The sequence below is a fragment of the Paenarthrobacter sp. PPS72 genome (genome assembly GCF_048537125.1).
Lineage (GTDB): Bacteria > Actinomycetota > Actinomycetes > Actinomycetales > Micrococcaceae > Arthrobacter > Arthrobacter nitroguajacolicus_E.
In genome coordinates this window covers 41637-97397 of sequence record NZ_JBLYIE010000007.1, presented here as the reverse complement: position 1 = coordinate 97397, position 55761 = coordinate 41637, and the positions used below count along the sequence as shown (strand labels likewise).

Genomic DNA, 55761 nt, shown 5'->3' with positions numbered 1-55761 from the left:
TTCAAGATCGCCGGACGTATGGCTTTCAAGGAAGCTGCACGCAAGGCGAACCCTGTTCTGCTTGAACCGCTGATGGATGTTGAGGTCCGCACACCTGAGGAATACATGGGTGATGTTATTGGTGACCTGAACGCCCGTCGTGGCCAGATGCAGTCCATGGAAGACGCAGCAGGTGTGAAGGTTATCCGTGCACACGTTCCGCTGTCCGGCATGTTCGGTTACATCGGTGACCTGCGGTCCAAGACCCAGGGTCGCGCTGTTTACTCCATGACGTTCAACAGCTACGCGGAGGTCCCCAAGGCAGTAGCCGACGAGATCATCCAGAAAACCCGCGGCGAGTAATCTCCCGGTAACGGATGCAATTCCGGTATCGGGAAGGCATCTGAGCGCTTGAGGCGGGGCTGCGGCGACAGCCGCGGCCCGGCCCCTGCGCAAACAGGCTCGAGGAACTACCATTGGTTCCTGAATCTGCAATTTCACCAAAACCAAGCCCCCAAGTAGACTTGCTAAAGTTTCTGCCGCGAAAAGCGCGGCCGAGGAGCACTTCACTTGAAATCGTTCTAGGAGGAACCTGTGGCAAAGGCAAAGTTCGAGCGGACTAAGCCGCACGTCAACATCGGCACCATTGGTCACGTTGACCACGGTAAGACGACGCTGACTGCCGCCATTTCCAAGGTGCTGTACGACCAGTACCCGGATCTCAACGAGCAGCGCGACTTCGCGTCGATCGACTCTGCTCCGGAAGAGCGCCAGCGCGGTATTACCATCAACATCTCCCACGTGGAGTACCAGACCGAGAAGCGCCACTACGCACACGTAGACGCCCCGGGTCACGCTGACTACATCAAGAACATGATCACCGGTGCTGCCCAGATGGACGGCGCAATCCTCGTGGTTGCCGCAACCGATGGTCCGATGGCTCAGACCCGTGAGCACGTTCTGCTCGCCCGCCAGGTTGGTGTTCCCTACCTGCTGGTCGCACTGAACAAGTCCGACATGGTTGATGACGAAGAACTCCTCGACCTCGTCGAAATGGAAGTTCGTGAGCTCCTGAGCTCGCAGGGCTTCGATGGCGATGAGGCTCCGGTTGTTCGCGTTTCCGGCCTCAAGGCTCTGGAAGGCGACCCGGTTTGGGTCAAGTCCGTCCAGGACCTGATGGCAGCTGTCGACGAGTCCGTTCCGGACCCCGTACGTGACCGCGACAAGCCGTTCCTGATGCCGATCGAAGACGTCTTCACGATCACCGGTCGTGGCACCGTTGTTACGGGCCGCGCCGAGCGTGGAACCCTCGCCATCAACTCCGAGGTTGAGATCGTCGGCATCCGCCCGATCCAGAAGACCACGGTTACCGGTATCGAGATGTTCCACAAGCAGCTCGACGAAGCATGGGCCGGCGAGAACTGTGGCCTCCTGCTCCGCGGTCTGAAGCGCGACGATGTCGAGCGTGGCCAGGTTGTCGTCAAGCCGGGTTCCATCACCCCGCACACCGACTTCGAGGCTAACGTCTACATCCTTTCCAAGGACGAAGGCGGACGTCACAACCCGTTCTACTCCAACTACCGCCCGCAGTTCTACTTCCGTACCACGGACGTAACCGGCGTTATCACCCTGCCGGAAGGCACGGAAATGGTTATGCCTGGCGACAACACTGAGATGACCGTTGCGCTCATCCAGCCGATCGCTATGGAAGAGGGCCTCGGCTTCGCTATCCGCGAAGGCGGCCGCACCGTTGGTTCGGGACGTGTCACCAGCATCATCAAGTAGTCTCTACTTGTAGATCGGTGATACTCCGGCCCAGCCGGTAGTTAGCTAAAGAGAACCCCACCGCTACGGCGGTGGGGTTCTTTTTGCTATAGTTACTCTATCGAATGGATAAAGGCTGGACGTTAGCTGCGTCCGGCGCAACCAAGGAGCTCCCATGACTGCATTCCTCGTACTGCTGCTCCTCGTCATCGTTGGCGGGAGTGGCTTTGCAGTCGGCTTGGCCAAGGGACGGCGCAGCAACGCTCATGGCGCTTCTACAACGCCTGACCAGGCCAACTCCTACCAAGCGGGCTTTCTCGCAGGCCACCTGGCTGGATGGCGGGATGCTGAGACGAAGGGGCAGGTCAAGGATGGCTCTCCGGCCCCTACGTTCACTCCTGCCCCCGTGAGCGTACCGACACCGTCCTATATCCAGTCGCCAGTGCGACTTCCGGCGCCCCCCGCGACTCTTCCTCCGGCTGCCCGCAACCCGGTGCCGTCCCAACCTCCGGTCTTCCACCCGCCGTCCCAGCAGCAAGCTGCGTTCGGCATTCCTCAGCCGCCGGTTGTGCGGGAAACTCCAGAAGCCGCTGCTGCGCGCAAAGAGAAGCGTGACCAGCAAAATATCAACGTCACGCTCTACGTAGCCAGCCTCCTGCTCGTAGCTGCAGGGGCGCTGTTTGTGGGAACGAGCCTTCCGGCGCTCTTCCGCTTCGTGGGGATCTGGTTCATTACTGCTTTGTTTTATGTCTCGGGCATGATCATCCACTCGCGCGTGCCCCGCCTTAGACCCGCCGCCGTTGCCTTCGTCGGCACAGGCCTTGCCCTCATTCCCGTCACCGGGCTGGCCATGTACAACTTTGTTCTGCACAACGGTCCTGCCGCGTGGCTGGTCACATCATTGCTGGGGACAGCCGTTTACGCTTACACAGCAGTGAGGTTGGATAACAAAGTCCTGGCCTTCCTGTCTCTGAGCTTCGTCGTCTCAACGGCGTGGTCAGGTGTCTCCGTCCTCGGGGGCGCCTTGGTTTGGTATTTCACGGCGCTCATTGGAGTGGCAGTTCTGCTGACTGTCGTTGCCTCGCTGCGTCCTAACTGGCTTCCGCCGTTGTACGTCCGGCCCTTGATGCTGCTGCATCCCGCGTTGGTTCCGCTCGTTGCCGTCGCCGTCACTTTCACGCCGCACCTCTTGTCCAAGGGGGAGTACGCCTGGGTGATGTTGATGTGCGGCATCTACTTTGCTGTGATGTTTTTCGTGCCGCAGGCCCAGTTCAGGACACAGCATCTTTATGCAGCACGGGCTGCCCTGACATTGGCACTCCTCGGTGTGGTGTGGGATGTCACTGCCGATGTCAGCTCGGTGATGCTGGCTTCGGTAATCTGCCTTGCCGTCCAGGCTCTGGGAGTGGCCTATGGTGGTAGGAAGCTGCTGCCTCGCTCCTGGTGGGCTGATGCCGTTTCCTGCGTGGCATTGCAGCTGCTCATCTCAGCGATGCTCACGGTGGTTCTGGAATTCGGGGACTTCAACCTTCCCAACTACATTCCTCTTGCGTTGACGATGCTGACAGCCATGGTGGTTGGCTGGAGACTCGGCAGTGGCATGGAGTTTGCCCCCGCGGCTGTCCTCGGCATGGGTGGTGCGCTCGGCGGCCTGTTGGGAGCCTGGGCGGTCTCGGCACTCCTGGCTTCAGCCGCGCTCTATTGGTTCTTGAGGGCGTTGGCCAGGCCAGCTGTTTTCCGCCAGTACTTGATTGTTGCCGGCCGGATAGCGCTCACCTTGGCTGTTCCCACGGCGGTGGCCGGTGTGCTGACCGGGAGTCCGGACAGGACTTCGTACTCCTTGCTGGCGCTCGTGGCGGCGGCAGCTGTGCAGCAGGTGGTGAGCGCCGGGCTCGAACGCGGGGGAGTCCAGCTGCTGGCCCCGCAAGCTTCGGTGGCTGGTTTCGGCGCCGCTGCCGTGGCAGGTCTTCTTGCCCTGCCGGCCTTCGATGACGTTGCCGGCCGTCCGGCTGTGTCTGCAGCTGTCCTCCTGGTCTTGTTGGCAGGTCTGACTTCGGGCCTCTTAATGTTCCCGCGCACTCATCGTGAGTCCGGTGCGCCGGCTACCTGGCGTCCCACTGCGGGCGAAGTAATAGCCCCGGCAACTGCGGTTGTTGCCGGCAGCCTGGCAGCAGCATGGGTGTCCTGGACCCTCGGAAATGTTGTCCTCCTGGCCTTGCTTGCCTACCTGGTGGTCACGGCCTTGCGTCTCTCCGCATCGTTCCACAGGCAGTGCTACTGGTGGCTGGCCCGGGCAGTCGGCACGGTGCTGGCCGCATCCGCCTACGGAGATGCGACGCGCGATGGCTGGAACCTTCGCCTCGCCGGCGAGATTCCCTCTGTGGGACTAGTGGTTCTAGTAGCAACGGTGCTCCAGCTGTTCCTACCCCTCCATCCAGGCAGCCGGAGGCGTTACCCGGGTGGCTCCCTGATTGATGCCGGTGCTCTGGTTTCCGTCATGGCCGGGGCCGCCACCTTCCTTACTCTCACCACGGTGCTGGGAGGACGGAACGCCGGAGACAGCTGGCAGCCGGGATTTGCTGCCATAACCACTGCAGTTGCTGCCGTGCTGGTCAGCGCTATTCTCCGGGTTCGTTCCGCAGCCTGGATCTTCGCTCCCGCCGCATTTGTGCTCCTCCTTACCCTTCGGCTGGGAAATATAAGGGACGTCGAAATCCTGCTCGGCATCTTCGCGGCCTACAGCGGCTTCATGACGGGAGTGGTTCGCCATCGATTGGTCCGGGGCTGCTACTTGCTGGCGGTCCGTGTTCTAGCAGGCGCCTTCATCGCGGTGATAGTGGCCGATGTGACTGACTCGCCGGCGCCGGTGTCCGTCAGCCTGGCCCTGGTGCTCGCGCTGCAGCATGGGCTGACCTTGGTACTGCTCCGGCGTGGCGTTGATGTTGCCTTCCAACGGGCAACAGTTCAGGCCACCTTGGCTGCCCAACTCCTGCTGCCCTTTGCCTACTTGCTCGCAGGGGATTACGACGGCGGAGGCCGCTGGGTTGTGTTGTTTCAGTTGGCCCTGGTCCCGGCTTCCGCAGCAATCGCCTGGCGTGTCCTTGGAGCACGGGGATCCCAATACTTCGGTGTCGCGGCGATAGGGGCCGGCGTCATCGCCCTTGGGCCGGCTATCACCTTCCCCGTATCCACTTGGCTGCACCAGCCGGTGCTGGACAGGTTCCAAGTCCCCGTTGTGCTGCTCGCACTGGCTGTCACCATGGTGGCGGCCAAGGCGGTATTCCGTCCGGGAAGGACGCCTGCGGGTTCAGTTGAACATGTCATGGAGCGGTGGCTCTGGTTCATCTCCGCGATGGCGTTGACCATAGCGGGCGGCCTATTGACCGTGGGTGTTTCCAACTCTTTGACCGGGCTGTCCGTCTTGGTCCTGGCCTGCGTTCTCTTCGCGGCCTCGCACTTTGAAAGAATGCCGGCTCTTTATGCAGCGGCAGCTCCGGCAGTGCTGGTAGGGGCGATTCCCGCCGTCGACGGTTTGCTGCAAGGGCTGCCGGGTGGCATCTGGAGCGACTACGCGGCTTGGCTCATCGGCGGAGTGGGGACCGCGGTACTCCTTTATTCACTGAAGATGTTCGGTGGGCCGGCCATCAGTGGGGAAGACTGGCGGCGGAACTCGCTTGCTGCCTCCGCGGCCTTGGCCGTTGCTTCCTCAGCGGCGGTGGGGCTGGGGCATGACGAGACATCCATGGTCGGCTTCATCCTGGTGGTCATAACCGGGGTCCTGGTGGTAGTTGAGGTACCGCGCGGCAAATGGGTGGCAGCTGAGCTTGCCGGGATTGTTTCTGTTGCAGCTCTTCAACGGGCGGTGCTGTTTGTGGACGTGTCCAGCCCTGATGTCTTCTGGATGGTGCAGTGGTACGTGGTGGCCGGAGCCGTTATAGCAGGACTGCGCTATGTTAACGGGCAGCGTGCGGAAGGCTTCCTTCGGCTTTGCATTGCGGCCGGCGCGCTGTCTCTTATGTCTCTGGGAACCATTTTCGGCGGTACTTCGTCACAGCAACTCTATGTACTCGTGGCGCATGTCCTGCTTCTGGCCGTGGGCCTGCTCTTGGCCGAGCGGCCATTGGTGTGGTGGGGTGCCATCGCCGTAGCGTTGAGCGTTATGTGGGCGCTGCGTTCCTATGCCTTTGCAATGCTTGCCCTGGTTGCCTTGGCGCTGATTGTCCTGGCGGTGTGGCGCTTGAACCGGAAGCCGCCAAGCAATACAGGCGGGTCCGGTCATGGTGGAACTCCGAGCGATGTGCCGCCGGCGCGGTCCCATGACGGAATCCGATAATGTTGCAGTCTACGGAAAGGAACGCATCATGGAATTCCTGATTTTCCTGGCAGTCATTGCTGCTATCGGCGGCGGCGTGCTGTGGGGTCGAAAGAACTTTAAGAACGAGATCGAACGCGCCAAGCGCATTCGGCGCGCCAACAAAAACAAGTAGACGCTTTTCCACCCGTTATGAGTTAACCCATGCGGGCTACAAGTGACGGTGGCGTGCCCGGCCCAGCGCCCGGTACCAGTAGAAGGAGTCCTTGGGAGTCCTTTCCAAGGTCTCGAAGTCCACATGGATCAGGCCGAATCGCTGCGAGTAGCCTGCCGCCCACTCAAAATTGTCCAGCAAGGTCCAGACGTAGTACCCGCGAAGATCCACGTCTTCTGCTATGCCGCCAGGACCGGTTGCTGTCAGCGAGTGGCCCAGATGTTCAGCGAGGTAGCTGATGCGATTGGTGTCCTGGACAGGACCGTCAACGTGGGCAGGCTCGGGGAAGCTGGCTCCGCCTTCGGTGATGTAGATAGGGGGGAGCGCCTCCCCATAGCGGTCCTTCATTTCGCGTAGGAGCAATGCCAGGTACTCCGGTGCAACAGGCCAACCGAACCCGGTGGTCTCGTACTCCTGGTAGGCCGCCAGATGGAACGGCACCTTGGTCATCTCGGGGGATCTTCCTGTGGGGATCTCCGCCGGCCCAGGGCCTGCCGCCACTTTCACCGGGTAATAGTAGTTGAGCCCGTAGAAGTCCAAGGGTTGGCTGATCAGTTCGAGGTCGCCGTCGTGAACTGTACCCAGCGAGCGGAACCACGGTTTCATGGGCAGGGGTGGCTTGGGATATTGGCCAAGCAGAATCGCATCGGCATAGATGCGGTTGAGGATCAGGTCCAGCGCCTGCGCCATCAAGCGGTCGCCGAGACTATTGCTGGCCGGTTCGACGGGGCAGTGCATGTTGGACACTCCGATCTGTCCCTTAACGCCGGCGCCTCGGAGGGCCTGGACGGCCAGCCCGTGTCCCAACAACTGGTGATGTGCAGCAGGCAGCGAGTCGAACAGCAGTTGCAGGCCAGGGGCATGAACTCCTAACGAGTATCCCTGCACGGTGACTGACACGGGCTCGTTCATGGTGACCCAGTGCTCAACGCGGTCACCGAACTGCTCGGCCGCGGCTTGGCAGTAGACTGCGAAGCGTTCGGCAGTATCCCTGTTCATCCACCCCCCGGCATGCTCCAATTCCAGCGGGGTGTCCCAGTGATACAACGTGGCCATGGGCGAGATGCCTGCCGCCAGGAGTTTGTCGATCAGGCGATCATAGAAGTCCAGCCCGCGCTGGTTGACTGAGCCCTTGCCTCCAGGCTGGATGCGCGGCCAGGAGAGCGAGAAGCGGTAGGAATCCACTCCCAGTTCCTGCATCAAGGCAATGTCTTCATCCGAACGGTTATAGTGGTCGCACGCCACCGCGGGGGAGCCGCCGTCGACTATTGCTCCAGGCTTCTCAGAGAAAGCATCCCAACCGGAGGGGCCTCGCCCATCAGCGGTCAGCGAACCCTCTATCTGGAAGGCGGCGGTGGCGACGCCCAGCGTGAACCCCGGGCGGAGGCGGGCGGCGAGATCTTCCACGGAGCCTGAATCCTGGGCGTTCATGACCCCATCATCCTCACCGGATGGGGGCCGGGCAATGGCTCCGCAGGGCCGATTGGCCTTTACACCATATTTCCGCCATACTGGATGAGTTGTTCAAGCGCTTCTTCGTGTCCCGATCCGGATAATGCCGGGTGTCAGGGTCCAGGCTGAAGCCCAAACATAACCCTGAACCCCATGATTGCGGTCGAGTTTGCGTGGAAATCGCGACACGCCCGACCGCGGGGGTCGGTGCGCCGACAAGGTGAGGAACCCGGATCACTCCGGATTCAGCTTGTGCGGCGTGTGGTGGTAAATCCTCAAACGCTTCGGCGGCCACATCAACAGGTAAGTAAACAGAGCAGCCCTAACTAGAGCAGCACTAGCTGAAAGAGAGTCAGGCGACATGGCGGGACAAAAAATCCGCATCCGGCTGAAGTCATATGACCACGAGGTCATTGATGTTTCAGCGCGGAAGATCGTTGAGACGGTCACGCGCGCAGGCGCAACGGTAGTCGGCCCGGTGCCGCTGCCGACGGAGAAGAACGTTTACTGCGTTATTCGCTCTCCTCACAAGTACAAGGACAGCCGTGAGCACTTCGAAATGCGTACTCACAAGCGTCTGATCGACATCATCGACCCCACGCCCAAGGCTGTTGACTCGCTTATGCGTCTCGACCTGCCCGCCGACGTGAACATCGAAATCAAGCTCTAGGGAGGTGCTGAGAGACTATGACCGCAACCCGTAACGTAAAGGGCCTGCTGGGCACGAAGCTCGGCATGACCCAGGTCTGGGACGAGAACAACAAGCTCATCCCGGTAACTGTTGTCCAGGCTGACTCCAACGTCATCACCCAGCTGCGCAACGCAGAGGTAGATGGCTACGTCGCCGTACAGATCGGCTACGGCCAGATCGACCCCCGCAAGGTCACCAAGCCGCTGGCTGGTCACTTTGAAAAGGCTGGCGTAACTCCTCGCCGCCACGTCGTCGAACTGCGTACCGCAGACGCCGCATCCTACGAGCTGGGCCAGGAGCTCTCTGTTGAGATCTTCGAAGCCGGCCAGAAGATCGACGTCGTCGGCACCTCCAAGGGTAAGGGCTTTGCCGGTGTTATGAAGCGTCACGGCTTCCACGGCGTTGGCGCTTCCCACGGTGCCCACAAGAACCACCGTAAGCCTGGCTCCATCGGTGGCGCATCCACCCCGAGCCGCGTCTTCAAGGGCCTGAAAATGGCCGGCCGCATGGGCGCCGAGCGTCACACCACGCTGAACCTCACGGTTCACGCCATTGACGCTGAGAAGTCGCTGCTCCTTATCAAGGGTGCCGTCCCCGGTGCCCGCGGCCAGGTCGTACTCGTACGCACCGCCGTGAAGGGAGCCTAGTTAAATGACTAGCACTGTCAAGGTAGACCTGCCTGCAGAGATCTTCGACGTCCAGACCAACGTGCCGTTGCTGCACCAGGTCGTCGTCGCACAGCTCGCTGCTGCACGCCAGGGTACCCACAAGACGAAGACCCGCGCCGAGGTTTCCGGTGCAGGTCGCAAGCCGTTCAAGCAGAAGGGTACCGGCCGCGCCCGTCAGGGTTCCATCCGTGCTCCTCACATGACCGGCGGTGGCGTTGTCCACGGTCCGACCCCTCGTGACTACAGCCAGCGCACCCCCAAGAAGATGAAGGCTGCTGCACTCCGTGGCGCCCTGTCTGACCGCGCCCGCAACGGCCGCATCCACGTCATCGCTGAACTGGTAGCCGGCACCAAGCCGTCCGCCAAGGAAGCACTGGCTTCGCTGCGTGCAGTCTCCGAGCGCAAGAACCTGCTCGTCGTAATCGAGCGCGCCAACGATGTTGCTGCACTCTCCGTGCGCAACCTCGCAGGTATTCACGTTCTGTACGCAGATCAGCTGAACACCTACGACGTACTCATCTCCGACGACGTGGTCTTCACCAAGGCTGCTTTCGAGGCGTTCGTCGCTGACAAGGCCAAGAACGAGGAGGCCTCCAAGTGAGCGTAACCACCATCAAGGACCCGCGCGACGTCGTGCTTGCACCCGTCGTTTCGGAAAAGAGCTACGGTCTGATCGACGAAGGCAAGTACACCTTCCTGGTGGACCCTCGCTCGAACAAGACCGAAATCAAATTGGCCGTTGAGAAGATCTTCTCGGTCAAGGTTGACTCGATCAACACCATCAACCGTGCCGGTAAGCGCAAGCGCACCAAATTCGGCTGGGGACAGCGCAAGAGCACCAAGCGTGCGATTGTCACCCTCAAAGAAGGCACAATCGACATCTTCGGCGGTCCGCTCGCGTAGCGGAGACCACTTTAACGAGGAAATAAATTATGGGAATCCGTAAATACAAGCCGACTACCCCGGGCCGTCGTGGCTCGAGCGTAGCCGACTTTGCTGAAATCACGCGATCGACTCCGGAAAAGTCGTTGCTGCGTCCGCTGCACAAGACTGGCGGCCGTAACAACTCCGGTAAGATCACCACCCGTCACAAGGGTGGTGGGCATAAGCGCCAGTACCGTCTGATCGACTTCCGTCGTCACGACAAGGACGGCATCAACGCCCGCGTTGCCGAAATCGAGTACGACCCGAACCGTACGGCTCGCATCGCACTCCTGCACTACGTTGATGGCACCAAGCGTTACATCATCGCTCCTAACAAGCTGTCCCAGGGTGACTTCGTCGAGGCTGGTCCTGACGCTGACATCAAGCCGGGCAACAACCTGCCGCTGCGCAACATCCCGGTTGGTACCGTAATCCACGCAGTTGAACTGCGTCCGGGTGGCGGCGCCAAGATGGCACGTTCCGCAGGTGCTTCGGTACAGCTCGTTGCCAAGGAAGGCCGCTTCGCCCAGCTGCGTCTGCCCTCCGGTGAAATCCGCAACGTTGACGTGCGCTGCCGCGCAACCGTCGGCGAGGTAGGCAACGCCGAGCAGTCGAACATCAACTGGGGCAAGGCCGGCCGCATGCGCTGGAAGGGCGTTCGCCCGACCGTCCGTGGTGTAGCCATGAACCCGGTTGACCACCCGCACGGTGGTGGTGAAGGTAAGACTTCCGGTGGACGTCACCCGGTTAACCCGAACGGCAAGCCCGAGGGCCGTACCCGCCGTCCGAACAAAGAGAGCGACAAGCTTATTGTTCGTCGCCGCCGTACTGGCAAGAACAAGCGATAGGAGCCTGGACACATGCCACGCAGCCTGAAAAAAGGTCCTTTCGTTGACCAGCACCTCTTTGTGAAGGTCGCACGGGAAAACGATAAGGGCACCAAGAACGTCATCAAGACCTGGTCCCGCCGTTCGATGATCATCCCCGACATGCTCGGGCACACGATCGCCGTACACGACGGACGCAAGCACATCCCGGTGTTTGTCACTGAGTCGATGGTCGGGCACAAGCTCGGCGAATTCGCTCCCACGCGGACATTCCGCGGCCATGTTAAGGACGACCGTAAGGGCAAGCGCCGCTAGGCGCCTGACTTTACGTCTTAGACGAGAGAAGGAAAGCAATGGAAGCCAAGGCTATTGCGCGTCACATCCGCGTAACGCCTATGAAGGCCCGGCGCGTCGTCAACCTTGTTCGTGGTAAGCAAGCGAATGAGGCTCTGGCAATTCTGAAGTTTGCCCCCCAGGCAGCTTCGGAGCCGGTATTCAAGGTACTTCAGTCGGCAATGGCCAACGCACGCGTCCTCGCGGACCGTGACGGCGTTGCATTCGACGACAGCGACCTCTTCATCACCGAAGCATTTGTTGATGAAGGCCCGACCATGAAGCGGTTCCAGCCGCGTGCCCAGGGCCGCGCCTACCGCATTAGGAAGCGGACCAGCCACATCACGCTGGTTGTCGCAACCCCGGAGAAAGAGGAGGCTCGCTAAGTGGGACAGAAAGTAAACCCGCACGGGTTCCGACTCGGCATCACCACCGACCACGTTTCGCACTGGTTCGCTGACAGCACCAAGCCCGGACAGCGCTACAAGGACTTCGTCCGCGAGGACATCAAGATCCGTCAGCTCATGTCCACCGGCATGGAGCGCGCCGGCATCGCCAAGGTCGAGATCGAGCGCACCCGTGACCGTGTCCGCGTGGATATCCACACGGCACGCCCGGGTATCGTTATCGGCCGCCGCGGCGCCGAAGCAGACCGCATCCGCGGCGAGCTCGAAAAGCTCACCGGCAAGCAGGTTCAGCTGAACATCCTCGAGGTCAAGAACCCCGAGATGGAAGCACAGCTTGTTGCCCAGGGCATCGCTGAGCAGCTGACTTCCCGCGTGGCTTTCCGCCGTGCGATGAAGAAGGCCATGCAGTCCGCACAGCGTGCGGGTGCCAAGGGTATCCGTGTTGCTTGCTCGGGTCGTCTGGGTGGCGCAGAAATGTCCCGCTCGGAGTTCTACCGCGAAGGCCGTGTGCCCCTGCACACCCTCCGCGCGAACATCGACTACGGCTTCTACGAAGCCAAGACCACCTTCGGCCGTATCGGTGTGAAGGTTTGGATCTACAAGGGTGACGTAACTGCCAAGGAACTGGCTCAGCAGGCAGCTGCTGCTCCGTCCCGTGGCCGTGCAGGAGACCGTCCGGGCCGCCCGGGTGGCGACCGCCGTCGTCGTAACGACCGTCCGGCAGCTGAGGCAGCACCCGCTGCCGTTGAAGCACCGGCCGCTGAAGCCGCTACCGCAGGTTCGGCACAGGCAGCAGAAGGAGGACAGGCTTAAATGCTTATCCCACGTCGAGTCAAGCACCGTAAGCAGCACCACCCGGGTCGTTCCGGCGCTGCAACGGGCGGCACCAAGGTCAGCTTCGGTGAGTACGGTATCCAGGCTCTCAGCCCGGCATACGTAACCAACCGTCAGATCGAGTCCGCTCGTATCGCGATGACCCGCCACATCAAGCGTGGCGGTAAGGTCTGGATCAACATCTACCCGGACCGTCCGCTGACGAAGAAGCCTGCTGAAACCCGCATGGGTTCCGGTAAGGGTTCTCCGGAATGGTGGGTCGCAAACGTCAAGCCGGGCCGGGTTCTCTTCGAACTCTCCGGTGTCAATGAAGAGGTAGCTCGCGAGGCCCTGCGCCTGGCAATCCACAAGCTCCCGTTGAAGGCACGCATTGTGCGTCGCGAAGGTGGTGAATAGAAATGGCAGTAGGGTCGAAGGATCTCGCACCCGCACAGCTGGACGGTTTCGACAACGAGCGTCTCGTTGAAGAACTCCGCAAGTCCAAGGAAGAGCTGTTCAACCTGCGTTTCCAGTCCGCCACCGGACAGCTGGAGAACCACGGTCGCCTGCGCGCGGTAAAGAAGGACATCGCACGCATCTACACCGTTCTCCGTGAGCGCGAGCTGGGCATTCGTGCCGAGGTTGCCGCACCGGTTGTGGAAGCCAAGGAAGAAAAGAAGTCCAAGAAGGCTGCCAAGGCTGAAAAGGCCGAGGTTGAAGCTGGAGAGGACGCCAAGTGAGCGAGAAGGAAACTGTGACGGAAGCAGCAGCCAGCGCTGAACAGCGCGGTTACCGTAAGACGCGTCGCGGCTACGTTGTCTCTGACAAGATGGAAAAGACCATCGTTGTTCAGGTTGAAGACCGCGTGAAGCACGCTCTGTACGGCAAGGTTATTCGCCGCACCTCGAAGATCAAGGCTCACGACGAAGAGAACACCGCCGGCATCGGCGACCTCGTTCTCATCTCTGAGACCCGCCCGCTCTCCGCTACCAAGCGGTGGCGCCTGGTGGAGATCCTCGAAAAGGCCAAGTAAATCCGACGCCGGGCACGCCCGGCAGTGATTCACTGGAAAGGCCCGTATTCCCTTGGGAATGCGGGCCTTTCCGCTTCTCCTCCCGTTTCGGTTTCAGGCTAAAAACGTGCTAGGATATTGAGTTTGTATGGCGCCACTTGTGCGTCGTCCACTACCTCGTAAACAATCGTGCCGCTGCATACTGCCCCGCGCAGAGTTTTCTGCTAGGGAAGCTGATGCTTGTGGCACGGGCGTTTAGGCCTGTACTGGCAAAATCCAGGCAGGTCAAGAGACACCCCGATCAACCGTTCCGCAAGGCTCATTCCGTATGCATTATCTCGGTCTGAGAACCGGCGCGACGCAAGGAGTAAAAATTGATTCAGCAGGAGTCGCGACTCAAGGTCGCCGACAACACGGGTGCTAAGGAAATCCTTACCATTCGCGTTCTCGGTGGATCCGGTCGTCGCTACGCAGGCATCGGCGACGTCATCGTCGCCACCGTCAAGGACGCTATCCCTGGCGGCAACGTAAAGAAGGGTGACGTCGTCAAGGCTGTCATCGTTCGTACCAAGAAGGAACGCCGCCGTGCGGATGGTTCCTACATCAAGTTTGACGAAAACGCAGCTGTGATCCTGAAGAACGACGGTGACCCCCGCGGTACCCGTATCTTCGGCCCGGTTGGTCGTGAACTTCGCGACAAGAAGTTCATGAAGATCGTTTCGCTGGCCCCGGAGGTGCTTTAGTCCATGGCTAAGATCAAGAAGGGTGACCTCGTTCAGGTCATCACCGGCGCCAAGCAGGAACGTGGCGGCGACCGCGGCAAGCAGGGCAAGGTCCTGCGCGTATTCCCGGACACCAACCGCGTGCTGGTAGAGGGAATCAACCGCGTCACCAAGCACTCCAAGGTCGGTCAGTCGCAGCGCGGCACCAAGACCGGTGGCATCGAGGTTGTTGAAGCCCCGATCCACGTTTCCAACGTTGCTTTGGTTGACCCGTCGACCAAGAAGCCGACCCGTGTTGGTTTCCGTCTCGACACCGTTGAGAAGGATGGCGCTACCAAGACCGTCCGTATCCGCGTGTCCAAGGCCACCGGGAAGGACATCTGATGAGTGAAACACTGTCTGAGACTACCGTCGCAAACAAGATCGTTCCGCGTCTGAAGACGAAGTACGCAGAGACCATCAAGAAGTCACTGCAGGACGAATTCAGCTACGCGAACGTCAACCAGGTTCCCCGCCTGGTGAAGGTTGTAGTGAACATGGGTGTTGGAGATGCCGCCAAGGACTCCAAGCTGATCGACGGCGCTGTCCGCGACCTCACCCTGATCACCGGCCAGAAGCCGCAGGTAACCAAGGCCCGCAAGTCGATCGCACAGTTCAAGCTGCGCGAAGGCATGCCCATCGGTGCACACGCAACTCTGCGTGGAGACCGCATGTGGGAATTCGTGGACCGTCTGGTTTCGCTGGCACTGCCGCGTATCCGCGACTTCCGCGGCCTCAACGGCAAGCAGTTCGATGGCAACGGCAACTACACCTTCGGTCTGACCGAGCAGGTTATGTTCCACGAAATCGACCAGGACTCCATTGACCGCGTTCGCGGTATGGACATCACGGTCGTAACCACCGCCAAGACCGATGACGAAGGCCGTGCGCTGCTCAAGGCGCTTGGTTTCCCGTTCAAGACCGAAAACTAACTACGTGACAGGTCCGTCCGCGCAGGCTCTTAGGAGCAGGCGCAGCGGAAACCGGTACGAGGAAGGGCTATAGCCCAAATGACTATGACAGATCCTGTCGCAGACATGCTCACGCGTCTGCGCAATGCAAACTCGGCATACCACGACACCGTGTCCATGCCGTACAGCAAACTGAAGGCACGCGTTGCTGACATCCTGAAGGCAGAAGGCTACATTGCCGGCTGGAAGGAAGAAGACGCCGAGGTTGGCAAGAAGCTGACCATCGACCTGAAGTTCGGTCCGAACCGCGAGCGTTCCATCGCTGGCGTCCGCCGCATCTCCAAGCCGGGCCTCCGCGTTTACGCGAAGTCCACCAACCTGCCGCACGTGCTGGGTGGCCTGGGTATCGCAATCCTGTCCACCTCTTCCGGCCTCCTGACTGACAAGCAGGCCGGCAAGAAGGGCGTGGGCGGCGAAGTCCTCGCGTACGTCTGGTAACGGGAAAGGAAGAGAATAATGTCACGTATTGGACGTCTCCCCATCACCGTTCCTGCCGGAGTTGAGGTCAAGCTCGATGGCTCCGTCATCAGCGTCAAAGGTGCCAAAGGCGAGCTGAGCCACACTGTGGCCAGCCCGATCGAGGTTACCCAGGAAGAGAACACTCTCACGGTCACCCGCCCGAACGACGAGCGCAACTCGCGTTCGCTGCACGGCCTGACCCGCACCCTGATCGCCAACATGATCCAGGGCGTTACCGAGGGCTACGAGAAGAAGCTTGAAATCGTTGGTACTGGTTACCGCGTTCAGGCCAAGGGTTCTGACCTGGAGTTCGCTCTGGGCTACAGCCACCCGGTTAACGTCTCTGCACCCGAAGGCATCACCTTCGTAGTAGAGGGTCCGACCAAGCTCTCTGTTGCGGGTATCAACAAGCAGCAGGTCGGCGAGGTTGCTGCCAACATTCGCAAGCTGCGCAAGCCTGACCCCTACAAGGGCAAGGGTGTCCGTTACGCCGGCGAAGTCATCCGCCGCAAGGTCGGAAAGGCTGGTAAGTAAACCATGGCCATCGCAATTAACAAGAAGCGTTCGAACAAGAGCAAGTCTGCTGCACGCAGCCGTCGCCAGCTTCGTATCCGCAAGCGCATCACCGGTACGGCTGTACGTCCTCGTCTGGTCGTCAACCGTTCGGCACGTCACGTATTCGTCCAGGTTGTCGATGACAGCAAGGGTGTAACCGTGGCTTACGCTTCCACCCTGGAAGCTGACCTCCGCGCATTTGACGGAGACAAGACTGCCAAGGCCAAGCGCGTCGGCGAGCTCGTTGCCGAGCGTGCAAAGGCTGCAGGCGTCGAAGCTGTTGTCTTCGACCGTGGCGGTAACAAGTACCACGGCCGCATCGCCGCCGTCGCTGACGGTGCTCGCGAAGGTGGGCTGGCACTGTGACCGTTGAAAATAACGAAAAGGACATTCAGGTGACTGAAGCTGTAGCTGCTGAAGCAACTGAGACCGCACCCGCTACCGATGACCGCCGCGGCGGACGTCGTGGCGAGCGCGGCGACCGTGGCCAGGGCCGCGGCGACCGTGGTGGCCGTGGTGGCCGCGACGGCGGTCGTGAGGCTGAGAAGAGCCAGTTCGTAGAGCGCGTTGTCACCATCAACCGCGTTGCCAAGGTCGTCAAGGGTGGTCGTCGCTTCAGCTTCACCGCCCTCGTCGTCGTCGGTGACGGTAACGGTATGGTCGGCGTCGGCTACGGCAAGGCCAAGGAAGTTCCCGCGGCAATCGCAAAGGGCGTTGAAGAGGCCAAGAAGTCCTTCTTCCGCGTACCCCGCGTTGGCAGCACCATCCCGCACCGTGTGCAGGGTGAGGCCGCTGCAGGCGTAGTCCTGCTGCGTCCGGCTTCCGCCGGTACCGGTGTTATCGCCGGTGGTCCGGTCCGCGCGGTATTGGAGTGCGTCGGTATCCACGACATCCTCTCCAAGTCGCTCGGTTCCTCAAACGCGATCAACATCGTTCACGCGACTGTTGCCGCTCTGAAGCAGCTCGAAGAGCCCGCTTCCGTGGCTGCCCGCCGTGGCCTGCCGCTGGACGAGGTTGCTCCTGCTGCTCTGGTGCGCGCGCTCCAGAACCAGAAGGCAGGTGTTTAGTCATGGCTAAGAACCTGACTCCCTCCGACGCCAAGTTGGAGATCACCCAGATCAAGGGCGTCATCGGCGCCAAGCAGAACCAGAAGGCAACCCTTCGGTCCCTCGGCCTGAAGCGCATCGGACACACTGTTGTCCGCAACGCTGACGCCGTGACCGTTGGAATGCTGAACACGGTTCCGCACCTCGTGAATGTAGAGGAGGCGAAGTAATGGCAGAGAACAAGACCGCCGAAGAGACTGCTGAGAAGCAGCACGCTCTGAAGGTCCACCACCTGCGCCCCGCCCCGGGTGCCAAGACCGCCAAGACCCGTGTTGGTCGTGGTGAAGGCTCCAAGGGTAAGACCGCAGGTCGCGGTACCAAGGGTACGAAGGCCCGCTACCAGGTAAAGGCTGGCTTTGCCGGCGGCCAGCTGCCGCTGCACATGCGCCTGCCGAAGCTGCGCGGCTTCAAGAACCCGTTCCGGGTTGAGTTCCAGGTTGTTAACCTGGAGAAGCTCAACGAGCTGTTCCCGGAAGGTGGCGCTGTCACCGTGGAGTCCTTGGTTGAGAAGGGTGCCGTTCGCAAGAACCAGCCCGTCAAGGTGCTGGGCACCGGTGACATCACCGTCAAGGTTGACGTCACCGCCCACGCTTTCTCTTCCAGCGCTGCGGAAAAGATTGCTGCAGCAGGCGGAAGCACCACTGCTCTCTAAGAGACAGTGGGGCAAAAGCCCGTTGTAAATAGATCCCGGTATACGGGGCTTCGGCCCTGTATACCGGGATTTTTTGCGTGATTGTGGACTCTCGATTATTCCGACGGCGTCACAAGCGGTTAGACTCGGTTGTTGGGTTTCATTGATCCCATCCACATCCTTGTACTTTCTACTCAGGAGGACGCTTGCTAAGCGCATTCGGCCGGGCGTTTCGAACGCCTGATTTGCGACGCAAGTTGTTGTTCACGCTGGGAATCATCACAATCTTCCGCTTGGGAGCTTTCATCCCCTCGCCTGGTGTGAACTACCAGAATGTCCAGCAATGCTTGAACACCGGTGACACCTCGCAGGGCATCTACCAGCTGGTGAACTTGTTCAGCGGCGGCGCGTTGCTGCAGGTTTCAGTGTTTGCCTTGGGCATCATGCCCTACATCACGGCGAGCATCATCGTGCAGTTGCTCCGGGTGGTCATTCCCCGGTTCCAGCAGCTCTACGAAGAGGGCTCCTCCGGTCAGTCAAAGTTGACGCAGTACACCCGGTACCTCACCATCGCTCTCGGCCTGCTGAACGCCACCACGCTGGTGTCGCTGGCGCGATCCGGCCAGTTACTGCCGGGCTGTACGCTGCCCATCATTCCTGATGAGAGCATCATCGCCACCATCCTGATCATCATCACGTTGACGGCCGGCACCGGCCTTATCATGTGGATGGGCGAGCTTGTCACCGAAAAGGGTGTGGGCAACGGCATGTCGCTGCTGATCTTCACCTCCATCGCTGCGAGCTTCCCCGGTTCACTCGGCTCCATCTGGACGTCGAAAGGACCGGGTACCTTCTTCATGGTCCTGGCCGTCGGCCTGCTGACGGTAGCCCTGGTGGTCTTTGTGGAGCAGTCTCAGCGCCGCGTTCCCGTTCAGTATGCCAAGCGTATGATCGGCCGCCGCACAGTGGGTGGCACCAGTACCTACATCCCCATCAAGGTGAACATGGCCGGCGTCGTGCCTGTCATCTTCGCTTCTTCCATGCTTTACCTGCCCGGGCTGATTTCACAGTTCAACCAGCCGGCGCCAGGGGAGCAGATGGCCCCGTGGGTTGAGTGGATCAACAACAACCTCACCCGTGGCGACCACCCCATCTACATGGCGCTCTACTTCGCCATGATCGTGTTCTTCACCTACTTCTACGTTGCCATCACCTTCAACCCTGAAGAAGTGTCGGACAACATGAAGAAGTACGGCGGGTTCATTCCGGGCATCCGGGCGGGTAAACCGACCGCGGACTACCTGCAGTACGTGCTTTCCAGGATCACCTTGCCGGGAGCCCTTTACCTGGGTTTCGTGGCGTTGATCCCGTTGGTTGCACTCGTTCTGATCAACGCCAACCAGAACTTCCCGTTCGGTGGCACGTCAATTCTGATCATGGTGGGTGTTGGCCTGGAGACCGTCAAGCAGATTGATGCGCAGCTACAACAACGTCACTACGAAGGGCTTTTGCGATGACGAGAATGCTGATCATTGGACCTCCCGGTTCGGGAAAGGGTACGCAGGCTGAGCGGATTTCCGAGCGCCTCGGCGTAGTCGCCATCTCCACCGGCGACATCTTCCGTGCCAACGTAAAGGGCGAAACCCCTTTGGGCATCGAAGCCAAGAAGTACATGGACGCCGGCGACTTTGTTCCGGACAGCGTCACGAACGACATGGTTCGCGATCGCCTGAGCCAGAGCGATGTCGAAAACGGCTTCCTCCTGGATGGCTACCCGCGTACCACCGCGCAGGTGGATTACCTTGACCAGATCCTCGCCGAGGGTGAGCAGGAGCTCGACGTCGTGCTCCAGTTGACCGCCGATGACGAAGAACTGGTGACACGACTCCTTGGCCGTGCCAAGGAAACGGGCCGTTCGGATGACAACGAAACCGTTATCCGGCACCGCTTGGATCTCTATCACGAGCAGACCGAGGCAGTTGTGGCCAAGTACGCCGAGCGTGGCATCCTCACGCAGGTTGACGGCATTGGCGGTATCGACGAAGTTACCGATCGTGTGCTGACGGCGATTGAGTCGGCCAAGGCCGTTTAGTTAGTTCTCCACATGGCCGCTGGAACGGTCAGGGAGCGAAGGGTGTGTCCCGTACGGTGAGTGCGGGACATACCCTTTTTCTTTTCCACACTGCATATCAATTTCGGCCACGCTCCCGGGTACGGGAAAATGGTTGGAGCATGGGGCCCGATGAGCCTCTACAGCAAACCTTCCAGAGGAGATCATGGCGTTCGGTCAGCCCCGCATTGAATACAAAACCAACGAGCAGATGCGCACCATGCACCAGGCAGGCCTTGTCCTGAGCCGTGCACTCGACGCTGCCGTTGCGGCGGCCAAGCCGGGAGTCACCACCAAGGACCTGGATGACGTCTTCGCCGCGGTCCTCAACGATGCCGGAGCGAAGTCGAACTTCCTCGGATATCACGGCTTCCCGGCCACTATCTGCACCTCGGTCAATGAGGAAGTGGTGCATGGGATCCCGGGCGGCAAGGTCCTCAATGACGGCGACATCATCTCCATCGACGGCGGCTGCATCGTTGACGGTTGGCATTCCGATTCTGCGAGGACCGTGATCGTTGGAACCCCTGATCCGGAAGACCAGCGCCTTTCCGACGTCACCGAAGCAGCCATGTGGCGCGGCATCGCAGCCCTCGCCAAAGGCAAGTTTGTAGGAGACATCGGAAACGCGATCGATGATTATGTGTCATCCGTCCCGGGAAAGCCCTTGGGCATCCTGGAGGACTACGTGGGCCACGGCATTGGCTCCGAGATGCACATGGCCCCGGATGTTTTGAACTACCGGACCAGCCACCGTGGCCCCAAGATCCGCCCTGGCCTGTGCCTGGCCATTGAACCCATGCTGGTTCGCGGCGGCATCGAGACCGCTACCCTCGACGACGACTGGACAGTAGTGACCACGGACGGCAAGCGCTCCTGCCAGTGGGAACATTCGGTCGCCGTCCACGAAAAGGGCATTTGGGTCCTTTCGGCCCTGGATGGCGGAGCCAAGCAGCTGGTACCGCTCGGCGTCGTGCCTGTCCCCGTCCCTTAGCAAATGCAAAAAGGAGAGCCGGGCTACTGAAAAGTAGCCCGGCTCTTCTTTTGTCTGTAAAGGCGGTTATGCCTTCAGCTTGGGCTTTACGTCCTTCGTGTAAATGCCCTCGAGGGTTTTCTTGAGCTCCGTCATGGTTGCCTGCACATCACCTTGCTGCGTCAGGATCTTGGCGGCCGACTTGGCCATCTCCTGGTCGGCGCCCGGCAGGAACACTCGGGCGTTGTCCTGGACACGGGTAGCTGCGAGCTGATCCATGGCCGTCTTGATCTGCGGGGTTGCCGCAAGAACAGCTGACATGTCGGCCGAGAGCCGGGTGGGCATGTAGCCGGTGGCAGCCGAGAAAGCGGCAGTGTTCTCCGGTTCGGTCATGAACTTGAGGAACGTTGCCGCGGCCAGCTGCTCCTCCTTGCTGATGCCGCTGGGGATGCCGAGGCCCGCGCCGCCGGTGGGGCAGACGCCGCTGGGGGCCTCCGGGCCACCGGGCAGGAAACCGACGCCCACGTTGAATTTGGCCGCCTTGAGGACGCCAAGCAGTGAGCCCGTTGAGGAAATAGTGGACGAGGTGACTCCCGCAGCAAAGTCGTCAGCTGCCTCCTTTGATGAGACGCCTGCCCAGCCATCCTTATAGATGGAGTCCTGCGCCCATTGCAGAGCGGCTACGGACTGAGGTGAATCACAGGTGATATCCCAGTCCTTTGACCAGCTTCCGCCCCAGCCCCACAGGTTGTTCTGAAGCGTCCACCCTGCGTACCCGGCCAGGGCAGGGTAGATATAGGCGTACTGCGCCCCCGAGGTGGCCTTGAGTTTCGGAGCCCACTCTGCGAACTCCTGCCACGTGGCGGGCGCCCGGTCCGGAAGTCCAGCGGCCTTGAAGTGGTCCTTGTTGTAGTAGAACAGCGGCGTGGAACGGCCGTAAGGGAGCGCCCACTGCTTGTCCTCGTACTTGTAGTCGTCCACCAGCGACTTCTGGAAGTCGTCGATCTTGATGTCCAGTTGTTTCACCAAGCCATCGACGGGGATGATGCTGCCGTTTGAGTAGTAGCGGAACCACCAGACATCCGAAAGGACGACCAATCCCGGCAGGCCCGTCTTGGCAGCCTGGGAAGTCTGGAACTTCTGGGCGATCTCTTCGTAGTTGGCGCCAGCCGTCACCAGGTTGACCTTGATGTCCGGGAACTTGGCATGGAACTTCTCGATGATCGCTTTCTCCACGTCCTGGGACTTACCGGGGTGGTTGGTCCAGAAGTCGATGGAGGCAGCAGGCTTTACGCCGCTGAAGTCAATCGTTGCGGTATCGACGGCGTCTGCCGTGCCCGCCGTCGACGGCCCGCCGCATGCGGCGAGGGCCGCAGCTCCGGCGCCGAGGCCCGCCAGTCCCAGGAAATGTCGGCGATGAAGGTTGGTGCGCATGGTGCTTCCTCTCAATAACTTACTTCGATGCGAATGGTGTGGTTGGAGCAAATCAGCCGGTGACACTGCCTTGGGTCAGCCCGGCAACGATGTAGCGCTGGAGTGCTGCGAACACCAGCAGGATGGGGACGATCACCAGTACCGCTCCGGCCATGAGGATTCCCCAGCCGGCGCCGTTGCCCTCGGAGTTCTGCAGAAGCGTCAGGCCGACGGGGAGCGTCATTGTTTCGGGCCGGTCCGTAATGATGAGAGGCCAGATGTAGTCGTTCCATTCGCTGACCACAGTTACCAGCGCCACCGTTGCGATCGACGGTACTGAGACCGGCACGATGATCTGCCACAGCCGACGCCAGTGACCCGCGCCGTCGATTTCAGCTGCTTCGAGGATCGACTGTGGAAGGGTCAGGAAGTGCTGACGTAGCAGGAACGTGCCGAATGCCGTACCCAGGCCTGGAAGGATGATGCCCCACAGGGTGTTCTTGCCACCCATTCCCGCGATCAGGATGTAGTTGGGCAGGATGGAGACCTGAGCCGGGACCATGAGTGCCACGAGGATCAGCACGAAGATCACGTTCTTGTAGGGGAAGCGCACGAACACCAGTGCGTAAGCCGTCAGGATCGCCAGGATGACCTTGATGCTTGAACCCACCACCGTAACGATCAAGCTGTTGGTGAAGAACCGGGCGAACGGAACCGTGGTCATGGCCGTGGCGTAATTCTCGAGGTTCAGGGACCCGGGCAGGATCTTCAGGTCCATGGTGACGATCTCGCCCGGTTGCTTGAAGCTGCTCAACAGCATCCAGAGCAAAGGCAGGAACACCACAAGCGTTGCGATGATCAGGGGAACGTAGCCGGTTGCAACGGTCTGGAGCAGGTTCGCCGCGGACAGCGGGCGGGGCCGCTCGGGCGGTGCGGTGTTCCGAGGGGAATCAACCACGACGGCGGGTGCGGGCGCGCTCATGAATAGTGAACCTTTCGCTCAACGAACCGCAGTTGGAGAACCGTAATGACGAGCAGGATCGCGAAGAGGATCACCGAAATCGCCGCAGAGTAACCTGCTCGGTTGTAGGCGCCGAACGCCTGAAGATAGGCCTCGTAAATCAGCGTGCTGGTGCCGTTGCCCAGTGGGGTCATGATGCGGATGAGGTCGAAAGCCTGCAACGAACTCAGCATGGTGGTGATCAGCAGGAAGAACGTGGTGGGGGAGAGCAGCGGCATGGAGATGTTGAAGAACCTCCGCACGCTGTTGGCCCCGTCCAACGCGGCAGCTTCCATGACGTCCCGGGGCAGGGACTGCAGGCCTGCCAGATAAACCACGGCGCAGTAGCCCAGGTTCTTCCAGACGTACACGATGATGACCATCACCAAGGAAAGCCGGGGATCGTTGATCCACTGCGGGCTCTGCTGCCCAAGGCCGCGAAGGACCCACGCGAGCACCCCGTAGCCGGGGTCGAAGATGAACAGCCACACCAAACCAACACCCACGCCGGACAGCACGTAAGGAGCGAACACAGCGGACCGGGCGAACGTGGTGCCACGTACTTTGGAATTCAAAGCAAGGGCAACCAGCAGACCGAGGATCATCGATCCGCCCACCGTCACCAGCGTGAAGATGGCCGTAGTCCCAAGGACCTTGGACGCATCCTCACTGGTGAAGAACGTGACGTAGTTCTGTAGCCCCACCACCGTGGCCGAAGCCGAGCCGAGCGTCCAATCCAACGTGGAGTAGTAGATGTTGTTGATCAGCGGCCAGTAGGTGAACGTGCCGATCAACACCAAGTTGGGCAGCGCCATGGCAAGGAACACCATGAAGTCCTTGCGGCTGCGACCGGACCAGCGCTTTTTGTCCTTGCGGGGTTCTGCTGCCGCGACCGGGCTGGCCGGCGACTGTGGGTCCGGCCTGCTGGCAGGCGAAGCACTGTTGCGGTGAATCTGTCGGGTAGTCATGCGTCACTAACGGTTTCGGGCGAACATGGGGTGCCGGCTCCCGGACCGGGACGGCGAAGACAGGCCTAGCTCACCACATCGAAAGACCCGGCTTGGACGAAAAGGGTGACCCGGAGCGATAGTTGGCTGACACTTCCAAACCCGTTAACTCGGCGTTACTCCGGTGTTCGCAATCGAGGCTCGACTCCCACTTGATGCCCAGGGTCGCGAGGTGCCGAGCCTTCAATGCGAGCAGCGTGGGAGGTGGAGAATGGAGCCATGAATTCGATCACCGATGTTGCCGGGATACGCGTTGGTCATGTGCAAAAGGTGGGGGAGGGGTGGTTGTCCGGGGTTACTGTGGTGCTTCCTCCTGTGGGGACTGTGGGGTCCGTGGATGTGCGCGGCGGTGGCCCGGGGACCCACGAGACTGATGCCTTGGATCCAACAACATTGGTTTCCACTGTGGATGCTGTGGTGTTGACCGGAGGTAGCGCCTTTGGGCTGGCTTCGGCCGGTGGTGCGCAGCTGTGGTGTGAGGAGCATGGGCGAGGGTTTGCTGTTCCCGGAACGGTGGTGCCGATTGTGCCCGCAGCTGCGATCTTCGACCTCGGGCGTGGCGGCGACGTCACAGCGCGACCAGACGCCGTGATGGGCTACCAGGCAGCCGCCGCAGCTTTCGCCGCGGGTGACCATGCCGCCGTCGAGCGTGGAAACGTCGGTGCCGGGACCGGCGCCGTCGTGGCGCGCGGCAGATACAAGGGCGGTATTGGCACGTCGTCCATCACTCTTGACCGGGGGGTGACGGTTGGCGCCATCGCCGTGGTGAACGCCCTCGGGTCGCCAATGTTCAGCTCCCCGGGACCGCAACCCGCTGCGGGCGAGCCGGTTCCGCCACAGGGGCTCAATACGACACTCGTGGTGATCGCGACGAATGCCGTGCTTGATGTGGCTGAGTGCAAGCGGACCGCTTCCGCTGGGCACGCGGGCTTGGCCCGGGCGTTGGACCCGTCCCATACCTTGGCGGATGGTGACACCGTGTTCGCATTGGCGACTGGCGTCGTCGGGCTTGACCGAAGTACTGAACAGGGGCGGCAGGTCTCGCTGATCACGCTCCAAAGCGCCGCGGCCGAAGCTGTTCGGCTGGCGATACTCGACGGTGTCCTGGCGGCGGAAAGCGTCTCGACGGCGGCAGGTGACTTCCCCGCTTATCGACCAGCAGGGGAGTGACGGCTGGAGATGGGTGCGCTACCATAGACGGATTTAACTTTCCGGCCTCATTGGCGTAGAGTTATTTGTTGGTTGTCTGTGCAGCCACGCCCTTTTTAGTGTCGTGGTTCCAAGAGGGCCAAGCAAACAAAAAACGTCCGCTGGATCTTCGGTGCCTAACTGAAGGACGGCGGCAAACAACAGTTAGCGGAGGATATGGCCAAGAAGGACGGGGTCATTGAGATCGAGGGCGTTGTGACTGAGGCGCTGCCCAATGCGATGTTTCGTGTTGAGCTCACCAATAAGCACGTCGTTCTCGCACACATCTCTGGGAAGATGCGACAGCACTACATTCGAATCCTCCCCGAGGACCGGGTAGTGGTTGAGCTGAGCCCATACGACCTCACACGTGGTCGTATCGTCTACCGCTACAAGTAAATTGCTGGGCGGCAAGGCAATAGTGCCTAAGCCGCTCCAGCAGATCAACTGCAAAACACGCAAAGGAACGCCATGAAGGTCAAGCCGAGCGTCAAGCAGATCTGCGACAAGTGCAAAGTGATCCGCCGTAACGGCCGGGTCATGGTGATCTGCGAGAACCCGCGCCACAAGCAGCGCCAGGGCTAATTCCCCCTTCGGGAATCTGCGTCCGCAAGGACAAACCTGGGCTGCTAGCCCACGCAAGTAAATAAAGGCAGCACAAGCTGTGCCAGGACTGCATTACAGAGCCTGGTCAGCGAACCCCCGGTCGGAGGCTGGGGCCGCACTGAACGTGTGGGTGTACTGCCTACGACCTCCGGTTTATTCAAGGAGTACTGCCACTATGGCTCGTCTCGCTGGCGTAGACATTCCCCGCGAAAAGCGGTTGGAAATTGCGCTTACTTACATCTACGGCGTGGGCAAGACCCGTGCACACGAAACCCTGGCTGCCACCGGCATCAGCGCTGACGTTCGCGTCAAGGACCTGACTGACGCCGAGCTGGTCCAGCTGCGTGACTACATTGAAGGCAACTACAAGGTTGAGGGTGACCTTCGCCGCGAGGTAGCCGCTGACATCCGCCGCAAGGTAGAGATCGGCAGCTACGAAGGCCTGCGCCACCGCAAGGGCCTGCCCGTACGCGGACAGCGTACGAAGACCAACGCTCGTACCCGCAAGGGCCCGAAGCGCACCGTCGCCGGCAAGAAGAAGGCCGGACGTTAATCCCTCGGGATTGATCCGGTTTTCCCCCGATAACTTTCTGTAGGAGAAACAATGCCCCCGAAGACTCGTGGAGCGGTTCGTAAGCCGCGTCGCAAGGATAAGAAGAATATTGCGCTTGGCCAGGCGCACATCAAGAGCACCTTTAACAACACCATCGTGTCCATCACGGACCCGAACGGTGCTGTAATCTCATGGGCTTCCGCCGGTGAGGTTGGCTTCAAGGGCTCCCGTAAGTCCACCCCGTTCGCTGCCCAGATGGCTGCCGAAGCTGCTGCAAAGCGCGCTCAGGAGCACGGACTGCGCAAGGTTGACGTATTCGTCAAGGGCCCGGGATCCGGACGCGAAACCGCAATCCGTTCGCTTCAGGCCGCTGGCCTCGAGGTTGGCTCCATCCAGGACGTCACCCCCAGCGCCCACAACGGTTGCCGCCCGCCGAAGCGCCGCCGCGTCTAATTAGGTCTTCCCTGCCTGACCGGCCGGGCCTGCCATGGATGGTTTCGATCATCCATCAGCATGGCCCGGCTGGTCAGGCTGGAAACCGAAGCCGATTTCCACCACCTGTGTTGCGTCATATAGCGGATGCTCGCCGAAAGGAAACCTAAGTGCTCATTGCACAGCGCCCCACCCTGTCTGAAGAAGTTGTATCCGAGAACCGCTCCCGTTTCATCATTGAACCGCTGGAGCCGGGCTTCGGCTACACCCTCGGAAACTCCCTCCGCCGTACCCTGCTCTCCTCCATCCCCGGTGCCGCTGTAACCAGCATCCGGATCGATGGCGTGCTGCACGAGTTCACCACGGTTCCGGGTGTCAAGGAAGATGTCACCGAGATCATCCTGAACATCAAGAACCTTTCGGTTTCCTCCGAGCACGATGAGCCGGTTGTTGCCTACCTGCGCAAGCAGGGCCCCGGAGTCGTCACCGCCGCGGACATCGCTCCGCCGGCCGGCGTCGAATTCCACAACCCGGATCTGCACATTGCCACTCTGAACTCGAAGGGCAAGTTCGAACTCGAACTGACCATCGAGCGCGGCCGTGGCTACGTTTCGGCAGCTCAGAACAAGTCCGGCGACTCCGAGATCGGCCGTATTCCGGTTGACTCGATCTACTCGCCGGTCATGAAGGTAACTTTCCGCGTGGAAGCTACCCGTGTTGAGCAGCGCACCGACTTCGACAAGCTGATTGTCGACGTCGAGACCAAGCAGGCAATCGCTCCGCGCGATGCTGTTGCTTCCGCAGGTACCACCTTGGTGGAACTGTTCGGTCTGGCTCGTGAGCTGAACACCGCAGCTGAAGGTATCGAGATTGGCCCGTCGCCGACTGACGCTGCCCTGGCAGCTGACATGGCTCTGCCGATCGAGGATCTGGACCTCACCGTCCGTTCCTACAACTGCCTCAAGCGTGAGGGCATCCACACCGTGGGTGAACTCGTTGCCCGCTCCGAGGCTGACCTGATGGACATTCGTAACTTCGGTGCGAAGTCCATTGACGAGGTCAAGGCAAAGCTCGTCGAACTGGGTCTGTCCCTCAAGGACTCCCCTCCCGGTTTCGATCTCGCAGCCCGCGCCGCAGCCATCGAAGAGGACGACGCCGCGTTCAGCGACGACGAGCTCTAAACAGCAGATCTTGGCCGCCGGGTCCAGCGATGGACCTGACCGGCTTACATAACAGGAGAAATAACTATGCCTACCCCCACTAAGGGTCCGCGCCTCGGAGGCGGCCCGGCTCACGAGCGCCTGATGCTCGCGAACCTGGCAGCTGCTCTGTTTGAGCACAAGCGCATCACCACCACGGTTACCAAGGCCAAGCGCCTGAAGCCGTACGCAGAGCGTCTGGTCACCTTCGCCAAGCGTGGCGACCTCGCTTCCCGCCGCCGCGTTCTCGGCCTGATCAGCGACAAGGGCGTTGTCCACGAGCTGTTCACCGACATCGCCGGCGCCGTTGCTAACCGCGATGGTGGCTACACCCGCATCACCAAGATCGGCAACCGTAAGGGCGACAACGCTCCCATGGCTGTCATCGAGCTCGTTCTCGAGCCGGTTTCCCCGAAGCAGGCCGTTGTTGCTGAAGCAACCGCTGCTGCTGCCAAGGCTGCTCCGGCTGCTGAAGCTCCGGCCGCTGAAGAAGAGGTCGTAGAGACCGAAGCTGCTGAAACTGAAGAGGCTCCGGCCGCTGAAGCAGAAGCTGCTGACGCTGAAGCTGCTGAGACCGAAGAGGCTCCGGCCGCTGAGGACAAGAAGTAATTCACTGAATTCTTCACAGTAGACTTTAGTCTATGAACGAACGAAAACCCGCTGCCCCCGTTATGGGGGGCGGCGGGTTTTTGCGTGTCCGGCTTGATCTTTCCTACGACGGCGGCCCCTTCAACGGGTGGGCCCTGCAGCCTGGGCTTCGGACTGTTCAGGGTGCTTTGGAAGAAGCACTGGCGCTCTTGTTGCAACGGCCCATCCGCGTTACGGTTGCCGGCAGAACGGACGCCGGCGTCCATGCCAGGGGCCAAGTAGTTCACCTGGACCTGACCGAAGCCGAGTGGCTGTCACTGCCGCGTGGGCACGAACTCGATCCCGGCGTCGCACTTCTGCGAAGGCTTCGCGGCGCTTTGAGCCGGATCCTCGGTGACCTGACGGGTGCTATTGAAGTGCACGACGCCGGTCTGGCGCCGGAAGGTTTCGACGCCCGCTTCTCGGCGCTGTGGCGAAGGTACAGTTACCGGATTGCCGACGGTCCGGAACGCTGGGACCCCGTCCTGCGGGGAATCACGCTGTGGCACAAGGCGCCCTTGAACGTTCCGATGATGAACGACGGAGCCTCGGCTCTGCTGGGGTTGCAGGATTTCCGCTCCTACTGCAAGCCGCGGGAAGGTGCCACCACCATCCGTGAGCTGCAGAAGTTCTTGTTTACCCGCGCCAGCGACGGCGTCATTGTTGCCACCGTGCAGGCGGATGCGTTTTGCCACAATATGGTGCGGTCTCTTGTTGGTTCCGCCTTGCGGGTAGGCGAGGGCTTGGAAACTCCCGCGTGGCTGTATTCGCGTCTCCTCGAGCGTCAGCGTGATGCCAAGTCCGTCCTCGCTGCCCCGCACCCGCTGGTGCTGGAAGAGGTGGCTTACCCGTCCGACAGCGAGTTGCTGGCACGGGCCGAACTGACGCGGGCGCGGCGCGAGTAGTTCTTTCTGCTGCTGAGGATGGCGCTCTGTCCCGCGTGGGAGGACCCCCTCCCGGCTCTGGGTACCGGAAGGGGGCCGTTGTGGCACTCCGTGGTCTGGGATCCGCGAAGTGCCGGTCTATTTCCGGCAGGATAGGATCAGCCAAAGGCTTGGATGATCCTGATCGCTGCGGGACCCAGAAGGACTATGAACAGCACTGGAAAGATGCAGAAGAGCAAGGGGAAGAGCACCTTGACGGGGAGCTTCATCGCCCGTTCTTCGGCGCTCTGCCGTCTCCTTACGCGTGCTTTCTTGGCCTGTGCTCGAAGCACGTTGGCGATGCCGATCCCGTATTTGTCGGCTTGGATCACTGCAAGGACGAAACTACGGATGTCCGGGACGGCGCATCGTTCGGCCAAGGCCTCATAGGACTCCTGCCGGGGGCGTCCCACCTGGATGTCCTGCAGCGTGCGCATCAGTTCCTGGGGCAGGGGACCCGCCCCTTGTACGGCCGCCCGTTCCATCGCGGATTCGAACCCGAGGCCGGCCTCAACTGAAATCAGCATTTGATCTAGGGTGTTCGGGAACTCAAGTTTGATGGCCTCCTGCCGTTTGATCCCTGTGTTGTAGATCAAGAGATCGGGAAGGAAGTACAGAAAGATGGTCAGGAAAAGGCCGAGCCCGACCATTCCTGGCCCGGGACTGAGGAGAAACAGGAAGACGCCGCCAACTGCTCCTGCCAGTGCCAAGGCGGGCTTCAGAGACATGAGCTTAGGCAGGGGCATCGACATCGGGCGCCCAGCTAGGGCAAGCCAGTGATCCAGCTTGGCCTCGTAGCTTCCCGGAGTCAGCCTCCTGGCAACACCCAGAAGGAGTGGTGGGCGCCGAAGACTCGCACCGCCACTTTGCGTGAAGCCGGAACCGAGGTTGCCCTGAATGGCAACAATGCCCTTCCGGTCAATGCTGAGCAACGACCAGGCAAAATAGGCCAGTGGAAGAACGATAAGGGCGATAATCAGCCATGCAAGGGGAGTCATGAGCCTTGTCTCCTAGAACTTGATCTTCACGGTGCGGCTCATCCACAAGCCTCCGACGGCGAACAGGATCACACTGAGGACTGTCAGGGCAATCCCAAGGGGGTGGCCGGTGAAGAGGTTCAGATACCCGGGGTTTATTGCTGACATGAAGAGCCCCACAGCCACAGGAAGAATCATCAGGACCACGGCGGACATCTTGCCTTCCGCGCTCAAGGCACGCACGTGGCCTTTGATCTCGCTCCGCTCACGTATGGTCCCTGCTACCTGCTCCAAAACCTCGGCCAGGTCGCCACCCACCTCGCGGTTGATTTGGATCGCCTGGCCGATCCATTGGAAGTCCTCGCTGTCCATCCGTTCGGCACAATCCTCCAGTGCTTGCCGGGGGTCCTTGCCGATTCTCACCTCGTTGACTATCCGGGACAGTTCTTCCGATGTCGGTGCCTGGGATTCCTGTGCCGCGGCTTCCAGGGATCGCATAATGCTGTGCCCTACCCTGAGGCCACCTATCAACATCTGGATGCTGTCCGTCAGCTGCATCTCAAACTTGCCGCGGCGCTTTCCCGTCTTTACAACAAGGATCAGCTTCGCTCCAAAAGGAGCGGCAATAGCGAGCAGAATACCAATGAAGGGATTTACCAGAAGCCAGCCGAAGCCTCCCAGAAGTATGGCTGCGATGACAACCACGACGGTCACGTCTGCAGGAGCCTGTTTGACGCCGGCGTTGTAGAGAATCTCGCGATTGAAGGGGCCACCCGACTTGCCAATGGCGGTATCCACAAAGCGCACGGCGGACTCAGAAACGCGCCCCACGGCTGAGTTATCCTGTGGCAGGTCCACGCGACGACGCTCGACCGGGATTGGGCCGTTCTGGGGCTTCAAGACCACGGCCACCAGGATGATGAGGGCGGCCACACAGAGTGCGATCGCAAGGACGAAGAACGCTGGAGAATCCATAGCTAACGCCTCCCCACCGCTACTGGAGTGACACCAAAGGTCGCAGGGGATACCTGAATGCCGAGCTCCGTAAACCGATCGAGGAAACGGGGCCGAATGCCTGTAGGGATAGCCTTGCCCAGGAAGCGCCCTTGGGCGTCCAAACCGGCAGAGTAGTCGAAGAGAAAAGCGTCCTGGAGCGTGACAATATCCCCTTCCATGCCTTGCACCTCAGTGACGTGAGTCACTCGCCGGCTACCATCACGTAGGCGGGTGACCTGAACGATGAGATCGACGGCAGATGACACTTGTTCCCGGATAGCCCGTAGCGGAAGGTCCATTCCGGCCATGAGTACCAGCGTCTCCAAACGCGCAATTGCGTCGCGGGGAGAGTTGGCATGGACAGTGGATAGGGAGCCGTCGTGGCCGGTGTTCATGGCTTGGAGCATGTCGAGAGACTCCCCTCCACGGACCTCGCCCACAATGATGCGGTCGGGACGCATACGGAGTGAGTTCCGCACGAGGTCCCGGATGGTGATGGCACCCTTTCCTTCGATATTGGGTGGCCTACTCTCCAACCGGACCACGTGGCGCTGCTGCAGCTGCAGTTCCACCGCGTCCTCGATGGTGACGATGCGGTCGGACTCAGGAATGAAGGATGACAGTACGTTGAGCAACGTCGTTTTTCCTGTACCAGTACCGCCGGAGACGATCACATTCAACCGTGCCCGGACGCACGCACTCAGCAGCTCGGCCATCTCCTGGCTCATGGATCCCCATTCGATGAGATTCCTCACTGTGAGCGGAACGTGGCTGAATTTCCTGATGGTCAGCGATGGGCCGTTGACAGCCAGCGGGGGGATGATGGCATTGACACGCGAGCCGTCCTCCAGCCGGGCATCGACCAATGGAGACGACTCATCGATCCGGCGTCCCACCTTGGAAACGATCCGCTCAATGACTTTCCGGAGGTGGTCATCCGAACTGAACTGCATCTCGGTCAAGGCCAGGTGTCCATGGCGCTCCACGTAGATCTGGTCAAAGCGGTTCACCATTACTTCCGTGACGGAGGGGTCTTCCAGCAGACGCTGCAGCGGTCCGTAGCCCATGACTTCGTCGGAAATTTCGCGGATGAGCCGACGCCGCTCCTCGGGGGAGAGAGGTACCTGCTCCTCGTCAATGACCACTGAGAGTTCCTCCACTGCAAAAGACCTGAGATCCTCCTCGGACGAGGAAGTGTCCCCCATACGGTTTCCGATGCGCTCAAAGAGTGAAGATGCGGCACGCTGTTTGAGCCCGGCAAGTGCATCCACCGCAGGCGTGGTGGGTGCACCGCCCAAAATTGGGGTGGACGCCGAAGCTGCTGGGAGCCAATCGCCACCAAGGGCCGCGTCCGGGGTTTGCACGTTACTTTGGGCAGCGACACCAAGCGGGTTGTTCTTCGAAAGCCTCTCTGACAGTTTCACGACACCACCACCCTCCGGTGCACCTTGTTCTGCGGAGCCGATTCCAACCGTGGGTCGAATCGTTGAACAAGCTTCCGAAGGCCCTTGATGGCTGAATCCCGGGCGGTACCTTGCAAGACAGGAATACCCCTGTTTGTTGAGTAGGGGAGTGTCCTGGACCGGGGAATCACTGTGTCAATTGGGACACCTATGGTAGCTTCCACGTCTTGGACAGAAAGTCCATTCTTTCGGTCAGCAAAGTTCAGGACTGTATGCCTACCTTGCGGCAGCAGCTGAAGCTCCTTCAGCACGCTAAAGCACTTACGGAGACCCCTGATGCTGGGAACATCCATGCCGCAGACCCAGACGCCATCAGTTGCTAACTCAAGCGTGGCTAGACAGTGCTCGCCCAAACCGGGAGCCGTGTCCACCACCACGTACCTAAACTCGGTAGCCAGCTGGTTGAGAAGCCTGGTCACGTGGTCGGCAGTGATGTAGTCCGAATCGGATGGCTTCTGAGGCGCGCAGAGTGCATAGATCCCGGCCGGATGGACCGTGAGGAACGCCTTGAGGACCATGGAGTCCTGGGCCGCAGCCCCGTGAACTGCTTCGGTGATGGAGTGCTCCGGTTCCAGCAACAGGCCGGAAGCGACGTCCCCGAACTGGAGATCGAGGTCCACAATCACCACACTCATCGGTGCAAGCGCCCCCAAGCCAATGGCAAGGTTGGTGGCCACAGTAGTCTTTCCCACGCCGCCCTTCGGCGACATGACGGCAATGACCCGGCCCCGCTCCTGGCCGGATTCTGCGGCAGGTTGCATGCCACGGCGCCGGCTCGCGGCGGCCAAGCAGGCGCGTTCCAAAAGGACTCGGAGCTCATTTACGTCAGCTTCGGGTGAGACCACGTCCCTGACGCCTGCGTGCATGGCCTTCAAGACAACTTCTGCATTGGGTTCGGCGACCATCAGAAGGCTGATTTCCGGGTATTGAAGATCAATCACTGTGGCAAGTTTGAAAGCGTCGTCAGGATTGACGCCCGGCCCGAGGATGATGACCTCGGGAGGAGCTCCTGACAGTTGGTTGAAAATGTCGTCTGTACCGCCTTGGAGGACAGCAGGGGATAAGGTCTGAAGGTCTCCACGCAGTGCACCGGTGATGGCTTGACGTACGCGGCCTTCGAAATCACGAACTGCGGTGATGGCTACAAAGCGGCTCATTGGACCAGCCCTCCGAAAGTAGTCGTTGGGGGATCGCTCTTGACGGTCTTATCGGTCTGCTTGGACAGCCATAGGGTGCCGAACTCTGCGCCGAAGACCATCTTGGCTGCGTTCACATCGCTCAGGGCTACAGTGACATAGGCCGATCCGTTGGGGAGAGCAACGCCCTTCTCAGCTCCTGCAGATTTCTCGGCGTCAGGGGCGGCCTGCTGAACAGCAGTCACCAGGACGTCGTGATAGAGAAGTTCTGTGAAATCTTTCCAACCAGTCATCCCGGCCGGCAGATTGGCTCCCGCAGGTACAGCTTCGTCCAGTTTGAAGGAGGCGAAGACAGTGACGGTATCTCCGGCCTCGACGCGTCCACCCAGCATGCGCTCCGGGGTAAGGACAAACGTTGCTTCCTGCAATCCCTCAGGAACAGGAACCGTTCCTGGGACCAGTTCCTTGGGGCTGACGAGTTTTACCCCCAGCAACTGTTCGCCAGGTTGGAGGTCCCCGGAGGTTACCTTGCCCTTTTGGTCGGTCAGCGCGTTGATGGTGCCGGGCGCGACTGCCGACTGCGGCAGGGTTTCGACTTTGACCTTCGACTGAATTTCTTCAGCCTTGGTGCCGGCGGGAATGCGTTCCTTGACCACAAGGACGTTTACGGGATCAAGCCCTTGCTGCGCACGCTTGTCGGCTCCCTGTACATAGGTAACCAGCAAAACGGTGCCGATGACTGCCAAAAGCAGTGCTGCAATGCCTCCCAGTAGGCGTGTTTTCACTTTCTACTCCTTTGAGTTTCGTGAGTTTGCGAGCAGCGACTCAATGAGTGACTACTCGGTGAGCAAGACAACGGAAGCCCCGTAGTTGGGGATACCTCCGGCAACTTGCATGCCCTCTTCGAGGGACACAAAGCGTGAGAAAAATCCCTGTAGTCCACGGCAATTTCCCGTGCAGCTTGGTGCCAACGGATCAAGCACGGCCCCAGAACCGCTGAACTTGTAGCCGGTCACCTGGAATGCTGCGAAACCGACCAAGGCGTACTTTGCATTGCTGCCATTGCCTGTTGCTGTACTGAAAAGCGGAATCAACGCCGGCTCGTCCATGATGGTGGAAAGTGCGGCATCGCAGGCAGCAGCATTCGGGAAGTGGTTGCCGGTCTGACCATCGACTGTCATGTCGAGATCGATATCTGTGGAACATCCAGAATCTGTCAACAGCCAACCAAAGCCGCCAGGTTGGTAGCCGTTCTGCGCGGCGCACCCCGGGACTGTCGGCGCGTTCGTGTCATACCTCAGCAGAAAATGCGTGGGTGTTGGATCACCAGCGAAATTCCCCGTTGAATTCAGCGAAGCAAGTTGAGCCGGCGAAAGGTACTTTTTGAAAACGCACTCGCTCACGGTCCATGGCAGGGTGGTAGCCGACGAAGGAGCTCCCCACGACGCTTCCGCCGAGGCAGCAACATTCGCGCTGTCGAACCCCATGGACTGTGCGAAGAACATTGAAAGGCTGTTTTGCCCCGAGGTGTCCCGGGCATTCGTCACCACACGCACGGTGGTGGCAGCCGGAAATGTGACGACGGCGCCGCTGGTGTTGTCGTTGGCATTGTCATTGGCGAACTGATTTCCCGTGGCCGCGCTGCTACCGCAACTCCCGCCGGCGCAGTCCGTTGCGATAGCCAGAGCTGCAGCATCGGCACCATTCTGCAATTGCGCCTTCTCCGCATAGATAGCCCCGACGTCCACTGCCAAAGCAGCAAATCCCAAAAGAACCACCATGAGGACTGCGACAATGACCGTGGAAGCGCCGCGTTCATTGCCTTCAGACGTGCAAGCCGGACGGATGCGCTGCCCGGCGTTGCTCAGCCACCGCATCTCATCACCGCCACTCCAGAGAGGTTGAGAGGAAATAGGCCAATTCCATCCAGGAAACCGGTCATCGATGGCAGGGTAACGCTGGTGGTGACATTTACGCTGGACCCAGGAGCGCAACTTGAAGCATTGTTGGTGACGGTCACGCCCAGGCCATCCAGTGCCGGCGCCGCAGATAAAGCCGCTCCGGAAACGTTCAAACTGCCATCCTGATATTGCACCGCTGCATAGCGGGCTCCTTCACGCGCGGCCTGCGTCAGCGAAACCTGGACATTGTAGGCACGCCCGAACTCGATGATGCCGAACAGGATCAGCAACAATAGTGGAAGGATAATGGCCAATTCCACGGCTGCTGCGCCACGCTCATTCGTCTTGGATTTCACGTCCATCTCCCGGTCCCAGATCCCAACAGAGTGTGCTTTTAAAACAACGGGTTGGTCGTGGTTGCCAGAGCGCAGCCGCGACCAACCTCGTCAGGGTGTTGAGCTAAAGGAGACCACCGAAAAGAGCGGCGACCTTACCGCCGAGTATCACGGCGGCAGCACCCACCACGACTGCGATGGCAGCGACCATCAGGCCGTATTCAACCATCGTCGCGCCCTTCTCTTCCTTGGTGAAGCGGTCCTTGACGCCGGCGATGAAAGCAATGGTGTTGATCATGAAAGAAGACATTGGAAAATCCTTCCCAGAGATGAATTTGGTTGTGAATAAATGCAATAACAAATGCGGAGGTGTAGTTCCGCTCGGGATTCGATGTGGCTTTGTTATCTTGGCCGTTCGAATTCGATGAGATAAGAATTCACCAGGGCAGGCTGAAGTCACAATGCGTAGTCGTACTCGATTTCATGGGCGGCCTATTACGCGATGGCACACAGTAGAAGCCGCGAGTACTCAGTTTCGACGCCAAAACGGGCGGAAACTACTTGCTTTACACAGAAGCCTTATTAATCGAAGGGCGTTCCGGGGCCTGGGTAAGTGCGTACTAAGCCGGGCTAGTTCATGAACAATGCAACACCTAGGGCGGCAAGGAACATAGCCGGGCCGTGTGCCGTCTCTGCCGGGCCGTGTGCCGTCTCTGCGGGCTTTTCGGCGCGTCTCAGGCGCAACATCAGCACCGTGAGCACCCCGCCCACCACGAATCCCAGTAGCCCCCCGAAGAGTACTTGGCCCCAACCCAAGTACCCTAAGTACAGTCCCAGGGGTGCTGCGAGCTTCACATCGCCCATTCCGAGGCTTCCCGGTGATATAAGTCCGAGAATTAAGTAGCCGGCGAACAGGATTGCCCCGCCGGCGAGTGCTCGCAGCAGCTCAGGCCAGCCCGGACTGAGGACCGCAGAGACCAAGAGAAGCGTCAATCCGCCCCCTAGTAAAAGCAGAATCAGGGGGTTGGGCAGCAAGTGCAGAGTAAAATCAATCCTTGAAAGCTGCACGCCTAAAAGCGCCAATAAAAGAAATGCCGGCAACTCCGGAGAAAACCCAAAACGCCACGACAGTAAGCCAAACAGCAGCGCGGTGACCACCGCCGTCGTGATCCGTACCCTAAGGGCAGGCAAGCTGCCGAGCCGCGGCAGGGTGCGGGCGATGACTAGCTCTGCAGCGGGGCTGAGCAACAACCCAAGCAGCGCCAGGAGGAGTGGGACGCCCGGGCCATCGGTCATGTTTCTCCCTTAGTAAGGTGCGCTACCCCGAGGGGCGGTTACCCCATTTTGACCCGGACGCCCTAGTGACGGTATTGTTTAGAGTCGTTGTGCGTGTCCTATCTCGATGACACATGCCTTGCGGGGGATCCAGTTGCAGGATCGCTAACTCCTGAGGCATATCGGGATCTTGGGATAACTGGTACATAGAGCCCTCACCTCTGCTCCGGTAGCGCATACATAGTAGGTACACGCCTCACTGCGTGTCGCCTAAAACATGAACGCCAGAACAAGAACGAGGCAAAACCGTGCGTACGTACACCCCGAAGCCCGGCGATATCAACCGCCAGTGGCACGTCATTGACGCCACCGACGTTGTCCTTGGTCGTCTTGCCAGCCAGACCGCAACACTGCTGCGCGGAAAGCACAAGCCGACCTTTGCGTCCCACATGGACATGGGCGACTTCGTCATCATCATCAACGCTGAAAAGGTTGCCCTCACCGGCGCCAAGCTGGAGCAGAAGCGCGCATACCGCCACTCCGGTTACCCGGGCGGCCTGACCTCCGTCAACTACGCCGAGCTGTTGGAATCCAACCCGGTTCGCGCTGTTGAGAAGGCCATCAAGGGCATGCTCCCCAAGAACTCCCTCGCCGCTCAGCAGCTGGGCAAGCTCAAGGTCTACGCAGGCCCGGAGCACCCCCACGCTGCACAGCAGCCTAAGACTTTCGAAATCACCCAGGTCGCCCAGTAGTCCTGGCCACCAACCAACTTTTCATTACAAGGAGAACCGTGGCTCAGAACGAAGAACTGACCGCCGAAGCCGTCGAGGCTGAGGAAACCCTCACCAGCTACACCTCTGAAAGCACATCTGCTGAAGATGCGCCCAAGAAGGAGCGCCCGGCACTGACCGTTGCCGGCGCAGCTGTTGGCCGCCGCAAGGAAGCCGTTGCACGCGTTCGCGTTGTTCCGGGTTCCGGCAAGTGGACCATCAATGGCCGCACGCTGGACAACTACTTCCCGAACAAGCTGCACCAGCAGGATGTCAACGAGCCCTTCAAGATCCTTGATCTCGAAGGCGCCTACGACGTCATCGCCCGTATCCACGGCGGTGGCATCTCCGGCCAGGCCGGTGCCCTGCGCCTCGGTGTTGCTCGCTCGCTGAACGAGATCGACGTCGACAACAACCGCGCCACCCTCAAGAAGGCCGGTTACCTTAGCCGTGACGCCCGCGTCATCGAGCGTAAGAAGGCCGGCCTCAAGAAGGCACGCAAGGCTCAGCAGTACTCCAAGCGTTAATCCACGCTTACTCGATTGCCCGCTCCGCCACCTCGGCGGGGCGGGCTTTCGTCGTTTCAGAAGCTAAGAAGGGGCCATTAAAAGGGCAGCTTATGACCTTCCGGGACCCACTTGAACCAGTGCTGTCCTGTCGTCGTCTAAACTTGACCCGATGTCTAGATTATTTGGAACAGATGGCGTCCGCGGTCTCGCGAACGGATTGCTCACCGCCGAACTGGCTATGCAGCTCGCGCAGGCAGCCGCCGTCGTACTCGGCCATGACCGCACAACCGATGGCAAGCGGCCGCGCGCCGTCGTCGCGAGGGACCCCAGGGCCAGCGGCGAGTTTCTTGCCGCGGCCGTCGAGGCCGGGCTTTCCAGCTCCGGTATCGACGTCTACGACGCCGGCGTGCTCCCCACTCCCGCAGCGGCTTACTTGGTTGCGGATCTCGACGCCGACTTTGGAGTCATGCTCTCGGCCTCCCACAACCCGGCGCCGGACAACGGGATTAAGTTCTTTGCCCGAGGCGGGCAGAAGCTTGCGGACGATGTTGAGGACGCCATCGAGGCGCAGCTGGGCAAAGAGCCGCAGCGCCCGGTAGGTGCCGACGTCGGTCGCATCCAACGGTTCTCGGACGCTGAGGACAGGTACATCGTGCACCTGCTGGGCACGCTCCCCAAGCGCCTGGAAGGCTTGAAGGTTGTCCTCGACTGCGCCCATGGTGCAGCGAGCGGTTGTTCACCCCAGGTCTTCAAGGACGCCGGCGCGGACGTCGTGGTGATCGGCGCAGAGCCGGACGGTCTGAACATCAACGACGGCGTGGGCTCCACCCACTTGGGCCCGCTGAAGGAAGCTGTGGTCAAGCATGGCGCGGACCTTGGCGTAGCGCACGACGGCGACGCCGACCGCTGCCTGGCCGTTGACCACGAAGGCAACGAAGTGGACGGCGACCAGATCATGGCGATCCTGGCCCTGGCACTCAAGGAAGCCGGAAAGCTCAAGGACAACATCCTGGTGGCCACGGTCATGAGCAACCTTGGCCTGAAGATCGCCCTTCGCGATGCCGGCATCACCATCCGCGAGACCGGCGTAGGTGACCGCTACGTCCTGGAAGAAATGCGCGACGGCGGGTACAACCTTGGTGGCGAACAGTCCGGCCACGTGATCTTCTCGGACTTCGCAACTACGGGTGATGGTGTCCTGACCGGACTTCAGCTTGCCGCCCAGGTTGCCCTGACAGGCCGGAGCCTGAAGGACCTCTCCAGTGCAATGACCAAGCTTCCGCAGCTGATGATCAACGTCAAGGACGTTGACAAGGCCCGGGCCGCCACGGACGAGGGCGTCGCTGCAGCCGTTGCCGCAGCCGAGCTTGAATTGGGGGAGACCGGCCGTGTGCTGCTCCGCCCTTCGGGCACTGAGGCTCTGGTACGCGTTATGGTGGAGGCCGCCGATATGGAAACAGCCGAGCGCGTCTGCAAGGGTCTTGCTGCCGTGGTCAAGGACCGTTTGGGCGCCCCGAGCGAAATGGCAGTCTAGGAAAGCGCACACTTTTGGGCCCGCACTCCTGCTTGAGTAGAAGCAGGGGAGCGGGCCTCAGTGTTCAAGGGGTTCTAGAGATAGTCGGGTGCTGCTTCGAGCCCGAAATACTCTTCCATGGTTGCAATGCCGCGAGCGGACATATCCGTGGCTGCCTCCACGCCGATGTAGCGCAAGTGCCAGGACTCGTAGAAGTACCCGGTGGTGTCGTGGAACATCCACGGATACCGAACCACGAAGCCGAACTTGTGCGCATTGGCTTTGGCCCACACGGCGGCGGGTTGCTCCGCGAAGCAAGGCTGGAAGCTGCAGGCGCCAGCGCCATCGCCAATGTCGAAGGACCAGCCTGTCTGGTGCTCGGAGTGGCCCGGACGGGCTGAAGCCCGGTCTGCGGCCGCCTGACCGGTACTCGCGACATACCCGTTGTAAGTAGCTACCTGGGTGGAATAGGAACGGTAGCCGGAGGCCAACGTCATAATAACGCCCTCCGAGGCCGCAGCGCCGAACATCTTTTCGGCAGCGGCCGCCGTCGTGCTGTTAAGCAGAGCCGCTTCGCCGCTGACGGCGAGCCGTACTCCCGGCTGAACCAAATCTGCGGGAACGAAGTCCTGGGGAGCCAAAGGCCGGTGCTTGTTGACCACAACCCAAGGGCTAGCAGGATCCGTCAGCGAATGCTGCGTAGAAACGGAGTGCGAGGGGGCAGCGCTGGAGGGAATTGCGCTGGGCTCAGGTTCAGCGGGGGCAATGGTTGCAGCTTCAGAAGCCGCGGCGCCGAGTGTGGCTGGGGAAGCCGAAGCTGAGGGGACCCCGCTGGCTGCGTTGGCGGCCACCGGAGACGGGGCGGGGTTCTCTGGCGTGCAAGCGGCAAGGGCCGCCATTGATGCACCAGCAGTCAGTAGGCTCGCGAAAACCCGTCGGCTCGGCATCGCTTGGGGATTGGCCACGCTAGACCTTCCGTAGGAGCATGCGGCGGATGGAGTGGTCTGCGTCCTTGGTCAGTACCAATTGTGCACGTCCGCGGGTCGGCAGCACGTTCTCCTCAAGGTTTGGCTCGTTGATGCGTTTCCAAATGCCGCGTGCCGTTGATTCTGCGTCGTCGTCAGAGAGCGTGGCGTAACGATGGAAGTAGGACTCAGGCTGGGCAAATGCCGTGGTGCGCAGCTTCCGGAAACGGTCCACGTACCACTCCTCGATGTAGGAGGTTTTGGCATCGACGTAAATGGAGAAATCAAAGAAATCGCTGACGGCCAGTCCTTGTTTGCCGTCCATGCGCGGACGGGCGGGCGCCAGGACGTTAAGGCCTTCAACGATCAGGACATCGGGGCGACGCACCACCACTTCCTTGCCAGGGACGATGTCGTAGGTGACATGGGAGTACCAAGGGGCGCGGACTTCCTCGGCGCCGCCTTTGACTTCCGAGACGAAGCGAAGAAGTCCACGGCGGTCGTAAGACTCCGGGAATCCCTTTCGCTCCAGCAGGTGCCGGCGCTTCAGCTCGGCCAAGGGGTAGAGGAAGCCGTCGGTGGTGATGAGTTCCACGTTGGGAGTTCCGGGCCAGCGCCGGAGCATCTCACGGAGCACGCGGGCGATGGTGGACTTGCCAACCGCAACTGAACCGGCCACACCAATCACGAACGGCGTCCGCTGGGTCTGCTCGCCCAGGAAGGTTGTGGTGGCTGCGTGGAGCTGGTGGGATGCCTCGACGTAAAGGTGCAGGAGGCGTGAGAGCGGGAGGTAAACCTCCCGGACTTCCTTCATGTCCAAGGGGTCGCCGAGTCCGCGGAGACGGAAAATGTCCTCTTCGTTGAGGGGCTGCTCCATCTGCGCTGCAAGCCGGGACCACGTTTGACGGTCCAGCTCTACAAACGGGGAAGCGCCGTCGCCGTTAGCTTCGGTGCGTTGCAAAGTCACGCTCATGATTCTGCCCTTCGCGGGGCGGATCAGGAAATGCACGACGACCAGCAGGTGAATTATGAGAGCGGGGTCTCGCGCGAGGAGGGGCTGGAGAGGGGATGTCCCACGTCAGTTGTTTGCACTAGCCGCTAGGCTTATACCCATGTGTGGAATCGTAGGCTATGTTGGCAATTCGTCTCGCAAGGCAGCTGGGTACAGTGCTCTTGACGTTGTGGTGGAAGGGCTGCGCCGTCTGGAATACCGCGGCTATGACTCCGCCGGCGTCGCAGTAGTCGCTGATGGGACCATCTCGTCCCGTAAAAAGTCCGGCAAGCTGAGCAACTTGATCGCAGAACTGGAAGCAAGTCCCGTTCCGGAGTCCCTCACCGGCATCGGCCATACCCGTTGGGCTACGCACGGCGGACCCACCGACCGTAACGCACACCCGCACCTGTCCGACGGCGGCAAGCTGGCCGTAATTCACAACGGCATCATTGAGAACTTCGCTGAGCTCAAGCAGGAACTCCTGGGCAAGGGCGTCACCTTCGAATCGGAAACCGACACCGAAGTTGCTGCCGCCCTTATCGGCGACATCTTCCGGACCCAGCTCAATGGCGACGGCGGCAACCTCACCGAGGCGATGCGCCTGGCTTGCCAGCGACTCGAAGGCGCGTTCACCCTCCTCGCAGTCCATGCGGACCAGCCCGACGTCGTCGTGGCCGCACGTCGCAACTCCCCGCTGGTAGTGGGCTTGGGCGACGGCGAGAACTTCCTCGGCTCCGACGTTTCCGGCTTCATCGACTACACCCGTCGTGCCGTGGAACTGGGACAGGACCAGATTGTCACCATCACCGCGGAGTCCGTGGAGATCACCGACTTCTTCGGCGCCCCTGCCGAAGGCAAGGAATACCACGTTGACTGGGACCCGGCCTCGGCTGAAAAGGGCGGATTCAGCTCCTTCATGGAGAAGGAAATCCACGACCAGCCGGACGCGGTCGCTCAGACCCTCCTGGGCCGCTCGGACCTCAACGGCAAGCTCACCCTTGACGAAGTCCGCATCGATCCCGAGCTCCTCAAGCAGGTGGACAAGATTATCGTGCTGGCTTGCGGTACCGCAGCTTACGCCGGTCTCGTAGCCAAGTACGCGATCGAAAACTGGTGCCGGATTCCCACCGAGGTTGAGCTCGCGCACGAGTTCCGCTACCGCGACCCCATCGTTGACTCCAACACGCTGGTGGTTTCGATCAGCCAGTCGGGCGAAACCATGGACACTTTGATGGCTGTCCGTTACGCCCGCGAGCAGGGCGCAAAGACGATCTCCATCTGCAACACCAACGGTTCAACCATCCCGCGTGAATCCGACGCAGTGCTCTACACGCACGCCGGTCCGGAAATTGCCGTTGCTTCCACCAAGGCATTCCTGGCGCAGATTACCGCTGCCTACCTGCTGGGTCTCTACCTGGCCCAGCTTCGCGGCAACATCTTCTCCGGCCAGATCAAGGATGTCCTCGCGGACCTGAACAAGATCCCGGCCAAGATCCAAAAGATCCTGGACAACGCAGGACCCCTGCGTGAGCTCGCCCGCAGCATGAAGGACGAGAAGTCCGTCCTGTTCCTGGGCCGCCACGTTGGCTACCCGGTTGCGCTTGAAGGTGCCTTGAAGCTCAAGGAAATTGCCTACATCCACGCTGAAGGCTTTGCCGCCGGCGAGCTCAAGCACGGTCCGATCGCCCTGATCGACGACGGCCAGCCGGTCTTCGTTGTTGTGCCGTCCCCGCGTGGACGCGACTCCCTGCACTCCAAGGTAGTAAGCAACATCCAGGAAGTCCGCGCGCGTGGTGCCCGTACATTGGTCATCGCTGAAGAAGGCGACGAGTCGGTCAAGGATTACGCAGAGCACGTCTTCTACGTACCGGAGACCCCCACGCTGCTGATGCCGTTGCTCACCACCGTTCCGCTGCAGATCTTTGCCGCTGAACTCGCAGGCGCCAAGGGTTACGACGTCGATCAGCCGCGTAACCTGGCCAAGAGCGTGACCGTAGAATAACGCCATGATTGTTGGCATTGGCGTAGACGTCGTAGACATCGAACGGTTCGGCCGGCAGCTGGAACGGACGCCGGGACTCCGGGACCGTCTGTTTGTACCTGCCGAGCGGGAACTCAACACCCGGTCCTTGGCTGCCCGTTTTGCTGCCAAGGAAGCTGTGGCCAAGGTGCTGGGCGCTCCGGCGGGCATGAACTGGCAGGACTGCTGGATCGGCCTTGACGAGAACGGACCCACAGTTCAGGTCAAAGGGACGGTGCTGGCCGTGGCTGAGGCCAAGGGCGTCAAGCGCTGGCACCTGTCCATGAGTCACGACGGCGGCATCGCCACGGCGTCTGTCCTCGCCGAGGGCTAAACGGACTTTATAAGCAATGATCAGCGCCTTCACCGGACAACAGATCAGGGATGCGGAACAGCCGCTCCTGGATTCCGGTGAGGGCGCTGTTCTCATGCAACGGGCAGCTTACGGGCTGGCCCAAACAGTGGCCCGCGAGGTCAAAAGCAGGCGAAAACTTGCAGGCGCGAGTGTCACGGTGCTGGCCGGAAAAGGCAACAACGGCGGTGATGGCCTCTTTGCAGCGGCTTTGCTGGCCCGTCGGGGAATGCGCACGACGGCGGTACTCGCCGCGGCTGAAGTACATCCGGAGGCGCTGGCTGCTTTCGAGGCAGCAGGCGGGCGTGTCGTTCAGCTGGAGGCCTCAAACGCCGAGGAGCTCGCAGTCTTGTCAGCAGGCGGCGACGTCGTTATTGATGCGTTGCTCGGGACCGGCGCCCGCGGGGGACTCCGGGAGGCCTCTGCGGAATTGGTAGCGTCGCTTCAAGAGCTTCGTCCACCTCTGGTGATCGCCTGCGACCTCCCCAGTGGAGTGGACGCCAATAGCGGCGAAGTGCATTGGCCCGTGCTGGACGCGGACGTCACCGTGACGTTTGGCGGCATCAAGGCAGGGCTCCTGGCCGACCCGGGTGAGGGCTGCGCCGGGCGTGTGGAGCTGGTACCCATAGGTATCGAGCAGTCCTTGAAAAGCAACAGCCCGGAGCTTCGTCGGCTCACTGCTTCAGCGCTTGGCGCTTTGCTGCCCAGTCCCGGCCGGCGAGCCCAGAAATACTCCCGGGGCGTCCTTGGAGTTGTTGCGGGTTCAGCGCGTTTTGCGGGGGCGGCTACTTTGTGTGTTCATGCGGCGGCCTTGTCCGGAGTGGGCATGGTGCGCTATCTGGGGCCCCAATCCGCGGCACAACTGGTGCTTGCCCGAACCCCGGAAGCCTTGTGGGAAACGGATCATCCGGGCCGCGTCCAAGCGTGGTTGCTGGGGTCCGGGGTTGATGGTGAGGAACAATTGCAGCGGGCAAGGGAGGCTGGCGCCTCGGCCCTCGCCCAGGAATTACCCGTGGTGGTAGACGCCGGAGCCTTGAGCCTTTTGCCGGACCGCTGCCCCGCTCATTGGATATTGACACCCCACGCCGGAGAACTGGCCATGTTGCTGAACTCTCTTCCTACAACGGGGGAAGTGAAGGTGACCCGCGACGACGTCGAATCCCGGCCGCTGCACTTCGTGCGGCAAGCGGCCGAACAAACCGGCGCCACAGTGCTCCTGAAGGGCGCCACCACACTGGTGTCCTCGCCGTCGGGCGTTCTCTTCAGCCAATCCGAAGGCACCGCCTGGATGGCAACTGCAGGCAGCGGCGATGTCCTGGCCGGTGTTCTGGGCAGCCTGTTGGCCCAGGCCGCGGAGTCCATCAGAGACGACGACGGCGCATATGCCTCCTTGGGATTGGAGCCTGCTGACAGCTGGGCTGCCTTGGCCGCGGTCGCTGCTAGCGTCCACGGCCGCGCCGGATCTCTGGCATCGGCAGATTTCGAGGGGGGACCGCTTACAGCCTCGGCAATTGCGGCGGCTTTACCTCGCGTTATTGGTTCGCTCAGCGCGGAATACGACCGAACAAGACCGTAAGGTTACTGTCGGTGTCGGCGTCATGAGTAGGCTTGCAACAGTTGTTCGCATCATCAAGAGGAGAACGCATGGAAGTCTGGCCTGGATCGGCTTATCCGCTGGGTGCCACCTTTGACGGCACCGGCACCAACTTCGCGCTGTTTAGCGAGAAGGCCGAAAAAGTGGAATTGTGCCTCTTCGACGACGACGGCGGGGAAGTCCGCGTAGAAGTTACCGAGGTCGATGGTTACGTATGGCACTGTTACCTGCCGCAGGTCCAACCGGGACAGAAGTACGGCTACAGGGTGCACGGTCCCTACGACCCCGACTCCGGCCAACGCTTCAACCCCAACAAACTGCTGCTGGATCCTTACGCCAAGGCCATCCACCGGCAGATCGATTGGGACCCGTCCCTGTTCTCGTACAACATGGGGGACCCGGATTCCCGTAACGACGAGGATTCCGCGCCGCACATGATGCTGGGCGTGGTCATCAATCCGTTCTTCGACTGGGACGGCGATAAGCTCCTGCGCATTCCGTACCACAAGTCCGTGATCTACGAGGCACACGTCAAGGGCCTCACCCAGCTGCACCCTGAGGTGCCCGAGGAACAGCGCGGCACCTATGCCGGCGTCGCCCACCCGGCAGTTATTTCCCATCTCCAGAAGCTTGGGATCACGGCGATCGAGCTGATGCCGGTGCACCAGTTCGTCAATGATGGCATCCTGCAGGACAAGGGCCTGAACAATTACTGGGGCTACAACACCATCGGCTTCTTTGCACCCCACAACAGCTACAGCTCCAAGGGTGACACCGGGCAGCAGGTCCAGGACTTCAAGGCCATGGTGCGGGCGCTGCACACCGCCGGTATCGAGGTCATCCTCGACGTCGTGTACAACCACACGGCCGAGGGAAACCACCTTGGACCCACGCTGTCTTTCAAGGGCATCGACAACTCCGCGTACTACCGCCTGGTGGAAGACGACCAGAAGTACTACATGGATTACACCGGCACGGGCAACTCACTCAATGTCCGTAGCCCGCACTCCCTCCAGTTGCTCATGGACTCCTTGCGCTACTGGGTCACGGAGATGCACGTTGATGGCTTCCGCTTCGACCTCGCCTCCACGCTGGCTCGTGAGTTCTATGACGTGGACAAACTCTCCACGTTCTTTGAACTCATCCAGCAGGACCCGGTGGTCTCCCAGGTGAAGCTCATTGCCGAGCCGTGGGACGTCGGTCCCGGCGGCTATCAGGTGGGCAACTTCCCTCCGCAATGGACGGAGTGGAACGGCCAATACCGCGATACGGTCCGTGACTTCTGGCGCGGAGAACCTTCCACCTTGGGCGAGTTTGCTTCCCGGCTGACCGGCTCGGCGGATCTTTACGAACACTCGGGGCGGCGTCCCGTGGCCTCGATCAACTTTGTCACCGCCCACGATGGCTTCACGCTGGCCGACCTCGTGTCCTATAACGAGAAGCACAATGAGGCCAACGGCGAAGGCAACAACGACGGCGAATCCCACAACCGTTCCTGGAATTGCGGTGCGGAAGGACCCACGGATGATCCCACGGTCCTTGGCCTGAGGGCACGCCAGCAGCGTAACTTTATTGCCTCGCTGTTCCTGTCCCAAGGTGTTCCCATGCTCCTGCACGGTGACGAGCTTGGCCGCACGCAGAACGGCAACAACAACGGCTACTGCCAGGATTCAGAACTCACGTGGATCAACTGGGACAATGTGGACCAACCCCTGATCGAGTTCACAGCAGCAGTCAGCGCACTTCGGGCCAAACACCCCAGCCTGCGTCGCAGCCGCTTCTTCGACGGGCGTCCTGTCCTGCGTGGCGAGGGTGAGCGGCTCCCGGACATCGTATGGCTGGATGCCGACGCCAGCACCATGACGCCGTCCGATTGGGACGAAGCCTTGGGACGCTCCGTTGGCGTGTTCCTCAACGGTGACGGCATCCATGGCCGCGATACACAAGGCCGCCGCATCACCGACGTCAACTTCCTGTTGTACTTCAACGCCGACCAGGACGAGGTAGGCTTCCGGATTCCTTCCGATGAGTATGCGCCCGCTTGGGATGTCATGATCGATACCGCCGGAGAAGGTGCGGAAGCAGGTGTCATCAAGCCCGACCAGATCCTGATGGTCGGTGGCAAGTCATTGGTGGTACTCCGGGCCCACAGCACACCGGAAATTGAACCCGACCACTCCGTGGCAGCTTCCCTTGCTGCGCTGACCCAGACGAGCACTCCCGAAACGGCGTCCATCACCGCCCCTGCAGTGACGTCATTGCCGTTCGATTACAAGGGCGCTGCGCCTGCGGGCGAAGTCGATGAAGGTGAAGCAAAGGAGTCGGACGCATGAGAACCCCGGTCTCTACATATCGTCTTCAGATTCGCCCGAGCTTCACGTTGCAGGACGCGGCTGAGCTCACGGGATATCTACAGTCCTTGGGAATCGACTGGGTCTACGTTTCACCAATCCTGACCGCGGAAAAGGGGTCCGATCACGGCTATGACGTGACTGATCCCTCCACTGTGGATCCCTCAAGGGGAGGCCCCGAAGGACTTGCCGCCCTTTCCAAGGCGGCGAAGGACAAGGGCCTGGGAATCCTGGCCGACATCGTGCCCAACCACATGGGCGTTGCCTCGCCAAAACAGAACGCCTGGTGGTGGCAGTTGCTGAAGGAAGGCCGCGGTTCAAAATATGCCGGGGCTTTCGACGTCGACTGGGACTTCGGCGGGGGAAAGATCCGCATCCCGGTCCTTGGAAGTGACGACGACCTTGACGAGCTCAAGATCGTGGACGGCGAAATGCGCTACTACGATCACAGTTTCCCGCTGGCCGATGGCAGCTATGCGTCCGGGGACAGCCCCCGCGAGATCCATGCGCGGCAGCACTACGAGTTGGTTGGCTGGCGTCGAGCCGACGCCGACTTGAACTACCGCCGGTTCTTCGCAGTGAACACTTTGGCGGGAGTTCGCGTCGAGGTTCCCTGGGTCTTTGACGAGTCCCATGAGGAGATCGTTCGCTGGTTCCGTGAAGGATTGGTGGACGGCCTGAGGATCGACCACCCGGACGGGCTCGCCGACCCTGAGGGCTACCTCGCCAGGCTGCGCGAAGCGACAGGTGGTGCTTACCTCCTGGTGGAGAAGATCCTGGAACCGGGGGAGCAGTTGCCGGACACCTTCGATTGCGAAGGCACCACCGGGTATGACGCCTTGGCCGATGTTGACCGTCTCTTTGTGGACCCGGCTGCGGAGGAGTACCTGAATTCCCTTGACGCCCGTCTTCGGAATGCGGATGCTCCGGCTGACTACCACGAGATGATCCATGCGACCAAGCGCCGGATCGCCGATGGCATCTTGCGTTCGGAGATCCTGCGGCTTGCGCGGCTGGTGCCTGAATCCTTGGAGCTGCCGTTCGGCAAGGTGGCCGACGCCATCGCCGAAGTCATTTGCTGCTTCCCCATCTACAGGACCTATCTGCCCTACGGCGGAAAGACGCTTGTAGAATCCGTGGAAAATGCCGCCAGGGAGCGCCCTGACCTGGCGGTGGTCCTCAGCAGGCTCCAGCCGCTCTTGTTGGATGAGTCCAGCCTCCTGGCCCAGCGTTTCCAGCAGACGTCCGGCATGGTGATGGCGAAGGGGGTGGAAGACACCGCGTTCTTCCGCTACACCCGGCTTGGGTCACTGACGGAGGTTGGCGCCGATCCCACGGAATTCTCGATTCCCAGTGGAGTCTTCCATGAGCGCATGGCCCGCAGGCAGCAGCTGTTGCCGCTGTCCATGACAACGCTGAGCACCCACGACACCAAGCGGAGCGAGGACGCACGGGCCAGGATCTCGGTCATCTCCGAGGCAGTACCGGAATGGGAACTTTTCCTGGGCACTGTCCAGGAACTCGCGCCCATCCCCGATGGCCCCCTCTCCGCCCTGGTGTGGCAATCGATCGTGGGCGCGTGGCCCGCAGACCGCCAACGGTTGCAGTCCTACGCATTGAAAGCGGCCCGCGAAGCCGGAAATTCCACCAACTGGACGGACCCAAACCAAGAGTTCGAGCGCCAGTTGGCTGCCGCCGTCGACGCCGTTTTCGACGTTCCGGAGGTTGCCGCCGCCGTTGCCAACTTCGTGGACGAACTCGAGCCTTACGGGACGTCCAACTCGCTGTCGGCCAAACTGATCCAGCTGACTATGCCAGGCGTCCCGGACGTCTACCAAGGGACGGAATTCAGGGACGGTTCGTTGACCGACCCCGACAACCGCCGGCCGGTGGACTTCCAAGCCCGCATCGCCGCGCTGGCAGCGTTGGACAACGGCGCCAAGCCCGCGTTCACGGATGAATCAGCCAAACTACTGGTGGTTTCACGCGCGCTGAGGCTGCGCCGGGACAGGCCTGAGCTATTCGCCGGTTACCTTCCGGTCGCGGCGCAAGGGGCAGCGGCCGGGCACGTAGTGGCTTTCGATCGCGGAGCAGACCGTCGCGGAGCACTCACTGTTGCTACTCGCCTGCCCAAGCGCTTGGCGAGTGAAGGCGGCTGGCGGGACACGTCCATCGAGCTGACAGTGAACTGCCGGGATGAACTTACGGGTGCCACGTATGGGGCCGGTACTGTCCCGGTTGGCACCTTGCTGGAGCACTACCCGGTGGCCCTGCTGGTACCCACGGACTGATCGATTGACGGTCCTGAGGGGTGGGCCGTCCCACTCACAGGGCCGTCCCTCTCACAGGGCTGTCCACTCACAGGACCACCAACACCGTCACTGCAAGGCACGCTAAAACACGGACAGGGGAGCTTGATGCTGGAGCATGCTGCTGGAAAAAACCGTTATGACGTCTGGGCCCCGAACGCCGATTCTGTTCGGCTGCTTGCCGGAGACCGGGAATACGCCATGGAACAACAGCACGACGCCGCCGCCACGGGTTGGTGGCGCGCGCCGGCTGATGTGGTGGCACAGGAGGGCGACGCTGTGCGGTACGGCTACATCGTGGACGGGGAGGGACCGTTTCCCGATCCCCGCTCGCGGAGGCAGCCGGACGGTGTCCACGGTTTGTCTGCAACCTTTGATCCGTCCACCCATGAGTGGAAGGACAGTGGATGGAAGGGGCGGAGCCTCAAGGGTGCGGTGATCTACGAGATGCATTTGGGTACCTTCACCCCCGAAGGCACCCTGGATGCAGCCGTGGGGAAACTGGACTACCTGGTGGACCTTGGCATCGACTTCATCGAGCTGTTGCCGGTCAACGGCTTCAACGGTGTCCACAACTGGGGCTACGACGGTGTCCTTTGGTATGCCGTGCACGAACCCTATGGTGGCCCCGAGGCGTACCAGCGTTTCGTGGATGCTGCCCATGCTGCCGGGCTCGGAGTCATACAGGACGTTGTGTACAACCACCTCGGGCCGAGCGGCAATTACCTGCCTAAGTTCGGGCCCTACCTGAAATCCGGTGAGGGCAACACGTGGGGTGATTCGGTCAACCTTGACGGACCCGGCTCCGACGATGTTCGCCGCTACATCCTGGAAAATGCGGCGATGTGGCTCAGGGACTACCATGTGGACGGTCTCCGTCTCGATGCCGTGCATGCCTTGCGCGATGAGCGGGCCGTGCACATCCTTGAGGAGTTCGGGGCGCTGGGGGACGAGATCGAGGCAGAGACGGGCATTCCCCGGACAATGATCGCGGAATCGGATTTGAACAACCCGCGGCTCATTTACCCTCGCCAGGACAACGGTTACGGGCTCGAAGGCCAATGGAGCGACGACTTCCACCACGCCGTACACGTCAACCTGAGCGGGGAGACCACCGGCTACTACGCGGACTTTGACTCGCTTGCCGTCTTGGCGAAGGTCTTGGAACACGGCTTCCTTCATGATGGCAGCTACTCCAGCTTCCGGGAGCGGCACCATGGCAGGCCCATCAGGCACGACCTCGCCCACCCGTCCGCGCTTGTGGTGTGCCTGCAGAACCACGACCAGATCGGCAACCGTGCAACGGGTGATCGGCTCACTGCATCGTTGTCGTACGGAAAGCTGGCCATCGGTGCTGTCCTGACTATGACGTCCCCCTTCACGCCCATGTTGTTCATGGGTGAGGAGTTTGGGGCTTCCACGCCGTGGCAGTTCTTTACCTCGCACCCGGAGCCTGAACTTGGCAAGGCTACGGCGGAGGGACGGATCAAGGAATTCGAACGCATGGGATGGGATCCTGCCGTTGTTCCTGACCCGCAGGACCCGGAAACGTTCCGGCGCTCCAAGCTCAAGTGGGACGAAGCCGGCACAGGCAACCACGCGCGCCTGCTGCAGTTGTATAAGGATTTAGCACAGCTGCGCCGGAACACTCCGGAGTTGGTAGAGGGCGGCTTCGGGGAAACATCCGTTGAGTTCGACGACGACGAACACTGGCTGCAGTTCTCCCGCGGCAAGGTCCGGGTGGTCTGCAACTTCGGGGACGAAGCACTCGCGACGCCGCTGAGCGGTTCGGTGTTGTTGGCCACCGATGGTGAAACAGCCCTGGAAGACGGGACGTTGACGCTTCCCGGCGGTAGCGCCGCCGTCGTGCGCCTCCAGTAAGCCCGCCGATCGAGGGTGACGGCGCCCACATAGCGGACAGCGCCGTCACCCCGGTTTGTGCAGTGGCAGGATGGTACGTATGACTTATTCGGCTGCGGAAAACCGCTACGAAACCATGCCCTACCGCCGCGTCGGACGCAGTGGACTCAAGCTCCCGGCCATCTCGCTGGGCCTTTGGCACAACTTCGGCGACGACAAACGCTTCGATGAACAGCGCGCCATCCTGCGCCGTGCCTTCGACCTCGGCGTGAACCACTTCGACCTCGCCAACAACTACGGACCGCCGGACGGCTCGGCCGAGACCAACTTCGGGCGTCACCTGAAGGACGACTTCAAGCCGTACCGCGACGAACTGGTCATCTCCACCAAAGCCGGCTACTACATGTGGCCCGGCCCGTACGGAGAGTGGGGATCCCGCAAATACCTGATCTCCAGCCTCGACCAGTCCCTGGAGCGCATGGGCCTGGACTACGTGGACATCTTCTACAGCCACCGTCCCGATCCCGATACTCCGCTGGAAGAGACCATGGGCGCGTTGGATTACGCGGTACGTTCCGGCAAGGCCCTGTACGCGGGTATCTCCTCCTACACTCCTGAGCAGACGCTCGAAGCTGCCCGGATCCTGAAGGAGCTTGGGACGCCGCTGCTGATCCACCAGCCCAGCTACTCCATGCTGAACCGGTGGACCGAGAACGGCTCACCCAACCTGTACGAGGCCTTGGACCAAGTGGGCGCCGGTTCCATCGCCTTCTCGCCGCTCGCCCAAGGCATGCTCACCAACCGGTACCTCAACGGTGTGCCGGCTGACTCCCGGGCGGCCAAGGAGCGGTTCCTGTCCGAGTCTGCGCTGACCGAAGACAAACTGGATCGCGTGCGGGGCCTGAACGCCATTGCCGAACGGCGTGGGCAGACCCTCGCACAGATGGCCATTGCGTGGATCCTGCGCGATCAGCCCAAGGGCTCGCCTGTGACCTCTGCGCTGGTTGGAGCTTCCAGCGTTGCCCAGCTTGAGGACACCCTCAGCGCCATCAACAACCTGAAATTCACCACCGATGAGCTGACGGCGATTGACGAATTTGCCGTCGAGTCTGACATCAATCTGTGGGAACAGAAGTAGCCTTCAAGAACTGACACAAACAGCGGGGGCCGGTGGGGAACAAAACCGGCCCCGGCTGTGTTGGTTACAATGCAAGTGTGCGCCGAATGGCGCCGTGCCATTCAGCCGTGCCCTGGACTCAGTCAGGGATGCGCCTGGCACCTGAGGTTATTTCTCAAAAGGAGTTCCGTGTCTTCACATCCGATTCGTGTTGCCATTGTCGGCGTAGGTAACTGCGCCGCATCGCTGGTCCAAGGTGTTCAGTACTATCGCGACGCTGACCCCAAGGCCACGATCCCGGGTCTGATGCACGTCGAGTTTGGCCAGTACCACGTCAACGACGTCCAGTTCGTTGCTGCCTTCGATGTCGATAGCAAGAAGGTTGGACTGGACCTCGCAGACGCCATCGGTGCCAGCGAAAACAACACCATTAAGATCGCCGACGTTCCCGCCACCGGTGTGACCGTCCAGCGCGGCCACACCCTGGATGGACTCGGCAAGTACTACCGCGAGACGATCGTTGAGGCTTCGGAAGAAGCCGTTGACATTGTCGCCGCGCTCCGTGAATCCAAAGCTGACGTCATGGTGTGCTACCTGCCCGTGGGTTCGGACCAGGCCGCAAAGTTCTACGCCCAGTGCGCCATTGACGCCGGTGTCGCGTTCGTCAATGCATTGCCCGTCTTCATCGCAGGCACCAAGGAGTGGGCGGACAAGTTCACCGAAGCCGGTGTCCCGATTGTTGGCGATGACATCAAGAGCCAGATTGGTGCCACCATCACGCACCGCGTCATGGCCAAGTTGTTCGAAGACCGTGGTGTCACCTTGGACCGCACGTACCAGCTGAACGTCGGCGGCAACATGGACTTCAAGAACATGCTGGAGCGCGACCGCCTCGAGTCCAAGAAGATCTCCAAGACGCAAGCTGTTACCTCCAACGTCGAGGCTGAGCTGCACGCGGACGACGTCCACATTGGACCGTCCGACTACGTTGCGTGGCTCGATGACCGCAAGTGGGCTTTCGTCCGCCTTGAGGGCCGCAACTTCGGTGATGCTCCCATTTCCCTCGAGTACAAGCTCGAAGTGTGGGACTCCCCGAACTCGGCCGGCGTGATCATCGACGCCATCCGCGCCGCGAAGATCGGCCTGGACCGCGGCATCGGCGGCCCGCTGCTTTCCGCTTCGAGCTACTTCATGAAGTCCCCGCCGGAGCAGTTCAACGACGACCTCGCCCGCGACAAGGTTGAAGCCTTCATTCGCGGCGACATCGAGCGCTAAACACTCCCGCTACGACAAACGCCCCCGTACTCCGGTATGGGGGCGTTTGTCGTATCCCCGACGCTCTATCAGATCCCTCGGGCTTGGGACCGACGCTCGCTCACTTTCCTTAAAGGAGTGAGAGAGGATCGGGGTGAAG

Annotated in this window: 61 protein-coding genes (1 of these 61 cut by a window edge); 46 read left to right on the top strand and 15 right to left on the bottom strand. The window is 60.9% G+C overall.

Translation table 11 applies throughout. The features are described from left to right. From fusA to ACLRGI_RS04495, 4 genes are all read left to right on the top strand, one after another. Positions 1 to 342, top strand: partial view of an elongation factor G gene (gene fusA / locus ACLRGI_RS04510; RefSeq protein ID WP_011775599.1) — the 3' portion only. The gene continues 1773 nt to the left of window position 1, outside the view; only the last 342 of its 2115 coding nucleotides appear in the window; the start codon falls outside the window, past its left edge; it ends in the stop codon at positions 340 to 342. A 231-nt stretch (positions 343 to 573) separates the two neighbouring features. Next, positions 574 to 1764, top strand: a complete 1191-nt coding sequence (gene tuf, locus ACLRGI_RS04505; RefSeq protein WP_011775598.1) for an elongation factor Tu — start codon at positions 574 to 576, stop codon at positions 1762 to 1764. 154 nt (positions 1765 to 1918) lie between these two features. Then, entirely contained in the window at positions 1919 to 6076 is a 4158-nt protein-coding gene (locus tag ACLRGI_RS04500) for a hypothetical protein (protein ID WP_419200469.1), read from the top strand. 28 nt (positions 6077 to 6104) lie between these two features. Further along, entirely contained in the window at positions 6105 to 6230 is a 126-nt protein-coding gene (locus tag ACLRGI_RS04495; RefSeq protein ID WP_419200468.1) for a hypothetical protein, read from the top strand. Positions 6231 to 6266: 36 nt separating this feature from the next. Here the strand turns inward: ACLRGI_RS04495 and ACLRGI_RS04490 are convergent, their stop codons facing one another. Beyond that, positions 6267 to 7700, bottom strand: a complete 1434-nt coding sequence (locus ACLRGI_RS04490; protein WP_419200467.1) for a GH1 family beta-glucosidase — start codon at positions 7698 to 7700, stop codon at positions 6267 to 6269. A 382-nt stretch (positions 7701 to 8082) separates the two neighbouring features. Between ACLRGI_RS04490 and rpsJ the strand changes: the two genes are divergently transcribed. The 23 genes from rpsJ to map all read left to right on the top strand — a co-directional run bounded on the left by rpsJ (position 8083) and on the right by map (position 20983). Continuing rightward, positions 8083 to 8391 carry a 30S ribosomal protein S10 gene (gene rpsJ, locus ACLRGI_RS04485; RefSeq protein ID WP_003803825.1) on the top strand — a complete coding sequence of 103 codons (309 nt, stop codon included), beginning with the start codon at positions 8083 to 8085 and terminating at the stop codon, positions 8389 to 8391. 17 nt (positions 8392 to 8408) lie between these two features. After that, positions 8409 to 9059, top strand: coding sequence for a 50S ribosomal protein L3 (gene rplC, locus ACLRGI_RS04480; RefSeq protein WP_011775595.1), 651 nt, complete (start codon positions 8409 to 8411; stop codon positions 9057 to 9059). A 4-nt stretch (positions 9060 to 9063) separates the two neighbouring features. Next, entirely contained in the window at positions 9064 to 9681 is a 618-nt protein-coding gene (gene rplD / locus ACLRGI_RS04475) for a 50S ribosomal protein L4 (protein WP_011775594.1), read from the top strand. Next, on the top strand, positions 9678 to 9983 hold the full coding sequence (gene rplW, locus ACLRGI_RS04470) for a 50S ribosomal protein L23 (RefSeq protein WP_011775593.1): 306 nt from the start codon (positions 9678 to 9680) through the stop codon (positions 9981 to 9983). Before rplD ends, rplW begins: the two co-directional genes overlap by 4 nt. Before the next feature lie 29 nt (positions 9984 to 10012). Then, the gene (gene rplB / locus ACLRGI_RS04465; RefSeq protein WP_011775592.1) at positions 10013 to 10852 is read left to right on the top strand and encodes a 50S ribosomal protein L2; all 840 of its coding nucleotides are present in this window, start codon (positions 10013 to 10015) and stop codon (positions 10850 to 10852) included. A 12-nt stretch (positions 10853 to 10864) separates the two neighbouring features. Continuing rightward, entirely contained in the window at positions 10865 to 11146 is a 282-nt protein-coding gene (rpsS, locus tag ACLRGI_RS04460) for a 30S ribosomal protein S19 (RefSeq protein WP_011775591.1), read from the top strand. 38 nt (positions 11147 to 11184) lie between these two features. Beyond that, on the top strand, positions 11185 to 11550 hold the full coding sequence (rplV, locus tag ACLRGI_RS04455) for a 50S ribosomal protein L22 (RefSeq protein ID WP_011775590.1): 366 nt from the start codon (positions 11185 to 11187) through the stop codon (positions 11548 to 11550). Continuing rightward, a complete protein-coding gene (gene rpsC / locus ACLRGI_RS04450) occupies positions 11551 to 12384 on the top strand; it encodes a 30S ribosomal protein S3 (protein WP_419200466.1) in 834 nt (277 codons plus the stop codon). Then, the gene (rplP, locus tag ACLRGI_RS04445; protein WP_003803795.1) at positions 12385 to 12801 is read left to right on the top strand and encodes a 50S ribosomal protein L16; all 417 of its coding nucleotides are present in this window, start codon (positions 12385 to 12387) and stop codon (positions 12799 to 12801) included. It begins immediately after the preceding gene. A gap of 2 nt (positions 12802 to 12803) precedes the next feature. Continuing rightward, positions 12804 to 13124, top strand: coding sequence for a 50S ribosomal protein L29 (rpmC, locus tag ACLRGI_RS04440; protein ID WP_014922387.1), 321 nt, complete (start codon positions 12804 to 12806; stop codon positions 13122 to 13124). Further along, positions 13121 to 13417 (top strand): 30S ribosomal protein S17, encoded by a 297-nt coding sequence (gene rpsQ / locus ACLRGI_RS04435; protein WP_011775587.1) that lies wholly within the window; start codon positions 13121 to 13123, stop codon positions 13415 to 13417. The genes rpmC and rpsQ overlap by 4 nt, the downstream gene beginning before the upstream one ends. Positions 13418 to 13770: 353 nt before the next feature. Beyond that, complete coding sequence (gene rplN / locus ACLRGI_RS04430; protein ID WP_003803789.1) at positions 13771 to 14139, top strand: 50S ribosomal protein L14; 369 nt, start codon at positions 13771 to 13773, stop codon at positions 14137 to 14139. Between the two features lie 3 nt (positions 14140 to 14142). Next, positions 14143 to 14502 (top strand): 50S ribosomal protein L24, encoded by a 360-nt coding sequence (rplX, locus tag ACLRGI_RS04425; protein WP_011775586.1) that lies wholly within the window; start codon positions 14143 to 14145, stop codon positions 14500 to 14502. Continuing rightward, the gene (rplE, locus tag ACLRGI_RS04420) at positions 14502 to 15089 is read left to right on the top strand and encodes a 50S ribosomal protein L5 (RefSeq protein WP_144648593.1); all 588 of its coding nucleotides are present in this window, start codon (positions 14502 to 14504) and stop codon (positions 15087 to 15089) included. Before rplX ends, rplE begins: the two co-directional genes overlap by 1 nt. A gap of 78 nt (positions 15090 to 15167) precedes the next feature. Then, positions 15168 to 15566 carry a 30S ribosomal protein S8 gene (gene rpsH / locus ACLRGI_RS04415; RefSeq protein ID WP_011775584.1) on the top strand — a complete coding sequence of 133 codons (399 nt, stop codon included), beginning with the start codon at positions 15168 to 15170 and terminating at the stop codon, positions 15564 to 15566. Between the two features lie 18 nt (positions 15567 to 15584). Next, on the top strand, positions 15585 to 16121 hold the full coding sequence (gene rplF / locus ACLRGI_RS04410) for a 50S ribosomal protein L6 (RefSeq protein WP_011775583.1): 537 nt from the start codon (positions 15585 to 15587) through the stop codon (positions 16119 to 16121). Between the two features lie 3 nt (positions 16122 to 16124). Then, complete coding sequence (gene rplR / locus ACLRGI_RS04405) at positions 16125 to 16508, top strand: 50S ribosomal protein L18 (protein ID WP_011775582.1); 384 nt, start codon at positions 16125 to 16127, stop codon at positions 16506 to 16508. 29 nt (positions 16509 to 16537) lie between these two features. Next, a complete protein-coding gene (gene rpsE, locus ACLRGI_RS04400; RefSeq protein WP_011775581.1) occupies positions 16538 to 17209 on the top strand; it encodes a 30S ribosomal protein S5 in 672 nt (223 codons plus the stop codon). 2 nt (positions 17210 to 17211) lie between these two features. After that, the gene (gene rpmD, locus ACLRGI_RS04395; RefSeq protein ID WP_011775580.1) at positions 17212 to 17418 is read left to right on the top strand and encodes a 50S ribosomal protein L30; all 207 of its coding nucleotides are present in this window, start codon (positions 17212 to 17214) and stop codon (positions 17416 to 17418) included. Continuing rightward, positions 17418 to 17900 carry a 50S ribosomal protein L15 gene (rplO, locus tag ACLRGI_RS04390; protein ID WP_105690090.1) on the top strand — a complete coding sequence of 161 codons (483 nt, stop codon included), beginning with the start codon at positions 17418 to 17420 and terminating at the stop codon, positions 17898 to 17900. Before rpmD ends, rplO begins: the two co-directional genes overlap by 1 nt. A 185-nt stretch (positions 17901 to 18085) precedes the next feature. Then, a complete protein-coding gene (secY, locus tag ACLRGI_RS04385) occupies positions 18086 to 19396 on the top strand; it encodes a preprotein translocase subunit SecY (protein WP_419200465.1) in 1311 nt (436 codons plus the stop codon). A gap of 5 nt (positions 19397 to 19401) precedes the next feature. Beyond that, positions 19402 to 19971 (top strand): adenylate kinase, encoded by a 570-nt coding sequence (locus tag ACLRGI_RS04380; RefSeq protein ID WP_178997654.1) that lies wholly within the window; start codon positions 19402 to 19404, stop codon positions 19969 to 19971. Between the two features lie 184 nt (positions 19972 to 20155). Next, positions 20156 to 20983, top strand: coding sequence for a type I methionyl aminopeptidase (map, locus tag ACLRGI_RS04375; RefSeq protein WP_419200464.1), 828 nt, complete (start codon positions 20156 to 20158; stop codon positions 20981 to 20983). Positions 20984 to 21049: 66 nt separating this feature from the next. On the opposite strand, the gene ACLRGI_RS04370 is transcribed toward map, so the two are convergent. The 3 genes from ACLRGI_RS04370 to ACLRGI_RS04360 are packed head-to-tail and all read right to left on the bottom strand — an operon-like array spanning position 21050 to position 24343. After that, entirely contained in the window at positions 21050 to 22396 is a 1347-nt protein-coding gene (locus ACLRGI_RS04370; RefSeq protein ID WP_419200463.1) for an ABC transporter substrate-binding protein, read from the bottom strand. A 52-nt stretch (positions 22397 to 22448) separates the two neighbouring features. Beyond that, positions 22449 to 23357, bottom strand: a complete 909-nt coding sequence (locus tag ACLRGI_RS04365; protein ID WP_419200462.1) for a carbohydrate ABC transporter permease — start codon at positions 23355 to 23357, stop codon at positions 22449 to 22451. Beyond that, the gene (locus tag ACLRGI_RS04360) at positions 23354 to 24343 is read right to left on the bottom strand and encodes a carbohydrate ABC transporter permease (protein WP_419200461.1); all 990 of its coding nucleotides are present in this window, start codon (positions 24341 to 24343) and stop codon (positions 23354 to 23356) included. The genes ACLRGI_RS04365 and ACLRGI_RS04360 overlap by 4 nt, the downstream gene beginning before the upstream one ends. Before the next feature lie 258 nt (positions 24344 to 24601). Here ACLRGI_RS04360 and ACLRGI_RS04355 point away from each other — a divergent pair, with 258 nt between their 5' ends. From ACLRGI_RS04355 to ACLRGI_RS04320, 8 genes are all read left to right on the top strand, one after another. After that, complete coding sequence (locus tag ACLRGI_RS04355; RefSeq protein ID WP_419200460.1) at positions 24602 to 25552, top strand: P1 family peptidase; 951 nt, start codon at positions 24602 to 24604, stop codon at positions 25550 to 25552. 195 nt (positions 25553 to 25747) lie between these two features. Beyond that, positions 25748 to 25969: a translation initiation factor IF-1 gene (gene infA / locus ACLRGI_RS04350; RefSeq protein WP_011775571.1), complete on the top strand. Its 222-nt coding sequence runs from the start codon at positions 25748 to 25750 to the stop codon at positions 25967 to 25969. 72 nt (positions 25970 to 26041) lie between these two features. Further along, positions 26042 to 26155 carry a 50S ribosomal protein L36 gene (gene rpmJ / locus ACLRGI_RS04345; RefSeq protein ID WP_011775570.1) on the top strand — a complete coding sequence of 38 codons (114 nt, stop codon included), beginning with the start codon at positions 26042 to 26044 and terminating at the stop codon, positions 26153 to 26155. A 196-nt stretch (positions 26156 to 26351) separates the two neighbouring features. After that, positions 26352 to 26729, top strand: a complete 378-nt coding sequence (rpsM, locus tag ACLRGI_RS04340) for a 30S ribosomal protein S13 (protein ID WP_011775569.1) — start codon at positions 26352 to 26354, stop codon at positions 26727 to 26729. A gap of 51 nt (positions 26730 to 26780) precedes the next feature. Further along, the gene (gene rpsK / locus ACLRGI_RS04335; protein ID WP_014922380.1) at positions 26781 to 27182 is read left to right on the top strand and encodes a 30S ribosomal protein S11; all 402 of its coding nucleotides are present in this window, start codon (positions 26781 to 26783) and stop codon (positions 27180 to 27182) included. Between the two features lie 149 nt (positions 27183 to 27331). Continuing rightward, entirely contained in the window at positions 27332 to 28342 is a 1011-nt protein-coding gene (locus tag ACLRGI_RS04330; RefSeq protein ID WP_011775567.1) for a DNA-directed RNA polymerase subunit alpha, read from the top strand. 66 nt (positions 28343 to 28408) lie between these two features. Further along, a complete protein-coding gene (gene rplQ, locus ACLRGI_RS04325) occupies positions 28409 to 28969 on the top strand; it encodes a 50S ribosomal protein L17 (RefSeq protein ID WP_419200459.1) in 561 nt (186 codons plus the stop codon). Positions 28970 to 29001: 32 nt separating this feature from the next. Continuing rightward, positions 29002 to 29892: a tRNA pseudouridine synthase A gene (locus ACLRGI_RS04320; protein ID WP_419200458.1), complete on the top strand. Its 891-nt coding sequence runs from the start codon at positions 29002 to 29004 to the stop codon at positions 29890 to 29892. 137 nt (positions 29893 to 30029) lie between these two features. Here ACLRGI_RS04320 and ACLRGI_RS04315 read toward each other — a convergent pair whose 3' ends face one another. From ACLRGI_RS04315 to ACLRGI_RS04275, 9 genes are all read right to left on the bottom strand, one after another. Further along, positions 30030 to 30908: a type II secretion system F family protein gene (locus ACLRGI_RS04315; protein WP_419200457.1), complete on the bottom strand. Its 879-nt coding sequence runs from the start codon at positions 30906 to 30908 to the stop codon at positions 30030 to 30032. Between the two features lie 12 nt (positions 30909 to 30920). Then, positions 30921 to 31862 carry a type II secretion system F family protein gene (locus tag ACLRGI_RS04310; RefSeq protein WP_419200456.1) on the bottom strand — a complete coding sequence of 314 codons (942 nt, stop codon included), beginning with the start codon at positions 31860 to 31862 and terminating at the stop codon, positions 30921 to 30923. Positions 31863 to 31864: 2 nt separating this feature from the next. Continuing rightward, positions 31865 to 33181, bottom strand: coding sequence for a TadA family conjugal transfer-associated ATPase (locus ACLRGI_RS04305; RefSeq protein ID WP_419200593.1), 1317 nt, complete (start codon positions 33179 to 33181; stop codon positions 31865 to 31867). A 122-nt stretch (positions 33182 to 33303) separates the two neighbouring features. Beyond that, positions 33304 to 34503: a CpaE/TadZ family protein gene (locus tag ACLRGI_RS04300; protein ID WP_419200455.1), complete on the bottom strand. Its 1200-nt coding sequence runs from the start codon at positions 34501 to 34503 to the stop codon at positions 33304 to 33306. Then, positions 34500 to 35267 (bottom strand): Flp pilus assembly protein CpaB, encoded by a 768-nt coding sequence (gene cpaB / locus ACLRGI_RS04295; RefSeq protein WP_419200454.1) that lies wholly within the window; start codon positions 35265 to 35267, stop codon positions 34500 to 34502. The genes ACLRGI_RS04300 and cpaB overlap by 4 nt, the downstream gene beginning before the upstream one ends. 51 nt (positions 35268 to 35318) lie before the next feature. Then, positions 35319 to 36359: a pilus assembly protein TadG-related protein gene (locus ACLRGI_RS04290; protein WP_419200453.1), complete on the bottom strand. Its 1041-nt coding sequence runs from the start codon at positions 36357 to 36359 to the stop codon at positions 35319 to 35321. Beyond that, positions 36347 to 36745: a TadE/TadG family type IV pilus assembly protein gene (locus ACLRGI_RS04285; protein ID WP_419200452.1), complete on the bottom strand. Its 399-nt coding sequence runs from the start codon at positions 36743 to 36745 to the stop codon at positions 36347 to 36349. Before ACLRGI_RS04285 ends, ACLRGI_RS04290 begins: the two co-directional genes overlap by 13 nt. A 97-nt stretch (positions 36746 to 36842) precedes the next feature. Then, the gene (locus ACLRGI_RS04280) at positions 36843 to 37028 is read right to left on the bottom strand and encodes a Flp family type IVb pilin (RefSeq protein WP_419200451.1); all 186 of its coding nucleotides are present in this window, start codon (positions 37026 to 37028) and stop codon (positions 36843 to 36845) included. 320 nt (positions 37029 to 37348) lie between these two features. Further along, positions 37349 to 38014, bottom strand: a complete 666-nt coding sequence (locus ACLRGI_RS04275) for a prepilin peptidase (RefSeq protein WP_419200450.1) — start codon at positions 38012 to 38014, stop codon at positions 37349 to 37351. A 287-nt stretch (positions 38015 to 38301) separates the two neighbouring features. On the opposite strand from ACLRGI_RS04275, the gene rplM reads away from it, so the two are divergent. The 3 genes from rplM to glmM all read left to right on the top strand — a co-directional run bounded on the left by rplM (position 38302) and on the right by glmM (position 40806). After that, positions 38302 to 38745, top strand: coding sequence for a 50S ribosomal protein L13 (gene rplM / locus ACLRGI_RS04270; RefSeq protein WP_011775554.1), 444 nt, complete (start codon positions 38302 to 38304; stop codon positions 38743 to 38745). Positions 38746 to 38783: 38 nt separating this feature from the next. Then, positions 38784 to 39290 (top strand): 30S ribosomal protein S9, encoded by a 507-nt coding sequence (gene rpsI / locus ACLRGI_RS04265; protein ID WP_011775553.1) that lies wholly within the window; start codon positions 38784 to 38786, stop codon positions 39288 to 39290. Positions 39291 to 39441: 151 nt separating this feature from the next. Next, a complete protein-coding gene (gene glmM, locus ACLRGI_RS04260; protein ID WP_419200449.1) occupies positions 39442 to 40806 on the top strand; it encodes a phosphoglucosamine mutase in 1365 nt (454 codons plus the stop codon). Between the two features lie 74 nt (positions 40807 to 40880). Here glmM and ACLRGI_RS04255 read toward each other — a convergent pair whose 3' ends face one another. Both ACLRGI_RS04255 and coaA read right to left on the bottom strand, forming a co-directional pair. Then, entirely contained in the window at positions 40881 to 41732 is an 852-nt protein-coding gene (locus ACLRGI_RS04255) for a M15 family metallopeptidase (protein WP_419200592.1), read from the bottom strand. A 19-nt stretch (positions 41733 to 41751) separates the two neighbouring features. Further along, positions 41752 to 42723 (bottom strand): type I pantothenate kinase, encoded by a 972-nt coding sequence (gene coaA / locus ACLRGI_RS04250; protein WP_011775550.1) that lies wholly within the window; start codon positions 42721 to 42723, stop codon positions 41752 to 41754. A gap of 139 nt (positions 42724 to 42862) precedes the next feature. Between coaA and glmS the strand changes: the two genes are divergently transcribed. From glmS to ACLRGI_RS04210, 8 genes are all read left to right on the top strand, one after another. Further along, positions 42863 to 44746 carry a glutamine--fructose-6-phosphate transaminase (isomerizing) gene (glmS, locus tag ACLRGI_RS04245; protein ID WP_419200448.1) on the top strand — a complete coding sequence of 628 codons (1884 nt, stop codon included), beginning with the start codon at positions 42863 to 42865 and terminating at the stop codon, positions 44744 to 44746. Positions 44747 to 44750: 4 nt separating this feature from the next. Then, a complete protein-coding gene (locus tag ACLRGI_RS04240; RefSeq protein WP_419200447.1) occupies positions 44751 to 45098 on the top strand; it encodes a holo-ACP synthase in 348 nt (115 codons plus the stop codon). Positions 45099 to 45114: 16 nt separating this feature from the next. Next, positions 45115 to 46692: an NAD(P)H-hydrate epimerase gene (locus ACLRGI_RS04235; RefSeq protein WP_419200446.1), complete on the top strand. Its 1578-nt coding sequence runs from the start codon at positions 45115 to 45117 to the stop codon at positions 46690 to 46692. A 68-nt stretch (positions 46693 to 46760) separates the two neighbouring features. Further along, positions 46761 to 49043, top strand: coding sequence for a glycogen debranching protein GlgX (gene glgX, locus ACLRGI_RS04230; protein WP_419200445.1), 2283 nt, complete (start codon positions 46761 to 46763; stop codon positions 49041 to 49043). Beyond that, positions 49040 to 51352 (top strand): malto-oligosyltrehalose synthase, encoded by a 2313-nt coding sequence (treY, locus tag ACLRGI_RS04225; RefSeq protein WP_419200444.1) that lies wholly within the window; start codon positions 49040 to 49042, stop codon positions 51350 to 51352. Before glgX ends, treY begins: the two co-directional genes overlap by 4 nt. Before the next feature lie 126 nt (positions 51353 to 51478). Further along, the gene (treZ, locus tag ACLRGI_RS04220) at positions 51479 to 53251 is read left to right on the top strand and encodes a malto-oligosyltrehalose trehalohydrolase (RefSeq protein WP_419200443.1); all 1773 of its coding nucleotides are present in this window, start codon (positions 51479 to 51481) and stop codon (positions 53249 to 53251) included. Positions 53252 to 53330: 79 nt separating this feature from the next. Beyond that, on the top strand, positions 53331 to 54368 hold the full coding sequence (gene mgrA / locus ACLRGI_RS04215) for an L-glyceraldehyde 3-phosphate reductase (RefSeq protein WP_419200442.1): 1038 nt from the start codon (positions 53331 to 53333) through the stop codon (positions 54366 to 54368). Between the two features lie 168 nt (positions 54369 to 54536). Next, the gene (locus ACLRGI_RS04210; RefSeq protein ID WP_419200441.1) at positions 54537 to 55622 is read left to right on the top strand and encodes an inositol-3-phosphate synthase; all 1086 of its coding nucleotides are present in this window, start codon (positions 54537 to 54539) and stop codon (positions 55620 to 55622) included. Positions 55623 to 55761: the final 139 nt, after the last annotated feature.

What these genes read in the sequence shown, in the direction of transcription:
- ACLRGI_RS04500 (WP_419200469.1), top strand. Translation starts at nt 1,919, where the DNA reads ATGACTGCATTCCTCGTACTGCTGCTCCTCGTCATCGTTGGCGGGAGT.
- ACLRGI_RS04495 (WP_419200468.1), top strand. Translation starts at nt 6,105, where the DNA reads ATGGAATTCCTGATTTTCCTGGCAGTCATTGCTGCTATCGGCGGCGGC.
- ACLRGI_RS04490 (WP_419200467.1), bottom strand. Translation starts at nt 7,700, where the DNA reads ATGAACGCCCAGGATTCAGGCTCCGTGGAAGATCTCGCCGCCCGCCTC.
- rpsJ (WP_003803825.1), top strand. Translation starts at nt 8,083, where the DNA reads ATGGCGGGACAAAAAATCCGCATCCGGCTGAAGTCATATGACCACGAG.
- rplC (WP_011775595.1), top strand. Translation starts at nt 8,409, where the DNA reads ATGACCGCAACCCGTAACGTAAAGGGCCTGCTGGGCACGAAGCTCGGC.
- rplD (WP_011775594.1), top strand. Translation starts at nt 9,064, where the DNA reads ATGACTAGCACTGTCAAGGTAGACCTGCCTGCAGAGATCTTCGACGTC.
- rplB (WP_011775592.1), top strand. Translation starts at nt 10,013, where the DNA reads ATGGGAATCCGTAAATACAAGCCGACTACCCCGGGCCGTCGTGGCTCG.
- rpsS (WP_011775591.1), top strand. Translation starts at nt 10,865, where the DNA reads ATGCCACGCAGCCTGAAAAAAGGTCCTTTCGTTGACCAGCACCTCTTT.
- rplV (WP_011775590.1), top strand. Translation starts at nt 11,185, where the DNA reads ATGGAAGCCAAGGCTATTGCGCGTCACATCCGCGTAACGCCTATGAAG.
- rplP (WP_003803795.1), top strand. Translation starts at nt 12,385, where the DNA reads ATGCTTATCCCACGTCGAGTCAAGCACCGTAAGCAGCACCACCCGGGT.
- rpmC (WP_014922387.1), top strand. Translation starts at nt 12,804, where the DNA reads ATGGCAGTAGGGTCGAAGGATCTCGCACCCGCACAGCTGGACGGTTTC.
- rplX (WP_011775586.1), top strand. Translation starts at nt 14,143, where the DNA reads ATGGCTAAGATCAAGAAGGGTGACCTCGTTCAGGTCATCACCGGCGCC.
- rplE (WP_144648593.1), top strand. Translation starts at nt 14,502, where the DNA reads ATGAGTGAAACACTGTCTGAGACTACCGTCGCAAACAAGATCGTTCCG.
- rpsH (WP_011775584.1), top strand. Translation starts at nt 15,168, where the DNA reads ATGACTATGACAGATCCTGTCGCAGACATGCTCACGCGTCTGCGCAAT.
- rplF (WP_011775583.1), top strand. Translation starts at nt 15,585, where the DNA reads ATGTCACGTATTGGACGTCTCCCCATCACCGTTCCTGCCGGAGTTGAG.
- rplR (WP_011775582.1), top strand. Translation starts at nt 16,125, where the DNA reads ATGGCCATCGCAATTAACAAGAAGCGTTCGAACAAGAGCAAGTCTGCT.
- rpmD (WP_011775580.1), top strand. Translation starts at nt 17,212, where the DNA reads ATGGCTAAGAACCTGACTCCCTCCGACGCCAAGTTGGAGATCACCCAG.
- rplO (WP_105690090.1), top strand. Translation starts at nt 17,418, where the DNA reads ATGGCAGAGAACAAGACCGCCGAAGAGACTGCTGAGAAGCAGCACGCT.
- ACLRGI_RS04380 (WP_178997654.1), top strand. Translation starts at nt 19,402, where the DNA reads ATGCTGATCATTGGACCTCCCGGTTCGGGAAAGGGTACGCAGGCTGAG.
- map (WP_419200464.1), top strand. Translation starts at nt 20,156, where the DNA reads ATGGCGTTCGGTCAGCCCCGCATTGAATACAAAACCAACGAGCAGATG.
- ACLRGI_RS04370 (WP_419200463.1), bottom strand. Translation starts at nt 22,396, where the DNA reads ATGCGCACCAACCTTCATCGCCGACATTTCCTGGGACTGGCGGGCCTC.
- ACLRGI_RS04365 (WP_419200462.1), bottom strand. Translation starts at nt 23,357, where the DNA reads ATGAGCGCGCCCGCACCCGCCGTCGTGGTTGATTCCCCTCGGAACACC.
- ACLRGI_RS04360 (WP_419200461.1), bottom strand. Translation starts at nt 24,343, where the DNA reads ATGACTACCCGACAGATTCACCGCAACAGTGCTTCGCCTGCCAGCAGG.
- ACLRGI_RS04355 (WP_419200460.1), top strand. Translation starts at nt 24,602, where the DNA reads ATGAATTCGATCACCGATGTTGCCGGGATACGCGTTGGTCATGTGCAA.
- infA (WP_011775571.1), top strand. Translation starts at nt 25,748, where the DNA reads ATGGCCAAGAAGGACGGGGTCATTGAGATCGAGGGCGTTGTGACTGAG.
- rpmJ (WP_011775570.1), top strand. Translation starts at nt 26,042, where the DNA reads ATGAAGGTCAAGCCGAGCGTCAAGCAGATCTGCGACAAGTGCAAAGTG.
- rpsM (WP_011775569.1), top strand. Translation starts at nt 26,352, where the DNA reads ATGGCTCGTCTCGCTGGCGTAGACATTCCCCGCGAAAAGCGGTTGGAA.
- rpsK (WP_014922380.1), top strand. Translation starts at nt 26,781, where the DNA reads ATGCCCCCGAAGACTCGTGGAGCGGTTCGTAAGCCGCGTCGCAAGGAT.
- rplQ (WP_419200459.1), top strand. Translation starts at nt 28,409, where the DNA reads ATGCCTACCCCCACTAAGGGTCCGCGCCTCGGAGGCGGCCCGGCTCAC.
- ACLRGI_RS04320 (WP_419200458.1), top strand. Translation starts at nt 29,002, where the DNA reads ATGAACGAACGAAAACCCGCTGCCCCCGTTATGGGGGGCGGCGGGTTT.
- ACLRGI_RS04315 (WP_419200457.1), bottom strand. Translation starts at nt 30,908, where the DNA reads ATGACTCCCCTTGCATGGCTGATTATCGCCCTTATCGTTCTTCCACTG.
- ACLRGI_RS04310 (WP_419200456.1), bottom strand. Translation starts at nt 31,862, where the DNA reads ATGGATTCTCCAGCGTTCTTCGTCCTTGCGATCGCACTCTGTGTGGCC.
- ACLRGI_RS04300 (WP_419200455.1), bottom strand. Translation starts at nt 34,503, where the DNA reads ATGAGCCGCTTTGTAGCCATCACCGCAGTTCGTGATTTCGAAGGCCGC.
- ACLRGI_RS04290 (WP_419200453.1), bottom strand. Translation starts at nt 36,359, where the DNA reads ATGCGGTGGCTGAGCAACGCCGGGCAGCGCATCCGTCCGGCTTGCACG.
- ACLRGI_RS04285 (WP_419200452.1), bottom strand. Translation starts at nt 36,745, where the DNA reads ATGGACGTGAAATCCAAGACGAATGAGCGTGGCGCAGCAGCCGTGGAA.
- ACLRGI_RS04280 (WP_419200451.1), bottom strand. Translation starts at nt 37,028, where the DNA reads ATGTCTTCTTTCATGATCAACACCATTGCTTTCATCGCCGGCGTCAAG.
- ACLRGI_RS04275 (WP_419200450.1), bottom strand. Translation starts at nt 38,014, where the DNA reads ATGACCGATGGCCCGGGCGTCCCACTCCTCCTGGCGCTGCTTGGGTTG.
- glmM (WP_419200449.1), top strand. Translation starts at nt 39,442, where the DNA reads ATGTCTAGATTATTTGGAACAGATGGCGTCCGCGGTCTCGCGAACGGA.
- ACLRGI_RS04255 (WP_419200592.1), bottom strand. Translation starts at nt 41,732, where the DNA reads ATGCCGAGCCGACGGGTTTTCGCGAGCCTACTGACTGCTGGTGCATCA.
- coaA (WP_011775550.1), bottom strand. Translation starts at nt 42,723, where the DNA reads ATGAGCGTGACTTTGCAACGCACCGAAGCTAACGGCGACGGCGCTTCC.
- glmS (WP_419200448.1), top strand. Translation starts at nt 42,863, where the DNA reads ATGTGTGGAATCGTAGGCTATGTTGGCAATTCGTCTCGCAAGGCAGCT.
- ACLRGI_RS04240 (WP_419200447.1), top strand. Translation starts at nt 44,751, where the DNA reads ATGATTGTTGGCATTGGCGTAGACGTCGTAGACATCGAACGGTTCGGC.
- ACLRGI_RS04235 (WP_419200446.1), top strand. Translation starts at nt 45,115, where the DNA reads ATGATCAGCGCCTTCACCGGACAACAGATCAGGGATGCGGAACAGCCG.
- glgX (WP_419200445.1), top strand. Translation starts at nt 46,761, where the DNA reads ATGGAAGTCTGGCCTGGATCGGCTTATCCGCTGGGTGCCACCTTTGAC.
- treY (WP_419200444.1), top strand. Translation starts at nt 49,040, where the DNA reads ATGAGAACCCCGGTCTCTACATATCGTCTTCAGATTCGCCCGAGCTTC.
- treZ (WP_419200443.1), top strand. Translation starts at nt 51,479, where the DNA reads ATGCTGGAGCATGCTGCTGGAAAAAACCGTTATGACGTCTGGGCCCCG.
- mgrA (WP_419200442.1), top strand. Translation starts at nt 53,331, where the DNA reads ATGACTTATTCGGCTGCGGAAAACCGCTACGAAACCATGCCCTACCGC.